At 31.7% G+C, this 57,671-nt stretch carries 50 protein-coding genes (1 of these 50 running past the window's edge); 27 read left to right on the top strand and 23 right to left on the bottom strand.

The genetic code is table 11. The features are described 5' to 3' along the window. The 3 genes in view from BUA99_RS08380 to hutH are tightly spaced (at most 48 nt apart) and all read right to left on the bottom strand, a layout consistent with a single transcriptional unit that may run on beyond the window. Nucleotides 1–134 carry the start of an inorganic phosphate transporter gene (locus BUA99_RS08380; protein WP_072990769.1) on the bottom strand. Its footprint begins 1,213 nt before the window's first position, so the window shows 134 of its 1,347 coding nt (coding positions 1–134); its start codon is at nt 132–134; its stop codon lies beyond the left edge, outside the window. Between the two features lie 30 nt (nt 135–164). Then, nucleotides 165–809 (bottom strand): DUF47 domain-containing protein, encoded by a 645-nt coding sequence (locus tag BUA99_RS08375; RefSeq protein WP_072990766.1) that lies wholly within the window; start codon nt 807–809, stop codon nt 165–167. Nucleotides 810–857: 48 nt separating this feature from the next. After that, the gene (hutH, locus tag BUA99_RS08370; RefSeq protein WP_072990763.1) at nt 858–2,372 is read right to left on the bottom strand and encodes a histidine ammonia-lyase; all 1,515 of its coding nucleotides are present in this window, start codon (nt 2,370–2,372) and stop codon (nt 858–860) included. Between the two features lie 775 nt (nt 2,373–3,147). Between hutH and thrA the strand changes: the two genes are divergently transcribed. From thrA to BUA99_RS08350, 4 genes are all read left to right on the top strand, one after another. Further along, nucleotides 3,148–5,595 carry a bifunctional aspartate kinase/homoserine dehydrogenase I gene (gene thrA, locus BUA99_RS08365; protein ID WP_072990757.1) on the top strand — a complete coding sequence of 816 codons (2,448 nt, stop codon included), beginning with the start codon at nt 3,148–3,150 and terminating at the stop codon, nt 5,593–5,595. A gap of 89 nt (nt 5,596–5,684) precedes the next feature. Continuing rightward, on the top strand, nt 5,685–6,608 hold the full coding sequence (locus BUA99_RS08360; RefSeq protein WP_072990754.1) for a homoserine kinase: 924 nt from the start codon (nt 5,685–5,687) through the stop codon (nt 6,606–6,608). A gap of 186 nt (nt 6,609–6,794) precedes the next feature. After that, nucleotides 6,795–8,087: a threonine synthase gene (gene thrC, locus BUA99_RS08355; protein WP_072990751.1), complete on the top strand. Its 1,293-nt coding sequence runs from the start codon at nt 6,795–6,797 to the stop codon at nt 8,085–8,087. A gap of 690 nt (nt 8,088–8,777) precedes the next feature. Next, nucleotides 8,778–10,202, top strand: a complete 1,425-nt coding sequence (locus BUA99_RS08350; RefSeq protein WP_143151733.1) for a hypothetical protein — start codon at nt 8,778–8,780, stop codon at nt 10,200–10,202. Between the two features lie 188 nt (nt 10,203–10,390). Here the strand turns inward: BUA99_RS08350 and BUA99_RS08345 are convergent, their stop codons facing one another. Beyond that, complete coding sequence (locus BUA99_RS08345) at nt 10,391–11,299, bottom strand: SH3 domain-containing protein (RefSeq protein WP_072990745.1); 909 nt, start codon at nt 11,297–11,299, stop codon at nt 10,391–10,393. 284 nt (nt 11,300–11,583) lie between these two features. Between BUA99_RS08345 and BUA99_RS08340 the strand changes: the two genes are divergently transcribed. Continuing rightward, a complete protein-coding gene (locus BUA99_RS08340) occupies nt 11,584–12,102 on the top strand; it encodes a GNAT family N-acetyltransferase (protein ID WP_072990743.1) in 519 nt (172 codons plus the stop codon). Between the two features lie 4 nt (nt 12,103–12,106). Here BUA99_RS08340 and BUA99_RS08335 read toward each other — a convergent pair whose 3' ends face one another. The 3 genes from BUA99_RS08335 to BUA99_RS08325 form a co-directional block, all read right to left on the bottom strand. Beyond that, nucleotides 12,107–13,840, bottom strand: coding sequence for an FAD/NAD(P)-binding protein (locus tag BUA99_RS08335; protein WP_072990740.1), 1,734 nt, complete (start codon nt 13,838–13,840; stop codon nt 12,107–12,109). A gap of 716 nt (nt 13,841–14,556) precedes the next feature. Then, complete coding sequence (locus BUA99_RS08330; RefSeq protein ID WP_084673506.1) at nt 14,557–18,528, bottom strand: PAS domain S-box protein; 3,972 nt, start codon at nt 18,526–18,528, stop codon at nt 14,557–14,559. Between the two features lie 11 nt (nt 18,529–18,539). After that, on the bottom strand, nt 18,540–18,974 hold the full coding sequence (locus tag BUA99_RS08325) for a response regulator (RefSeq protein WP_072990736.1): 435 nt from the start codon (nt 18,972–18,974) through the stop codon (nt 18,540–18,542). A 965-nt stretch (nt 18,975–19,939) separates the two neighbouring features. Here BUA99_RS08325 and BUA99_RS08320 point away from each other — a divergent pair. Continuing rightward, nucleotides 19,940–21,406, top strand: a complete 1,467-nt coding sequence (locus BUA99_RS08320) for a glycoside hydrolase family 130 protein (RefSeq protein WP_072990732.1) — start codon at nt 19,940–19,942, stop codon at nt 21,404–21,406. Between the two features lie 77 nt (nt 21,407–21,483). Here the strand turns inward: BUA99_RS08320 and BUA99_RS08315 are convergent, their stop codons facing one another. After that, the gene (locus BUA99_RS08315) at nt 21,484–21,960 is read right to left on the bottom strand and encodes a hypothetical protein (RefSeq protein WP_072990729.1); all 477 of its coding nucleotides are present in this window, start codon (nt 21,958–21,960) and stop codon (nt 21,484–21,486) included. Nucleotides 21,961–22,198: 238 nt separating this feature from the next. Here BUA99_RS08315 and BUA99_RS08310 point away from each other — a divergent pair, with 238 nt between their 5' ends. The 16 genes from BUA99_RS08310 to BUA99_RS08235 all read left to right on the top strand — a co-directional run bounded on the left by BUA99_RS08310 (nt 22,199) and on the right by BUA99_RS08235 (nt 37,565). Then, nucleotides 22,199–22,693: a rhodanese-like domain-containing protein gene (locus BUA99_RS08310; protein WP_072991440.1), complete on the top strand. Its 495-nt coding sequence runs from the start codon at nt 22,199–22,201 to the stop codon at nt 22,691–22,693. After that, nucleotides 22,683–23,288, top strand: coding sequence for a TIGR04282 family arsenosugar biosynthesis glycosyltransferase (locus BUA99_RS08305; RefSeq protein ID WP_072990726.1), 606 nt, complete (start codon nt 22,683–22,685; stop codon nt 23,286–23,288). Before BUA99_RS08310 ends, BUA99_RS08305 begins: the two co-directional genes overlap by 11 nt. Nucleotides 23,289–23,324: 36 nt before the next feature. Beyond that, nucleotides 23,325–24,194 (top strand): sterol desaturase family protein, encoded by an 870-nt coding sequence (locus BUA99_RS08300; protein ID WP_072990723.1) that lies wholly within the window; start codon nt 23,325–23,327, stop codon nt 24,192–24,194. Nucleotides 24,195–24,248: 54 nt separating this feature from the next. Further along, nucleotides 24,249–25,004, top strand: a complete 756-nt coding sequence (locus BUA99_RS08295; RefSeq protein ID WP_072990720.1) for a DUF547 domain-containing protein — start codon at nt 24,249–24,251, stop codon at nt 25,002–25,004. Continuing rightward, a complete protein-coding gene (locus tag BUA99_RS08290) occupies nt 24,997–25,719 on the top strand; it encodes a TIGR04283 family arsenosugar biosynthesis glycosyltransferase (RefSeq protein WP_072990718.1) in 723 nt (240 codons plus the stop codon). The genes BUA99_RS08295 and BUA99_RS08290 overlap by 8 nt, the downstream gene beginning before the upstream one ends. 147 nt (nt 25,720–25,866) lie before the next feature. After that, complete coding sequence (locus BUA99_RS08285) at nt 25,867–26,751, top strand: hypothetical protein (RefSeq protein WP_072990715.1); 885 nt, start codon at nt 25,867–25,869, stop codon at nt 26,749–26,751. Between the two features lie 10 nt (nt 26,752–26,761). Continuing rightward, on the top strand, nt 26,762–27,721 hold the full coding sequence (locus BUA99_RS08280; RefSeq protein WP_072990712.1) for a fasciclin domain-containing protein: 960 nt from the start codon (nt 26,762–26,764) through the stop codon (nt 27,719–27,721). Nucleotides 27,722–28,156: 435 nt separating this feature from the next. Beyond that, entirely contained in the window at nt 28,157–29,452 is a 1,296-nt protein-coding gene (locus BUA99_RS08275) for an NAD(P)/FAD-dependent oxidoreductase (protein ID WP_072990710.1), read from the top strand. 1 nt (nt 29,453) lies between these two features. Next, nucleotides 29,454–31,049 (top strand): 4Fe-4S binding protein, encoded by a 1,596-nt coding sequence (locus BUA99_RS08270; protein WP_072990707.1) that lies wholly within the window; start codon nt 29,454–29,456, stop codon nt 31,047–31,049. A gap of 11 nt (nt 31,050–31,060) precedes the next feature. Continuing rightward, a complete protein-coding gene (locus BUA99_RS08265; RefSeq protein ID WP_084673505.1) occupies nt 31,061–31,780 on the top strand; it encodes a DUF547 domain-containing protein in 720 nt (239 codons plus the stop codon). A gap of 42 nt (nt 31,781–31,822) precedes the next feature. Then, nucleotides 31,823–32,212, top strand: coding sequence for a toxin-antitoxin system YwqK family antitoxin (locus BUA99_RS08260; protein WP_072990704.1), 390 nt, complete (start codon nt 31,823–31,825; stop codon nt 32,210–32,212). A 10-nt stretch (nt 32,213–32,222) separates the two neighbouring features. Then, nucleotides 32,223–32,912: a glycosyltransferase family 2 protein gene (locus BUA99_RS08255; RefSeq protein WP_072990701.1), complete on the top strand. Its 690-nt coding sequence runs from the start codon at nt 32,223–32,225 to the stop codon at nt 32,910–32,912. Between the two features lie 28 nt (nt 32,913–32,940). Then, nucleotides 32,941–34,422: a cellulose synthase family protein gene (locus tag BUA99_RS08250; protein ID WP_072990698.1), complete on the top strand. Its 1,482-nt coding sequence runs from the start codon at nt 32,941–32,943 to the stop codon at nt 34,420–34,422. Nucleotides 34,423–34,619: 197 nt separating this feature from the next. Then, on the top strand, nt 34,620–35,762 hold the full coding sequence (locus BUA99_RS08245; RefSeq protein WP_234972944.1) for an MptA/MptB family glycosyltransferase: 1,143 nt from the start codon (nt 34,620–34,622) through the stop codon (nt 35,760–35,762). A 64-nt stretch (nt 35,763–35,826) separates the two neighbouring features. Beyond that, complete coding sequence (locus BUA99_RS08240; RefSeq protein ID WP_234972942.1) at nt 35,827–36,861, top strand: glycoside hydrolase family 113; 1,035 nt, start codon at nt 35,827–35,829, stop codon at nt 36,859–36,861. Between the two features lie 14 nt (nt 36,862–36,875). Continuing rightward, complete coding sequence (locus BUA99_RS08235; RefSeq protein ID WP_072990691.1) at nt 36,876–37,565, top strand: haloacid dehalogenase type II; 690 nt, start codon at nt 36,876–36,878, stop codon at nt 37,563–37,565. A gap of 80 nt (nt 37,566–37,645) precedes the next feature. On the opposite strand, the gene msrB is transcribed toward BUA99_RS08235, so the two are convergent. From msrB to BUA99_RS08195, 8 genes are all read right to left on the bottom strand, one after another. Then, a complete protein-coding gene (gene msrB / locus BUA99_RS08230) occupies nt 37,646–38,188 on the bottom strand; it encodes a peptide-methionine (R)-S-oxide reductase MsrB (RefSeq protein ID WP_072990689.1) in 543 nt (180 codons plus the stop codon). 5 nt (nt 38,189–38,193) lie between these two features. Beyond that, on the bottom strand, nt 38,194–38,826 hold the full coding sequence (msrA, locus tag BUA99_RS08225) for a peptide-methionine (S)-S-oxide reductase MsrA (RefSeq protein WP_200778653.1): 633 nt from the start codon (nt 38,824–38,826) through the stop codon (nt 38,194–38,196). Between the two features lie 137 nt (nt 38,827–38,963). Then, a complete protein-coding gene (locus BUA99_RS08220; protein ID WP_072990687.1) occupies nt 38,964–39,926 on the bottom strand; it encodes a nucleoside hydrolase in 963 nt (320 codons plus the stop codon). A 4-nt stretch (nt 39,927–39,930) separates the two neighbouring features. Beyond that, entirely contained in the window at nt 39,931–40,920 is a 990-nt protein-coding gene (locus BUA99_RS08215) for a phosphotransferase (protein ID WP_072991434.1), read from the bottom strand. A 154-nt stretch (nt 40,921–41,074) separates the two neighbouring features. Beyond that, nucleotides 41,075–44,050, bottom strand: coding sequence for a TonB-dependent receptor (locus BUA99_RS08210; RefSeq protein WP_072990684.1), 2,976 nt, complete (start codon nt 44,048–44,050; stop codon nt 41,075–41,077). Nucleotides 44,051–44,092: 42 nt separating this feature from the next. After that, nucleotides 44,093–44,791, bottom strand: coding sequence for a DUF2064 domain-containing protein (locus BUA99_RS08205; RefSeq protein WP_072990681.1), 699 nt, complete (start codon nt 44,789–44,791; stop codon nt 44,093–44,095). A gap of 168 nt (nt 44,792–44,959) precedes the next feature. After that, nucleotides 44,960–46,351: an exonuclease domain-containing protein gene (locus tag BUA99_RS08200; RefSeq protein WP_072990679.1), complete on the bottom strand. Its 1,392-nt coding sequence runs from the start codon at nt 46,349–46,351 to the stop codon at nt 44,960–44,962. 346 nt (nt 46,352–46,697) lie between these two features. Next, nucleotides 46,698–47,474 carry an XRE family transcriptional regulator gene (locus BUA99_RS08195; protein WP_072990676.1) on the bottom strand — a complete coding sequence of 259 codons (777 nt, stop codon included), beginning with the start codon at nt 47,472–47,474 and terminating at the stop codon, nt 46,698–46,700. A gap of 83 nt (nt 47,475–47,557) precedes the next feature. On the opposite strand from BUA99_RS08195, the gene dinB reads away from it, so the two are divergent. The 4 genes from dinB (at nt 47,558) to BUA99_RS08175 (ending at nt 53,503) form a co-directional block, all read left to right on the top strand. Then, nucleotides 47,558–48,724 carry a DNA polymerase IV gene (gene dinB, locus BUA99_RS08190; protein WP_072990673.1) on the top strand — a complete coding sequence of 389 codons (1,167 nt, stop codon included), beginning with the start codon at nt 47,558–47,560 and terminating at the stop codon, nt 48,722–48,724. Next, a complete protein-coding gene (locus tag BUA99_RS08185) occupies nt 48,714–51,782 on the top strand; it encodes a DNA polymerase III subunit alpha (protein WP_072990670.1) in 3,069 nt (1,022 codons plus the stop codon). Before dinB ends, BUA99_RS08185 begins: the two co-directional genes overlap by 11 nt. A gap of 258 nt (nt 51,783–52,040) precedes the next feature. Continuing rightward, on the top strand, nt 52,041–52,601 hold the full coding sequence (locus BUA99_RS08180; protein ID WP_072991432.1) for a DUF6642 family protein: 561 nt from the start codon (nt 52,041–52,043) through the stop codon (nt 52,599–52,601). Between the two features lie 230 nt (nt 52,602–52,831). Further along, nucleotides 52,832–53,503, top strand: a complete 672-nt coding sequence (locus BUA99_RS08175) for a CBM9 family sugar-binding protein (RefSeq protein WP_234972940.1) — start codon at nt 52,832–52,834, stop codon at nt 53,501–53,503. Between the two features lie 116 nt (nt 53,504–53,619). Here the strand turns inward: BUA99_RS08175 and BUA99_RS08170 are convergent, their stop codons facing one another. Beyond that, nucleotides 53,620–54,309, bottom strand: a complete 690-nt coding sequence (locus tag BUA99_RS08170) for an SIMPL domain-containing protein (protein ID WP_072991426.1) — start codon at nt 54,307–54,309, stop codon at nt 53,620–53,622. 49 nt (nt 54,310–54,358) lie between these two features. Continuing rightward, nucleotides 54,359–54,997 carry a rhomboid family intramembrane serine protease gene (locus BUA99_RS08165; protein ID WP_072990668.1) on the bottom strand — a complete coding sequence of 213 codons (639 nt, stop codon included), beginning with the start codon at nt 54,995–54,997 and terminating at the stop codon, nt 54,359–54,361. Between the two features lie 115 nt (nt 54,998–55,112). Here BUA99_RS08165 and BUA99_RS08160 point away from each other — a divergent pair, with 115 nt between their 5' ends. After that, nucleotides 55,113–55,982: a lysophospholipid acyltransferase family protein gene (locus BUA99_RS08160; protein WP_072990665.1), complete on the top strand. Its 870-nt coding sequence runs from the start codon at nt 55,113–55,115 to the stop codon at nt 55,980–55,982. 277 nt (nt 55,983–56,259) lie between these two features. Here BUA99_RS08160 and BUA99_RS15245 read toward each other — a convergent pair whose 3' ends face one another. From BUA99_RS15245 to BUA99_RS15225, 5 genes are all read right to left on the bottom strand, one after another. Continuing rightward, complete coding sequence (locus BUA99_RS15245; protein WP_200778652.1) at nt 56,260–56,487, bottom strand: integrase core domain-containing protein; 228 nt, start codon at nt 56,485–56,487, stop codon at nt 56,260–56,262. Next, nucleotides 56,462–56,767: a DDE-type integrase/transposase/recombinase gene (locus BUA99_RS15575; protein WP_394333246.1), complete on the bottom strand. Its 306-nt coding sequence runs from the start codon at nt 56,765–56,767 to the stop codon at nt 56,462–56,464. Before BUA99_RS15575 ends, BUA99_RS15245 begins: the two co-directional genes overlap by 26 nt. 119 nt (nt 56,768–56,886) lie before the next feature. Continuing rightward, entirely contained in the window at nt 56,887–57,102 is a 216-nt protein-coding gene (locus tag BUA99_RS15235) for a hypothetical protein (RefSeq protein ID WP_200778651.1), read from the bottom strand. Nucleotides 57,103–57,130: 28 nt separating this feature from the next. Beyond that, the gene (locus BUA99_RS15230) at nt 57,131–57,325 is read right to left on the bottom strand and encodes a hypothetical protein (protein WP_200778650.1); all 195 of its coding nucleotides are present in this window, start codon (nt 57,323–57,325) and stop codon (nt 57,131–57,133) included. Nucleotides 57,326–57,463: 138 nt separating this feature from the next. Continuing rightward, nucleotides 57,464–57,671, bottom strand: a 208-nt coding sequence (locus tag BUA99_RS15225; protein WP_200778649.1) for a hypothetical protein, incomplete at its 5' end; no start/stop codon positions are given.

The raw sequence follows: 57,671 nt of genomic DNA, 5'->3' as shown, positions 1-57,671 counted from the left end.
ACAACAGCTTGAAAAGGACTTAAAACTTTTGTGGCAACAACTGTCGCAATTGCATTAGCAGCATCATGAAATCCGTTGATATAATCAAAGATTAATGCTAGAACAATAATAACTATGAGTAAAGTAAATTCCATAAATGTAATTTCAAAATAAAACCAAAAAGATTAAGAGTGTTTTACAGAAATTGATTCTAAAACATTAGCCACACTTTTACATTTATCAGTAGCCGTTTCTAAAACAGAAAGCACCTCTTTATATTTTATAATGTTTATTGCATCTGTTTCATTTTCGAATAAATCAAGAACGGCTTTATCATATACGTTATCTGATTTATTTTCAAGTTTGTTAATCCTAGCAATCGCATTGGTAATATTTTTCATTTTTTTTAAATCTCTCAATTCTCTCACTGCAACATCAATATTTTGGCATGCTTCAAGATTAATTTCAGTCAGTTTCCTGATGGACTTTGTTATTTTATCCACTTGATATAATTTCATTCTGCTGGCAGCACCATGAAGATTATCAGCTACATTATCAATTGAAATAATCAAAGAATGTATATCCTCTCTATCAAACGGTGTGATGAAATTCCTGCTTAATTCTAAATTTGTTTGACGAGTGATATCTTCACCTTTTTGTTCTAATGCATCTATCTTTTGAAAAATAACTTCACGCTCCTTCAATGGAAGGTTTACTGCTTCATGTAAATTAGTTGCGATTTCAATTAAATTATTAGAAGCTTCTTCAAAAAGTGGAAAGAATTTTTTGTCTTTTGGAACTAAAAACTGGAAAAAATTATTAATGTTCATTTTTATTAATTTAGTGCGACAAAATTAATGCATTATTGTCTTCTAATGTTAAGTTAATATTAACAAATCGCTTTCTATTTGAAAAGTATTTATAAACATGACGGTCTTTTCAATATCATAGTGTAAAATTCTGTCTTCTTTAATTATCGAAACTTCCGCTCTATAAGCACTTAAAAACATTTCAATAAAAGTACTCGATTTTAATGGACGTCTGTATTCAATAGCCTGAGAAGCACTCATGAGTTCAATTGCTAAAATTCGTTCTAAATTTTCGAGAACTTTTAGGGCTTTCGTAGCTGCATTGGCACCCATGCTTACATGATCTTCCTGACCATTACTAGAAACAATACTGTCTACACTTGCAGGAGTTGCTAATTGTTTGTTTTGACTTGCAATACTCGCTGCTGTATATTGTGGAATCATCAAACCAGAGTTTAAACCTGGATTATCTACTAAAAAAGTGGGGAGGTTTCTAGCTCCTGAAATTAATTGGTAGGTTCTTCTTTCTGAAATACTTCCCAATTCTGCCAGTGCAATCGCCATAAAATCTAGGGCTAAAGCCAATGGTTGTCCATGAAAATTCCCGCCAGAAATAATTTGGTCACTATCAATAAAAATATTTGGATTATCTGTAACCGAATTAATTTCTGTCTTAAAAACTTTTTTGACATAATCAATTGCATCCTTCGATGCTCCATGAACTTGGGGCATACACCTAAAAGAGTACGGATCTTGAACGTGATTTTTAATTTGCTCAATAATTTCACTACCAGCTAAAAATTCCTTGACGCGCTTCGCAGTAATAATTTGTCCTTTATGTGGCCTTATAAAATGAATTAATTCATTGAATGGTTCAATTCTCCCATCAAATGCCTCTAGAGATATTGTTCCAATTAAATCAGCTAAATAGGAAATTTTACTCACTTTCATCAATATATAAGCTCCATAGGCACTCATAAATTGAGTTCCGTTCAGTAGTGCTAATCCTTCTTTAGATTGCAAAACAATAGGTGTCCAATTAAAAATTTTCATTACTTCGCTGGTATGAACTTTTTTTCCTTCGACATACACGTCACCTTCTCCTATTAACGGTAAAGACAAATGTGCTAAAGGAGCTAAGTCACCAGAAGCACCAAGTGATCCTTGCGTGTAAATTACTGGTAAAATATCATTATTATAAAAGTCAATTAAGCGTTCAACGGTTTGTAATTGAATTCCAGAATGTCCATAGCTCAGCGATTGAATTTTAAGTAACAACATTAGTTTAACAATTGATCTTGGAACTTCATCTCCAGTACCACAAGAATGTGATTTTACTAGATTTTCTTGTAATTTTGATAAATTCTCTTTAGAAATTTTCACATTACATAAAGACCCAAAGCCAGTGTTGATTCCATAAATAGCTTCATGTTGTGATGCCATTTTTTTGTCTAAATAAGCTCTACATTTTTGAATATTGACTTTTGCTTCTTCAGATAAAGCTAAATTTTTATGATTTGAAACAATTTCTTCTAAAGTTTCCAAGCTAAGCAATTCAGTACTAATGTAATGCGTATTATCCATTTTTGTAATATTTAGATAGTAAAATTGAGCAAATCTTTATAATTATACAACGTTTATTATTAATAATTTAATTATTTGAGTTAAACAATACTTAATGCTAGATAACATCGTCGTTAAATACTTATATGAACACTAACTGCTACAAGAATATGCGTGGACATTAGTCAATATGACGATTTACAAATTGATTTTAACCAATTATCAATTAACTAAATTCTTAAAAAAAATTATCGTTTGATAAAATATGTTTTATCATGCTTAAATTTTGGATAAAATTTTACTCTACTTTAAAGTAATCCATTTATGGAATAAAAAGAGTTTAATTATTAATATTCGTAAGATAATTTAATGAAAAGATTTTGTCGCAAATAGAGAAATAAACGAATTGTATAATTTCGAGTCTAAATATTCAAGTAAAATTTGAATATCCATAATTAGCACTTTAATTTTTAAAATATTCGTAAAAGCTCACAGATGTTACGATAATTACCTAAAATACTGTAAGTTTGTAAATGAAAATGAGAAATAACACAGATATAGATCAATCTTCCAAAACAATCCAAACATTGGTCACAACTGCTGTTATATCTTCTACAAACACTACTACAACCCCATTGGGGTAAAAAATCTATATATAATCCTGTTTATGCTATCTTTTTTTTAAAAAGAAAAATTTAGATGTACACAAACGTCTCACTTTCTAATACAAAACAAACACACTCATCATTTGTAAAAAATTAAACAGTGATGGTAATAATACCCAAAACACACTCTCATGAAAGTATTAAAATTTGGAGGGACTTCGGTTGCCAATGCACAAAACATAAAACTAGTTTTAAATATCGTTAACAATAAAGCGAAAGACGAAAAATTAATTGTTGTGGTTTCTGCTTTTACTAAAGTTACTGATATGCTGCAATTAGCCTCTAGAAAAGCAGCAGCTGGTGACGAAACTTATAAAGATACCCTCGCCGAAATAGAGAAAAATCATCTGAACGCTATTAAAGAGCTGATTCCTGTGATTGAACAAAGTGCTCTTTTAAGCCATATCAAACGAATTGTAAATCACCTTGAAACCTTATTAGACGGATGTTATCTTTTAGGGGAATTGTCATTGCGAACGTCTGATACGATTTTGAGTTTTGGAGAATTACTATCCTCCTATATTATAGCCGAAGCTTTAAAACAAAATTTAAAAAATAGTAATTATAAGGATAGCCGCGAACTGATAAAAACTAATAGTTATTTTGGTAAAGCAGCCGTAAATTTTGAAGTTACAAATCAACTCATATTTGATTATTTTGCCTCAAATGACAGTCAGGTTGTTGTAATGCCTGGATTTATAGCTTCAACTTTAGAAGGAATTAATACAACTTTAGGTCGCGGCGGTTCTGATTATTCTGCGGCAATAATTGCTGGAGCTCTTAATGCAAATCAGTTAGAAATATGGACTGATGTAAACGGAATGTTTACTGCAAATCCAAAAGTAGTTAAACAAGCACAATCTATTGCTTTTATTTCATACCAAGAAGCGATGGAGTTATCTCATTTTGGTGCTAAAGTTTTATATCCACCAACTATTCAACCAGTATTGAGAAAAAATATTCCAATTGTAATCAAAAATACATTTGAGCCAGAATCTGATGGAACTTATATTTCTAATCAGGAAATGATTCATTCAAATCCTGTCAAAGGAATAAGCCATATTGACAATATTACATTAATTACGCTTGAAGGTTCAGGCATGATTGGTATTTCAGGTTCGTCAAAACGACTTTTTGAAGTATTATCGCAGAAAAATATTAATGTGATTTTTATTACCCAAGCATCTTCAGAGCATTCTATCTGTATTGGAATATTAAATTCTGATGCTGATGTTGCAGAAGAAGCCATTAATAAAGCGTTCGAAAATGAGATTTCTCAAAATAAAATAGAACCATGCATCGTAGAAAAAAATCTTTGTATTATTGCTTTGGTGGGTGAAAATATGAAAAATCATCAAGGTTTAAGCGGTCGAATGTTTAGTACATTAGGAAAAAATAATGTAAATATCCGAGCAATTGCACAAGGCGCATCTGAAAGAAATATTTCTGCAGTAATCAATGAAAGAGATGTTAAAAAAGCCCTGAATACATTGCACGAAAACTTTTTTGAAGAAAACGCAAAACAACTAAACCTATTTGTAATGGGAGTGGGTAATGTAGGCGAAAAATTTATGGAGCAGATTCAACAGCAGCAAAAATTCCTAAAAGAAAACCTAAAAATAAATTTGCGCGTTATCGCTATATCAAATTCACGCAAAATGCATTTTGATGAAGAAGGGATAGCTCTTGAAGATTGGCAATTTTTATTAGAAAATAGCGAAGTTGCTGATCAAAATAAATTTATTGATACCGTAAAAGAACTTAATTTACGCAATAGTATATTCGTTGACATTACTGCAAATGAAAGTATTTCAAAAACGTATGAACAGTATTTAAAACGCAATATTGCAGTGGTTACTTGCAACAAAATTGCTTGCGCATCAGAATATGATAATTATAGAAAACTAAAAAAATTGTCACAGCAATTTAATGCTCCGTTCTTATTTGAAACTAATGTTGGTGCTGGTTTACCTATTATAGACACTGTAAAAAATCTGGTTGCATCAGGAGACAAAATCAACAAAATCCAAGCAATTCTATCAGGAAGTTTAAACTTTATATTTAATAATTTTAATGAAAACAATACTTTTCATGATGTCGTTAAAGAAGCTGGCGTACAAGGTTTTACGGAGCCAGATCCTAAAGTTGATTTAAGTGGAATTGATGTTGCCAGAAAAATATTAATTTTAATTAGAGAGAGCGGCTATAAAATGGATATCAACGAGATTAACAATGAATCCTTCATGCCTGCTGAATGTTTAAATACCACTACAAACGAAACCTTTTTTGAATCATTAGCGAACCATTCTGCTCATTTTGAAGATATTTATAAAGAAGCTTTAAGTAAAGATTCAAGACTTAAATATGTTGCGCAATTTGAAAACGGAAAAGCAAATGTTGGTCTACAATTCATACCAAAAGATCATCCTTTTTACAATTTAGAAGGCAAAGACAATATTGTATTATTTTTTACGGATAGATACGTAGATCAGCCATTATTGATAAAAGGTGCTGGTGCTGGTGCTGCTGTTACAGCGTCTGGAATTTTTGCTGACGTCATTAGAATTGGAAATAATTAATTAGTCAAAAGTGAAGACTCTTACTATCCAAAGTGAAAAACAACGCGATAAAAAGATGCAACTTTAGACCATAAGACTCTAAAAATTTTATGAATACTATCAAAATATTTTGCCCAGCTACTATTGCAAACCTCTCTTGTGGATTTGATGTTCTTGGATTATGTTTAGAAACGGCTGGTGATGAAATGATTATTAGAAAATCAAGTGAAAAAGGAATTCGAATTACAAAAATTATTGGCGCCGATTTACCAATGGAAACAGAAAAGAATGTTGCGGGCGTTGCAGCTTTAGCAATGCTTGAAAAGGTTGAGACCGACTTTGGATTTGAAATTGAAATTTACAAAAATATAAAAGCAGGGAGCGGAATTGGGAGCAGTGCTGCGAGTTCAGCTGGAGCTGTTTTTGGAATTAATGAGTTATTAGGTCGTCCTTTTACAAGAAAAGAATTGGTGTTATTTGCCATGCAAGGTGAAAAACTGGCCAGTGGAAACGCTCACGCAGATAATGTTGCTCCTGCCCTTTTAGGCGGATTTACTCTTGTTCGCAGTACAAATCCATTAGATATCATAAAAATCAAAAGTCCATCAGAATTGTATGCAACGGTAGTGCATCCGCAAATTGAGTTAAGAACTTCAGATGCACGTTCAGTTTTAAAACAAACGGTCTCTTTAACAAGTGCAATTACACAATGGGGAAATGTAGGTGGATTAATTGCTGGTTTATACACAGAAGATTATGAATTAATTGGAAGATCACTTCATGATGAAATTATAGAACCGTTGCGAAGCGTTTTAATTCCCGGCTTTGATTTGATCAAACAAACTGCATTAGATAATGGTGCTTTAGGATCTGGAATCTCAGGTTCTGGCCCCTCTATTTTTGCTTTAAGCAAAGGAAAAAAAGCTGCTGAAAAAATTGCAAAAGCAATGAGTCAAATATATAAAAATATGGATTTACCTTATGAAATTCATGTTTCAAAAATTAATGATGAGGGAATAAAAGTTGTTATTTAAAATTTTTGATGAACAATTTTTAATTGTAGATCTAACCACGTTGATAGAAATTACAAATCGTTAATTTCTTTTCTAAAGTAAATGCATAGAATAAAATAATTTAAAAATTTTGATTAACAATTTTTAACTTCAGATTTACGACAGTACAATAAAATCACAAGTTGTTAATCCACACTCAATATCAAAATGAAATATTACAGTTTAAACCATAATGCACCAAAAGTATCTTTTCAAGAAGCAGTAATACAAGGATTAGCGAGCGATAAGGGATTATATTTCCCTGAAAGAATAGTTCCATTAACAGCATCTTTTTTTGATACAATCGAAAATTTGAGTAACGAAGAAATAGCTTTTGAAGCTATCAAGCAATTTGTAGGAGACGAGATCCCAGAAAATATATTGAAAGAAATCATTGCCGAAACTTTGTGTTTTGATTTTCCCATGATTAAGATCGAAAAGGATATTTATTCCCTAGAATTGTTCCATGGACCAACTATGGCTTTCAAAGATGTTGGCGCTCGATTTATGTCACGTTGCATCAGCTATTTTAACATAAAGAAAAAAGAAAGTAAAAATACAGTTCTAGTAGCTACATCAGGTGATACTGGTGGTGCAGTTGCTAATGGGTTTCTTGGTGTAAAAGGTATTGAAGTTATTATTTTATATCCATCAGGAAAAGTGAGTGATATTCAAGAAAGACAGCTGACTACATTAGGTCAAAATATAAAAGCTCTAGAAGTAGATGGCGTTTTTGATGATTGTCAAGATATGGTAAAAAAAGCTTTTTTAGACCCGGATTTAAAGTACAAAAATCTAACATCAGCAAATTCAATTAATATTGCACGCTGGTTGCCACAAATGTTTTACTTTTTCTTTGCATACAAAACATTAAAAAAACAAAACAAACCATTGATTTTTTCTTGTCCAAGTGGGAATTTTGGAAATATTTGTGCTGGAATCATTGCAAAAAAAATGGGATTACCTGTAGCACATTTTGTCGCTTCTACTAACGTGAATGATACGGTTCCACGGTTTTTAGAAAATGGTATTTACGATCCGAAACCGTCAAAAGCTACGATTTCAAACGCAATGGATGTGGGAAATCCAAGTAATTTTATTCGAATTCAGGAAATGTATCAAAATGATTTAGATCAATTTAAAAAAGATTTTTCCTCTTTTACTTTTTCTGACGAAGAAACCATCAAAGCGATGAAAATTATTTATGATATTGATGGTTATATATCTGAACCTCATGGCGCAATTGGTTATCTCGGACTAAAAAAAGAATTAAAAAATCAACAAAACGCAATTGGAATTTTTTTAGAAACAGCACATCCTATCAAATTTTTGGATATTGTTGAACCAGCATTACATGTAAAATTACCTATTCCTACTCAAATTAAAGGTGTTTTAGGAATAGAAAAAATGAGTACAAAAATTAAAACTTATGAAGAATTGAAAGCTTTTTTAGTTAATTAAAAATAGAATATATTATTAAGCTTTTAGAAAAATAACTGCATAAGAATCATTTCACAAAGCCACCCATTCACAGGTGAAATTTTTGCTGCAATGTCTACTAAACAAAAAACATATTCTTACAATTATAAAATCTTAATGTAATAGCTTGCTAATATATTCATCTTGATTTTCATTTTTTTTTAAGAGTTGTTTTAAGATAAACAACATGTTATTTAGCCTTGATAGTAGCGGCATCCTTTATATTTGGGTTTCAAGTATAAAGATATAGCGAATAGCACGACCAATTTTCTTGAGAAACTATTGTTATTTGCTCCTTGAAAAATAGAAAATAGATGATTTACAATAAAAGTTTTTAACTTAGAAAAAATCAAGCTAAACCTTTCAAAATTAAAAATTTACGTGAAAACTAAATTTGAAAACTGGTTAAAAAAATAAATTATTTATCAGCATTGATTTAGAGGTAATTTATAACTACTTTTGCAAAACTAAATAGGTCAATTTTTTCATTCCTCGAATGATTTAAAAAAGCGACTTATCTCACACAAAAAAACAAATCTTTAGGTAAAGCTAGTTTTATAAATTTATGTACAAAATAAGTTTAAAAATAGCAGTTTTACTTTAAGAAAAACTACCTGATAAAGTAGCTTCCCATATCAACTTAATTTATTAAAAAGAAGGAGAAAAAATTGTATGACGAATCATAGCATGAATGATGTTAGTTTTGAAATTGAATTATTAGACAAACACAAACAGTATATCAATCAGTATAAATCGAATGATTTTTACTGGGGAGTTGGTATCGAAAATGAGTGTTATTTGGAATTTGAAAAAACCCGTGTTGTAGACAAACAATTTTTATTGACAAAAGGACTTCACGAAAAGTACAGTGTCAATCATTTTAAGAATTATAAGGAAAATGTATTCGAAAATTCTCTACAGAAAATTTTATTAGATCATGATTATCATATTCCTGTTTTAATGAATTCACATTCATTTACAAAAACAGATGTGCATAATGTGCATGAAACATTAGATGCGATTGATAAAGAACCTAATCCAGCCTATTCAGGAGAGAGTATATTTGATAAATTACAAAAAAACAATAGATATTTTATAGATCAACTTCAAAAGAAATTCATTTTTGATGGTGACACCATAGAATTTGTAACTCAAGATTTTTATAAAAAAGATGTTGATTCTGTCATTGGAGAATTGGCTATAATTAAAAATGAATTTACCTCTAATCTGCAAAAAGCGATGGAAGAAGAGGATATATTTACTGAATTTGGTAAACTAAAAATTTGTTCTACAAATCATCCGTTTGCAATTTTTGTATCTAATAATGACCACTATTCTGTTTTTAATAACATGACGTATCACTTTAATTTAACGATTCCAACAGAGTTAAATACTAAAGGTGAGATTAAAGATAAACTAGATTTTATACAAAAGCACCAGCGTACGATTCGATTGTTTCAATGGTTGAGTCCATTGTTTATGATAAAATTTGGTTCATCTGATTATTTATCGCACCAAGACAGCACAGTAAACTTAACCAAAGCTTCGCAGCGTTGTGCAATGTCACGATATATTGGTATTGGTACTTATGATACTGATGTAATGAAAACAGGAAAGATAGTTCAAATGGATTTTACAGCGCATCCTATGCACGAAAATCCATTATGGTGGGTTAATCGTTATTCAAAAATATCAGATTACGAACAAATTGATAAAATTGGTCTAGATATCAATTTTCACAAACATAAAAATCACGGTATTGAATTTAGAATGTTTGATTATTTTGAAGAATCGCATTTGAAAGAAGTTTTGCAATTTCTTGTTTTCATCATGGATCATGCTTTGATGATCGAAGTTGATAATCCAATTTGTAATTTAGAATGGAACAACTTTACTTTTGAATCCATTGTTCACGGTAAAGAAACAATTGTACCTCAAGATTACATTGAAATTTTAGAAAAGATTTTACATATTGAAATCGAATCTAATGATCCAATTGAAATATACAATCAAATCTATCTCACTTTTCATGATACCTACTATGAAAATGGTTTTTGCAGTTCATTACTAATCAAGAAAGATGTAATTCTAGCGTAATACCAAATAGTAAATAAAAAAAGACTTCCTAGATGACTATTTTTAGGAAGTCTTTTTTTATAATTTTGATTCTATTTTTTAGATATAATGTTAGCTTAAGGAGCGGAAGTTAAGAATTAAAATGTTGTCTACAGTTTTTAATTTAATTAACTAAGAGTGACTTTTTTTCAAAGAAAAATAATTTAAATCTAATCGTGGTAATAAAAAATAGCGGATGAATATCCCTTTTCAGGATCTTGATTTGCCCACCAATCTTTCCGTTCTTCTGCAAAATAATTATAATTGTCATAACCGGCTTGTGATTGTAATGGATAAATTACTTTGCCATTTTTACGAAAGGCTTTATGGTCCTCCGTTTCTGGTACCACCACAACAATATGACCAGATTTATGAATTATAAAACGTTTAGCAGAAATAATTCCTATTCCACCATTCTCATTAACCATTTTTTGCAATGTATCTACATCACTAACTTTTTGCCAACCAAATTCACTAGACGACTCTACAAACCAATCATAAAGATAATTAGTGTAAAATGGCCTCACTGTGTCGTTAAAAATAAGTGAAACTTCATTTCCCTTCTCTAATTCGACAAGTGCTTTATCGGTCCATCTCAATCTTGGAATATACACTCTGTTAAAGAAACAGTAATCAAAGGCATAAACATTGCAATACGTATCAGATTCATCTTTCTCGTATCTATAGCTTTTTGAAACATTTAAAATTTCAATTATTTTCTCTATTGACTTTAGTTTTGACGCAACACTACTTAGATCTCTAAAAGGAATTGAGGAATCACCAATGGGCTTGTAGGTTTCAATTTTAGAATTTAAGCTTGATAATGAAGTTGCTTCAAAATTAGGAATTTCAATATCAGACTGTTTTAACAAATTTGAATCAAAAGGTTCTAAATCATCAGCAGCCACGTATCCCTCTTTATCGGTATTTAAAAGTTTAACTTTCCACAAATTGGATTCTGTTTTCTCAATTAATTTAACGGTATGCCTAAATGGGATTTTAGTTAAAATTGTAGAATTATTCATCGTCGGCGGCAAATCTGTAAGATCTGCGGACAAAGCTGCTACTCTATATTTCATAAGGATCTAATTTAACATCGAAATTATATAAAGCCAAATTACTAAAAAACAAACGAGAACACATTACAAAAAACTAGTATTTTTATAAAAAAATTAGATAAAAAAAATTAATTATTTCATTTACAATAAGTTATTGAAATTTGCTATACAAATTTTTAAAATTAAAAAAGCAAAAATTTTAAGATTTTATTATTAATTCAACAAGAAAATGCAGGCAAGAAAAAGTACATCATTGACATCTTTCTCTACCTTTGCATTGCAAGAAAGTAAAACATTCATTTTTCATGATTTCAAAAGCAATATTGGCAGACGTTCCCGCTCTAAACTCACTTATTAACTCCGCCTATCGGGGAGATACTTCTAAAAAAGGATGGACAACAGAAGCAAATCTACTAGAAGGGTCACGTACTACCGAACAAGAATTAGAACAAATTATTTATACTTCTAAAAACACACTCTTAAAATATACAGAAAAGGATTTCTTAATTGGTTGCGTTTTGTTGATTGAAAAACAGCAACAACTTTATTTAGGAATGTTAACTGTTTCTCCCGAATTACAAAATTCCGGTACTGGAAAGAAATTACTACAACAAGCAGAGCTTTTTGCAGCTGAAAAAGGATTATCAAAAATTATAATGACTGTGATCTCAGTAAGAGAGGAACTTATTTCATGGTACAAGCGCAATGGATATCACGATACTGGTGCACGCGAGCCTTTCCCAGTTGGCGATATTCACATACCAATATCAAATATTCCATTAGAATTTATCGTTTTAGAGAAGGAAATAAAATTTAATCGATAAGAATTCATTCAGTAGCACTATGTTTATCTACTGTAAAATCTCTTTGAAAAATACTTTTTACGATTTTTAACGAAGTAGCTTCACAAAAATCAAGTCCAGAATAATCAGGATTAAAACCGCCAATGTAAGGAATAGCCATAATGTAAATATGCTCGTTATACGCACCATATTTATCAAGAATTTGAAAATTATCATTGATGCTAATTCCCGAAACTTTTAGGAAATAATTTCCTTGATTATCGCTTTCTATTTCTGAGCTTCCATCTATAATTCCTTTCGCACCTGTATCAGGGTTGTGAAATCGTAATTGTGCAGGACTAATGATTTTTTGTTTTTTTAAACTTTCAAAAGGAAAGTCATCGAAAGATAAATGCGGTTGTCCAACACAATCGATAAAAGTTTTATGGTAGTCTGAATGAGAAACTCCATCTTCGTCAGTAAAATGATAAATAATCCCGTCTTTTTGCGGTTCTATATAGCTATCTTGACCAACCGAAATTAACGAAAGTATTCCAGCATCGTGAAGCGCCATTAATTCGACACATGATTTTTGTGGGACAAATGCAATTATAATTGAAATCAATGGCATTAACACTTTTTGAAGTCGTTGCATATCTTCAGCCGAAAAATGTTTTGCGGGATGATTCATTGCAAAACTGAGTACGGCAAGCATTTCTTTCCAGTACACTGATTCGTGTCTTTTTATCGATTTTTCTGCTTCTGCATATTCTGCTTTTAACAATAGAAAAGGATCTAAACGTAATCTTAATTCCATCATTTCATCCACAAATTCTTCAATTGACAAGTGTTTAATTTTTTGATAAAAATCAGGATCTTTTTTTATAAAAATATCTTTAAAATCTTTTTGAAAAAGATAGTCCAAAGATAAAAATCCATCGTTAGTTTTTCGATGTTCTATTATTTGTGCAGCTGTTAATAAAGAACTATTTGATAAATGCGAATCGTCCAAATGGAAACGAACTGCCGGCAGAAATCCACCTCTAGAATGCATAATCAACTTAAAATTTTGGCTTTGCTCATTTAATTTATAAGTAATATTTCCGCAGGAATCTTTGGCAAAAACCCCATTTTTTCTAGCTAAAGTTCGCACTGCATCAATAGCTGTCAATGAAGCACCTTTAATCGCTACAGCATGATCCAGCTCTAATTGTAATTTTTTTGGCGGATAAGGTGAATCAAAACATCCTTTGTATTTACCCTCTAAGCGCGATGGCCAGAAATGTCCGGTACAAATCACCACCTCATCAAATTTAACTTTATTGTTTTTAGTATAAATCCATACCGATTCATTTTCTAAATCATAGTGAATATCTAAAACTTTGCTTTTAAAATGAACTTCAGTATTGATTGCTATATTTTTAGCTTTTTGTAAGAGCATTTCAAATTGAGCGGATAAATAATATCCAAAGAGTAATCTTGGTACGACTTTGTATTCATTAAATTTAGTAAGATCAACATCAAAACGTTGTAGTAATTCAATTGGAACTGTATGCAACCATTTGCTAATAGAAATAACTAAATCAGGCGTTTCATTATCTGAGACATTTGTAATATGCTCATTATTCGCACCCGCACTACTATAAGGCATTCCAGATCCAAGTGTTGTACCGCTTTCAAAAATTTCAATTTCGATATTAGTATCGCCTGCCTCAACTAACCTTTTATATAGGAACAGTCCGCTTGGTCCACCACCTATTATAGCAATTCTTCTTTTCATTTATAATAATGAGATTTATTTAAAGTGCTTTAAAATTTGAATGTTTCAATTTGTGGTTATTTGTAACATCTCTTACACAATGCAAAAAAAATGTTAGATCAAAAGAGTTTGATTTTAAAATCATCATTTACGTTTGCAAATGATCGACCATTTAAAATACAGTACCACTTCCCAAACAAAATAACTGAATAAATTTATCTTAAAATTATAAAATTCATTCTGATTATTATAACATTGAAATACTTTTAAACGCTAAGAATTTGATTTTTTATATTCCAAAAAAATATCTGATCTGCTTTAATAATAATTTCTAATTTCTCAGAAATTAGGATCAACCTCAAAGATTTTTTTTTACGTCGTAATCATCGTTGTAAATGGAAATAAGATTAAAATTAGTAAGACATAGGATGTTTAAAAAAATCTTGATTTAGTAAATTCGCAGCACTGATAAACTTTTAAGTGCAATTCCTAGTTCAGGAATTTCTAAACGTCCAGTAAAGATTTAGGAGTTAGATGTTAAGAAGATACGTGTAAGTATGGGTGCTCACCTAAGAAACGATGGTGATTATGATTGTTTTGAACAAACTTGAAAAGTAAATCGCGCAGAACAAATCTTCAAATAAGCGATTTTTATCAATAGAAGTGCACTTCTAAAAGTGTTTATAAGCATTTTTTGGATGCTATTTCTAAGCAATATATTAATTTTTTAGTGGTCTTTACCTAGTTTTTGAGATAGGTACGTATATATCAAATGTTGCTCCTTCATTTATGATTCCACTAGCAGTGATGAATCCATCATGATTATCTACAATTCTTCTTACAATCGCTAGACCTATTCCTGTTCCATCGAATTTCTCTTTACCATGTAAACGCTGAAAAACTTCAAATATTTTTTCACTGTATTCTGATTCGAATCCTATTCCGTTATCTTTAAATTTAATATGGCAGTATTTTTCATCTGGTTTCAATTTACTATTTTTTAATTCAGAGCCTGTCGCGCTAAAACATTCTATAGTTATGACTGGAATATTATTTTCTCTCGTAAATTTTAGTGAATTACTAATTAAATTAAAAAGCATTTGTCTGAACTGAAAAGGAATAACTTCTACAGCACAATCGTTAATGATTGTTATTGCTATATCCTTGTCAACTAAATCCTGTTCTAAATCCTCCTTTACCTCTTCAACTATTGTTGAAAGTGTTGTTTTTTCAAATATTCGTTCTTGCACGCTTGTTCGAGAATAAGCTAACAAATCTTGTATTAGTGTTTGCATTCGATTAGCGGCATTTTGCATTCGTCGGAATTTATCTTTTCCTTTCTCAGTCAAATTATCAGCTTCAACCTCTTTTATTTGAGTGGCAAATGTTTGTATTTTCCGCAGAGGTTCTTGTAGATCGTGACTAGAAATATAAGCGAAGGACTGTAATTCCTTATTTAATTTTTCAAGGTCTTCGTTTTTCGTAAATAGTTCTTTTGTGCGCTGAGATACTTGTTTTTCTAATTCATTTGCAAACATTTTTTGATCCTGAATATCAGTACTTGTTCCCACCCACATCGTAATTTTTTCTTCCTCATCCCGCTGTGGAATTGCACGGCTCAACTGCCAGCGATAAGTCCCGTCACTTTTGCGAAAGCGGTGCTCAATTAGAAAATCTGTTTCAGTCGAAATCGCTTCTAACCATTTATGAGTGTTTTCTTTGAGTTCATCATCATGCACAATTGCTGACCATCCTCTATGTATGATTTCGTCTCTTGAAAGTCCCGAGTAGTTAGATACTGCTTGATTAAAATAATTTAGTTCTCCTGCTGGATTTGCAGTCCATACAATTTGGGGCATTGAATCAGCTAACAATCTAAATTTTTGTTCTCGTTCTAGTAATTGATTCTGAATAATTTTTTCCTCACTTACATCTCGCAATGTTCCTATTATGCGTACGGGTTTATTTTCTAAATCATAGAATACTTTGCCTTTAGCTTCAATCCAATGAATTACATCATCAACAATTGTTCTAATTTCATATTGCAAAGTACCCACTTTGAGAGCTGTTTTAAAAGCGGCTTTCCTGATATGTAAGTCATCTGGATGCATTTTACTTATTAATTGATCTGGATTTACTTTTTGTTGCTTTGTTAAACCTAAAATTTCAAGTGCCCGATCAGAGACTTTAGTTTCTTTAGTAAGTAAATCTAGCTCCCAAACTCCTAATTCACTGGCTTCAATAACGATATTTAGTCTTTGTTCATTTTCTTTTAAAGCACGTTTTGCAGTAAAGTTTGCCGTAACATCAGTGGCTATTGCCATGATTCCTGTAACTTCATTTCCTTCCTTTAAGGGATGATAAACAAAATTGAAATAGGCGACTTCTTTTTTGCCATAGCGCAACAAGGTTACAGGAAATTCGTAACCATAAAAAGGTTGCTCTGTTTCATAAATGTTTTTAATTATGGAACCTACTGCCTTCTCTGCCTCTACTAACGACTCAAATAAAGGTTTCCCTAAAAACTCAGCCTCAGTCTTGTTCACTAATTCTAAATAAGGTTCATTAACCATTTCAACAATATTGTTCTTACCTCTAAAAATGACCATTGCTACTGGCGCTTGATGCACTGCATCTCTAAAGCGCTTTTCGCTCTCTTCAATTTTTTGTTTTGCTTCGTGAAGTGCCGTAACGTCCGCAGCGGTGTTCATTACACCATATATTTCGCCATCTGAATCTAGTAATGGCGTAAAACTATAATTATAGTAAAAAGGTTTCAAAACTCCGTCTTGAACAATATTTACTCGCTGATTTTTTGCATGAAATGCAACTCCAGTAGTAAAAACATCACTAATTTGTCTATAAATATCTTGGCTTTCTAGTTCAGGCATAAGATCTTTGTACAGCATCCCAATTACTTTTGTGTTTTTACCCCAAGCGTCAATGATTGATTGATTGGCAAGTGTAATTCGCATTTCCTTACCGGTATAAACTCCTATTGGAAACGGTGCACTTTCTAGCAAAGAGCGAATACTTTGTTCACTTTTTTCAATTTCCTTTCGTGCTAAAACTTGTTCTGTCACGTCAAAACCAATACTCATAATACCGGTAGTCTCGCTGTTTTCATCAAATAATGGTTCATAAGAAAAATTCATATAAACAATATCTTCTTTACCAAAACGATTTAAAATTAAGGGAAGTTCAGTGGTTGCATAATGTATTCCTGTAGCACAAACATCATCCAAAAGCTCCTTAATTCCTTGCAATTTTAATTCAGGAAGCACATCAAAAATAGATTTATTCAAAACCTCTTCTTCTGTTTTACCCCAAAAAGCTAACGTGTTCTTATTAGCAATCTCAATTATGTAATCAGCACCTCTCATAATTGATATAGCAATGGGTGCTTGCAAAATCATTAATCGTAAATTATTTTCACTTTGTTCTAGTTTTTTTCGTGCAATGGTTTGCGCTGTAATATCCTCAACAGTCCCATTTAGACGGAAAGCTTCATTATTCTTATCAAAAAATACTTTGCCTTTAGCATGCAAAGTGATTTCTTGCTTTGAAACGGGATTTATGATATTATATACCATATCATAATTTCCACCTGATGAGTAATCTAAGGCCTTTTGTATAGCATTATAAACCTTAATTCTATCATTTTCAATAATTACACTCGTTGCATCACTTAAATCAATCTCTACATTGGATGTGAATCCAAACCAATCATTAAGACGAGCATTTGTAGAAAATTTATTAGTTTGTGGATTATAATCAAAAGTTCCTAATTTTGACGCCTCTATTACAAACTCAAGTTCATTCTTACTTTCTAAAAGAGCCTTTTCAGTTTCTTTTTGTTCTGAAATGTCAGTACTTGTACCAAACCAATTTACAATTTCACCGTTACTATTTTTCACTGGTAGCGCCCGACTTAAAAAATGACGAAATTCACCACTAGCACTTTTTATTGGATAGATCATTTCAAAAGGGATTCCAATTTGTAATGATCTATTCCACGCTTCTAATATTCCCGCAATATCTTCCTCTTTGTATACTGATTGCCAACCTCGACCTTGCATTTCTTCAAATGTAGTTCCAGAATATTCATACCATTTTTTATTACTCCAATATAAATCACCGTTTGCATGAGCCATCCAAGCCAAGTTTGGGATATTATCAGCCATAGCTTTAAATCGCTGTTCACTTTCTCTTAAATCCTCTTCCGCAGCTCTTTTTGTTGTAGTCTCTATTACGGTTATTAAAACACCACCTACTTTTCCATTTTCCATCCGGATTGGACTGTAAGCCAAATCAAAATAGCAATTTTCAATAGAACCGTTTCGATCTAGCGCTAATTTAAAATCGGATAAACCAGTAGCATTTCCACTCATCGCTTCATCTAATAGCGGCTGAATTGTTACCCATATTTCTTGAAAACTTTCATTTACCCTAGCTCCTAATGCATGCGGATGCTTAAGCATTCCTAAAATATTACGATAACTGTCATTGTAAATTTGTGTATATTCTTTTCCCCACGCAATAAACATCCCAAATGGATTATTTAGTACAACAGTTACCATTGTTCTTAAACTAGACGGCCAATGGTCAGGATGCCCCAGTGGGGTTTCAGTCCAATCCTTATTACGCATAAGTTCTCCCATTTCGCCGCCACCGCTCAAAAAGTAATGTGTATTATTTATGGTGCTCAAAAGATTTTTTTTTAAGATTGTATAATAAAATTAATTCGCTCTGGTCGTTGCGCTTTATTTAGTTCTAACCTAATGGTAGCTTCATGAATTACTTTTTTCAAGATATTAAAATCACCTGGCTTTCTAATAAAGTAATGGGCACCATTATTGTATAAATTATTTACTACTTCAGGATCTAAGGACGTAGAAAAAATAACAACTGGAATTACGTTAAAAATTGTATGAAGTTTAAGCTCTGTCAAACATTCAAACCCAGATTTTCGGGGCATGTTCAAATCAAGAAATAATATATCGGGTAAATTGTAAGGCTGATTATTTAAAAGCTCCATTAATTGAACACCGTCATTTACAGTATTAAGATTAGCTAAAATAGTTAATTCGTCAAGGGCTTCCTGAAAAAAGAGGCAGTCATCTATATCATCATCAGCAAGCAAAAGATTGATCATTTTTTTTATTTAGTAAAGAGTTCAAATAATAGTAAAAATGAAACAGAAAATTCATTTTGATTTTCAATAAAACTTTAGTTTGACTCAAAAATAATGAAAATAATTATTTAAACCGCTATTCAGTATTTTTTTCCGATTCTCGTTTACCTGAAATCGCTTAGTAGTATTTCAAAAACCCTCAAATTTTGCTGAACTTTTTGGAAAATTGACTTTACTTTCATTTTTGTACAAATGATTTAGAAAATTCACTAATTAATGCATCCATTCTAAAATCAATGACAATCAATAGTGTTTGATTAATCTATTAAAATACAGTAATACTATTACTTTGAAAATTAAGTACTAATATTGAGATTATTAAACTTCAAATTTATACACGTAAAAAATATTTACATAAGTTTTAAGCGATTGTTTGACCTGATTTTGGAAAAAGAGAATGTTCTTATGGAGTTATAGAATATATGAACTTTTATACTGTTTTCATAAACATCTTATTTTTACGCTATATAGTATTCTATCACTCAATTATATTTTTGAAGGAACGATAATGCCTTAAAACACTATTTTTGAATACGTTAATTAAATTACTATTAGTAGTCAATTAAAAATTATGAATATGATTTGATTTGAAAATAAAGTCATATTCATGACATACGCAAGTAAAATAAAATGAAAAAAAATAGTTACGTTAGGGCAAATTTTAAGCATCAGATAATAAATAAGATTTAAATTGGGCACTACATTTTTATTTTTCTTCTTAAATTTGAATAAAGCAGTTATAGTTTTAGTGCTTTTAATAGTAATAATATAGATTTCAAACAATCCAGTTAGTAATCAAACTATCGTTTTTTATGATAAAGAAGGATGAAAAAAATTGATTAGTAAGTTTATTTATTCAAATATATAAAACGCAATTTGCAAATTGCAACACCTGAAATCTTCTACTCATTGTAAATACAACAGTTATGCGCGTTCCCGTTATTCGAAAAAACATCCTATTTACTCCCGATTCTAAGAGAGTCGTAACTCGTTATTTTATGAATGGTAACGAACGAACAAAAACAATGATTAGTAGAATTATGCTTTTAAGTGATAAACAAGTTATCGAAACCTTAGAGCAAACACTTCGTGAATTTGCAAGACGACATAGAAATATTTCAAAAGTCTTTTTTGCTCATTGTAAAAAAATAAAGGGTTTAATAGAAGAAATGCAAATCAATTTTGATGATTTATCACAAGATAGAAAAATGCTAATAGGCTCTTATTGTACAATGGAATATTCTATTGAATCTGCTGCTTTTTTTAATCCTTCTATTGTAGAAGATTTTGATCAATCAGATTTAGAATCGGGAGAAAAAAGAGTTATCATTTCTTTTCGTGCAACTGGTGAAGGTCACATATCATCAATTGTATTTAGGAGAGGGATTTTAGATAAAAATAATGATTTACGTGTAATGAATGTAGGAAAAAACATTGATAAAGCTGAAATTGTAAATAAAGTTTTTTACAACAAACAGCGCTTTCTAAATAAGTTAGAAGAAATGAATACATCCTATAAATATATTGAGTGTATCATGCGCGATTTGCCTGAAGAATTTGAATACGTAGTTTTAAAAGATTTAGTTAATATCGCACTTGCAGATTCCACTATACGACAAGAAAGAAGAACCGCTTTAGAAGAAGTGATTTGGTTAGCCGATTCATTTTATGATTTGGAATTCAAACACGATTCTGATATTACTGAACGTGTAATATTTCCTATTTCTGAATCGGAAAGTCGCGGTATTGAAGATGCACGCTTTGTACGATTTATAGATGACGACGGCTCTGATCGGGTTATGGCAACCTATACCGCTTACAATGGTCATGCAATTTTGCCAAAATTAATTTCAACGGAAGATTTTTATACTTTTAGAGTGATGCCATTGCACGGAGTTGGTGCACAAAATAAAAATCTAGCCTTATTTCCCCGTAAAATTAAAGGTCAATATGCGATGCTTTCAAGGATTGATGGTGTGAATAATTACATTATGTTTTCTGACAGACCCACACAATGGAATCATCCGATGATTCTTCAAGAACCGCGTTATACATGGGAATTCACACAAATTGGAAATTGTGGATCGCCACTTTGGACATCCGACGGTTGGCTTGTAATTACGCATGGAGTTGGAGCAATGAGACGCTATTGTATAGGTGCTTCATTATTTGATCTTGATGACCCTACAAAGGAGATAGGCCGATTGAAAGAGCCTTTACTTTCTCCCCAAGAGGATGAGCGAGAGGGCTATGTGCCGAATGTTGTATATTCCTGCGGTTCAATAATTCATAATAACAGCTTAATTTTACCCTATGCAGTTTCTGATTATTCGTCAACTTATGGTGTTGTTGATTTAGTAGATTTAATATATGCATTAAAAAGAAGCATTTAAAATATAATCTAAAAGCAATTAATAAAAAATAAAAAACCGGTGATAAAAAAAGGAGAAATTACTTTCTCCTTTTTTTATTATTTTGTTTCACAATCTACAGGATCAAACTTATATTTTACACGATCAAAATCAATAGGTTCTCCTTTTACAAAGTGCGAGGCTCCCATTGTTACTTGTATTTGTCCGTTCCCTAAAATCAATTGATTGTCACGTTTTAAAAATGCCATTGGATTTTTTAAAGTTTTTTCTTTATAATCACCTTGTATAAAAGTATAACTTGCAAACAAGGTATCACCCTTAAATTCACCTACAATTTCACCTGTTTTTATTGGCATATTGTCAATTGCCATTACCATATCACCTTTTACTTCACCATCTTTAAAAATATTAATTTTAAGGTTTAATGTGTCTTTTTCATAAATTGCCTTGTAACAGGTAACACTTACTACCTCCTTAGGTTCTTCAACTTTATTAATTTTTTCACTTTCTTTATTCTTACATCCAATAAATACAATGCTGATTAACAGAAAGGAAAAAAGGGTACCATTTTTCATAATGTTTTGATTCGTTAATATATCTTTTTATAATTATCTGAGCTAATTTACAAAGAAAAAACGTTCATAACCACTGATTCTACTTAAAATTTTAAAAATAGCATGAATCTTTAGATCTAATTTTAACTTTTTTACGTAAATGAATTTAGGTGTTCACTCAAAAAGAATTAAAATAATCCAAGAAAGAAAAAAAACTTTTAAACATCTGATAAAGTATATATCTTTAAAAAAAAATAACATGCGTCTCTACCTCTATTTTATTATTTGTGTTTTTTCAATAACAATTAACGCTCAAAGTAGTATCCCCAAAGTGCTAGAGAAACTAAATAATAGAACTGTCCCCTATATATATGTAAAGGAGCTATCCGAGAAAAAAAATCTAGTTTTCTTAGATGCGAGAGAACCAAAAGAATTTAAAGTAAGTCATATTTATGGCTCTATTCCTGTAGGTTTCGATCATTTTAAATCTAAAAATGTAACCAGCAAAATCAAAAATAAGAAAACAACACTAATTGTTTACTGCTCCATTGGCGTAAGAAGTGAAAAAATAGGTGAACGATTACAAAAATTAGGTTATAAAAATGTTTTCAATTTATATGGCGGGATTTTTGAGTATAAAAATTCAGGCGGTAATGTTGTAAATGTTCAAAACAAGGTTACCGATAGCGTACATACCTATAATAAATTATGGAGTGCTTATTTAATAAAAGGAATAAAAGTTTATGAAAAATAGTGCTTTACTTATTTTTACACGAAATCCTGAAATAGGTAAAGTAAAAACAAGGCTTGCAAAATCAATAGGTGATGAAAATGCTTTGACTGTTTACAATGATTTACTCCTTCATACGAGGAATGCAACTCAAAATATAAATTGCGATAAATTTGTCTTTTATGATCGTACAGTACTTAAAGAGGATTTATGGTCAGACTTAGCTTATCAAAAAAAATTACAAAGCGAGGGCGATTTAGGCCAACGAATGCAAAACGCATTTGACTCTCTTTTTGATCTGGGTTATAAATATTGTATTATTGTGGGTAGTGACTTATTCGAATTAACAGAAATAATTATAGAGAATGCTTTTGAAAAATTAAACTCGAATGATGCCGTAATTGGACCCGCTGAAGATGGAGGTTATTATTTATTAGGCCTAAAGAATAAAAATAATGATGTTTTTAAAAATAAAAAATGGGGGACTGAAACCGTTTTTAAAGCGACGATAAAAGATCTAGAAAACAGCAAAGTAGCTATTTTACAAACTTTAAATGATATCGACACTTTTGACGATTTAATACGAAGTTCATATGACTGCACAAAATTAGAACTATAAACCAATTACTTATCAACTAAGTAAAGATTTAAAAAAATGGAAAAATACATCGATATAATATTAAATTCTTATAGTGGCTACTTTAATTATCTAAAAAATGAAATTTTTTATTGGAATTGGGATAACTATTTCTATGGATTAATTGCTATTTCTCTCGGAGTTTGGCTACTCGAAATTATATTCCCCTGGAGAAAAAATCAAGCTGTTTTTAGAAAAGATTTTTGGTTGGATTTATTTTATTTATTTTTTAATTTTTTCTTCCTAAACCTTATTCTTGTCATTGCATTATCTAACATTACTGAACAAATTATCAATGATTTCTTGCTGTTTTTTGGACTTGAATTGACCTCGATACAGTTATTTTCAATATCAAAATTTCCGCAAGCTATTGCATTATTCTTGTTTTTTATTGTCAGCGACTTTATTCAATGGAACGTGCACCGTCTTTTGCATACTATACCTTTTTTATGGAAAATTCATAAAACGCATCACAGTGTCAAGGAGATGGGTTTTGCTGCTCATTTTAGATACAATTGGATGGAACCTCTAGTTTACAAAGTACTACTTTACATTCCAATAATTTTGATAGGCGGTGTGAATCTTAAAGATGTTTTTATTATACATTTTATATCAATAGCAATTGGACATTTAAATCATGCTAATATTGGTTGGGATTACGGTTTTTTAAAATATATCTTTAATAATCCTAAAATGCATATTTGGCACCACAGCAAAAAAATCCCCAATAAAAACGGCGTCAATTTTGGAATTTCATTAAGCATTTGGGATTATATATTCAGAACTAATTATATTCCAAGTGACGGAAGAGATATTGAGCTTGGTTTTAATGATGATGATAAATTTCCAGAGGACTTTGTGAAGCAAGAACTCTTTCCACTAAAATAAGAACAATAGATTAATACACTTGAATTTACTAAAAACTTAAAATAAAATAGCATCATGAAAAAATACTTAATAATTCTTATTCTCTTACCAATAATTTCTCAAGGAAAAAATAAAGAGAGTATAAAAGTTGATCCTACTCCATGTACAATAGAAAATACGGTTGACGACAACATTACCCATAATAGATGGAACACTCTATTACAAAAAAATGTTTCTAAGGATGGAACAGTTAATTACAAAGCTTTTCAAAAAGATAGTAAAGAATTACAATCCTACCTTGAGGAATTATCACTTAAAGTACCAAATAAATCTTGGTCAAAAAATGCCACACTTGCTTACTGGATTAATGCATATAATGCTTTTACAGTAAAATTAATTTTAGACAACATGCCTTTAAAAAGTATTAAAGACATCAGTAATCCTTGGGGGAAAAAATTTATTTCTCTAGCTAATAAAAAATATAGTTTAGAAGAAATAGAGCATGAAATATTGCGTAAAATGGATGAACCTCGCATTCATTTTGCGATCAACTGTGCTTCGTTTTCTTGTCCTAATTTACTTAATAGTGCTTATACAGAAGCAAAATTAGAGCAGCAATTAACCGCGATTTCTAAAAGTTTTGTTAACGATAAATCAAAAAATAGTATTACTGCAAATAAAATTGAAATTTCCAAAATATTTGATTGGTTTGGAGGTGATTTTAAAAAGGATGGCTCTGTCATTGAATTTCTAAATAGATATTCCTCAACTAAAATAAATGCAAGAGCAAAATTAACGTACAAGGATTACAACTGGAGTTTGAATGACTAAATTATCAGTAATAATTCCTATTCTTAATGAAATAAACAATATCAATTCATTATTAGCTCATCTAGAAAATAATGCATTTGATAAAAGATCTTTTGAAATAATAATTGTGGATGGAGGAAGTATTGACGGCTGTAAAGAAGTCATTACAACTTCACCTACAGTTAAGCTCATAGAATCATCCAGAGGAAGAGCTACACAGATGAATGCCGGCGCAATAATAGCTTCATCTGCTATTCTTTATTTTTTACATTGTGATAGTTTGCCGCCACGAAATTTTGATCAAACAATCATTGATAAAGTTGCAGAAGGAAATCTTGCTGGTTGTTTTAGAATGATCTTTGATGATCCTCATCCAGTTTTACGATTCTCACAATGGTTTACACGATTCAATAATAGTTTCTGTCGTGGCGGTGATCAGTCGCTATTTATCACGAATGAATTATTTATTGAAATAGGAGGCTTTGATGAAAATTTCTTAGTTTACGAAGATAATGAAATCATTACAAGACTTTATACTAAAAAGCGCTTTATAGTACTTAATGACTATATTGTTACATCTGCACGCCGATATAGAGAAAATGGGGTATGGCGCTTACAATATCATTTTTTTATCATACATATGAAACGAAAATTAGGACATTCACCTGAAAGTCTCCTTAAATACTATACAAAACATATCGCATGTGGCCACATTGATTCTCAATCTGTAGGTTAACATAGTCGCTTCAATTATTTTTTATTATCATAAATACCTGTAAATCATATATTTAAATATTTATTATAAATATTTTTCATTTACTTAAAACCATATCTAATCTTTTTTCGTAAATCAATTTATAACAAACAAAAACATTTTAATATCATGATTAAAAAACAATTACTATTCATTCTAGCTGTAACAACATTTGGATATGTTAACACAGCTCATTCTCAAAGTCCAATTAGTGGATTTATGCAAGGAAAAGGTAAAGGAAATGTTTCACTTTCCTTCAGTTCAGAAAAGTACGATGAGGTCTATTTTATTCCAGAAAAAGTACAAGGTGTTCCTGTTTTTAATGAAACAAAAATCACAAGCACTTCGATATACGCAACTTACGGAATAAGCAATCAAGTTGACGTGGTTTTAGTACTGCCATACGTTACTGCAAAAGGTAATGCGACTCCAGAAGTATTAATGAACCTAGATTTACAAAACGAAAGAAAAGGTTTCCAAGATGCATCTGTTTTTATAAAATATAGTCCCTTTTATTTTGATTTTGGTTCTTCCTCATTACGTTTGATTGGAGCCTTAGGGTTAAAAACACCCCTTGGTAATTACAAAGTAGAAGAAGGATTTCAGTCTATTATTGCCATTGGAAATAGGAGTACAACAGTAAGTACAACTGGTATGGCAATGTATAAAACGAATTCAGGAATTTTTGCATCAGCTCAGCTTGCAGGAAATTATGCTTCAAATAACGTTCCTAACTCATATGCAACGGAACTTAAAATTGGCTTCGCTGCTAAATCATTCTACGGAGATGCTTTCATCGCTAATCAAAAATCAACTGGCGGAGTAGATATTTTTGGTCCAGGCTTCACAGGTTTTTTTCCTATCACAAAAGTAAATTACACAAAGATAGGTTTAAATTTATACACGCCTATTTACAAAGAATTAGGAGTTTCTGTGGGAGCAAGCACATTAGTCGCTGGTAGAAATATTGGTAATTCGACAGGTTATTACGGTGGTTTAGTTTACAAATTTTAAAAAAAATAAAATGAAAAATATAACAATAAAAAACGCTTTTTTCGCAGCAGCTTTAATGCTAACTATAGTTTCTTGTGATTCAGAATATAAAGATGAAACGCCAAGTATTGCTGGTATTGCAGTAGCTAACCCAAATTTTAGTACTCTTGAAGGAGCAGCAGTACAAGGTGGAGTTGTTGGAGTTCTTAGTAATAGCAATCCTAATGATCCGTCTGGACATTACACTGTTTTTGCACCTACAAACGATGCATTTGCAAGACTAGGTTTAATTAACACAGGAACTTTAGGCGGTTTACAAAATGGATTTTTGACCAATACGCTTCTTTATCATGTTTCTAATGGCGATTTATTAGCTAGTCAAATTTCGAATGGTGGTACATCAAAGTCTGCTTTAGGACCAAACAGACGTTTTATTAGCAGAGGTAACGATTTATACATAAATGGTTCAAAAATTATCTTGACAAATGTTAACGCCAGCAATGGAACGGTTCACGCTATAGATAAGGTAATGATTGCTACTGGAGTAGACATTGTACAATCAGCAATATTGTTACAAACTGCTAAAGTATTTAAAGCTCCAGAACTTACATTCTTAGTTGCAGCGGTTGTGAAGTCTGGTTTAGCACCAGTTTTAGCGGATCCAAATGCTAATTTTACTATCTATGCACCAACAGATGCTGCATTTAAATTGGCAGGCTTTAAAACTGTACAAGACGTCAGTAATGCTCCAGCAGAAGTTTTAGCACAAGTTTTGTTAAATCATGCAATTGCAGGAGGTAAATTTACGTCAGAACAAACTAGTACAACTGTTGTAACAGCAGGTGGTGGATCATTAACTTACAGCCCATTTTTAAACGGTACTTTTACAATTAAAAGTGGTGGAATTACAAAACCGGCGAATATGGTTATTCCAGATATTCAATGTAGTAATGGAATAGTACACGTTATTGACCAAGTTTTAATTCCATAAAAGGTAAATAAACAAAACAGCTATAAAAATTCAATTATAGCTGTTTTATTTTAAAAAATTACTACTGCTTAAATCTTAAGTTATAGTTACTAAGTATTTATCTATCATTAATAAACTAGATCGTTTAAAACTGATAGATAAATGCTTTACTTTCAGTAAGCATTGCTATAATAATCACAGTTTTAAAATCCGTTTTAAAAGATCTAAAAATTTATACTATTTTCTGTATTGACTTTTTAACTAAAAACTATATTTGCGCTAGGGAAAAGACCGCTAAGTATTAAATAGTAAAAAACAAAATGTAGTTTTTTTTCTAGGTGTATTATATGACGCATGATGAAATAAAAATAATTAATAATTTCATTTTAAAAAATATATTTAAGTCTAAAAATCTAATTGATTTTTAGTGTAAGATTAATAAAAAATAAATTAACTATGGAACATATTGTAATCATTGGAAATGGGATTGCAGGGGTTACGCTCGCACTTCATATCAGAAAAAAATCTGAGTCGAAGATTACAATTGTATCTAATGAAAATGAATTTTTCTTTTCAAGAACGGCACTAATGTATGTGTTTATGGGACACATGAAATTTAAACATACACAACCATATGAAAACGATTTTTGGAAAAAAAACAAAATAGATTTAAAGCAAGGCTTAGTTATTAAAGTTGTTCCATCTTCAAAAGAAATTATTTTATCATCCGATGAAAAAATTACATATGATAAATTAGTACTAGCCACAGGATCAATACCTAATAAATATGGATGGCCAGGCGAAAAACTGAATGGTGTGACTGGATTGTATCATAAAAAAGATTTAGAATCTCTAGAAAAATGGGCCAAAAACGCAAATCGAGCAGTTATTATTGGAGGAGGTTTAATTGGTATTGAATTAGCTGAAATGCTCCGAGCTCGTGATATTCAGGTAACTTTTCTTGTTCGCGAAAAAACTTTTTGGGGTGGTGTATTGCCTTTTGGTGAAAGCCAAATGATAAATCGTCATATACTAGAACACAACATTGATTTGAGATTAGATACTAGTTTAGTTGAAATTCTTTCAGATGAGGAGGGAAATGCAAAAGGAATTTTAACCGATAAAGGAGAAATAATAGATTGTGAAATAGTAGGTTTAACAGCTGGTGTCTCGCCCAATATTGACTTTTTGCACAATTCGGGAATAGAACTAGGAAAAGGTGTAAAAGTTAATCGTTTTTTAGAGACAAATATCAAAAACATCTATGCAATTGGTGATTGTGCTGAACAACGTGATGCTATTGGACACAGAACTGCAGTGGAGGCTGTATGGTATACCGGCAGGATGATGGGTGAATCGCTAGCGCAAACATTAATAGGAATGCCCACAAAATATAACCCAGGAAACTGGTTCAATTCTGCTAAGTTTTTAGACATAGAATATCAAACTTACGGATGGGTTTGGGCTAAGCCAAGATTAAATGAAGAACAGTTTTACTGGGAGCATAATTGCGGTAAAAAAGCAATACGAATTTCGTTCGATAAAAATAATCGCACTTTTTTAGGCATAAATACTTTTGGGATAAGAATGCGTCATGAATTTTTTGACATGATTTTGACAAAGAAGCAAACAGTAGATTATGTAATTGAAAATTTAGTAAAAGCTAATTTTGATCCGGAACTTTTTACTTCACATAACAAAGAAATTAAGAAACAATTTTATAACCAATTCGATAGTTTAAAAACTGTATAATATGAATAAATCAGCTAAAAATATATCGATTGCTTCTCATGAAAACATGCAGATGGATGGTATTCAAAAAATAAGTGTTGCACTAGGAATACTGGGTTTGTTCATTATGGCATTAGCACTTTTTAATGTTGCTTTTCCCAGTAAAGAAATTTGGCTCACTATTTCAATAATTGCGATTTTCACAGGTGTAATAACATATGCTAATAGAACCTATTTGCATCAACCTGCAGGAATAAAAAACAATGGAGTTTGGCACAAGAACTTTACTAACAGAGGTAGTTGGGCTTGGATGACAGGAATTTTACTTACCTCTTTTTACGTTGTTTTATATTGGTATCCACAATATTTAGGACTTAACGAAGCTGGAGGAAATAATACCGGAATTGTAGGATTCTTTGATCCTTTAAGTTTTGTTATGAATGGGAAGGCAGCTACTCAATGGTTTGTTTACGGTACATTATATACTGTAGCCATCCTAGGTTTAGGTTATAAATTTATTTTAAAATATAAAAACAACAAATATCAATTAGTACGTACCATATCAGTGATGTTTTTTCAATTAGGTTTTGCTTTTTTAATTCCAGAAATATTAGAAAAACTAAATCCAGAAAAAGCTTATTTTGCCAAAGATTTAAAAAATATGTGGCCACTTAATTACTATTTTTTCAACGATTGGCATTTAAAAAACATGTTTGAAGGTGGGAATTTAGGAATGTTTATGTTAATCTTTGGCGTTGCAATGATTTTCATAATATCTCCTATCCTAACCTATTTTTATGGAAAGAGATGGTACTGTTCTTGGGTTTGTGGTTGCGGTGGTCTAGCAGAAACTGCTGGTGATAGCTTTAGACATCTTTCAAGTAAATCCACTATATCATGGAAAATTGAGCGATGGATGATTCACAGCGTTTTGGTGTTTTCATTTGTTATGACAATAGCAGTGCTATTTACCTTTTTATCTAATAATCCTGAAATGAGTTTTATCACTAAAGGTCAGTTTATCTGGGGTATCGTTATTTTCCTTACCATATTTACAAGTGTTTTGTATATTTTTAAAAGAAAAGATCTAGATACTGATGCCACTTATACGATGCTTTCATTGGTCGCTATAATTATTATATCTTTGCTGCTAAATTATTTTTCTGGACAACAAAACATTCTGTTCATAGACAGCAATTCATTACGAGAATGGTACGGTTTTGCTATTGGAGCTGCATTTAGTGGCGTAGTGGGAGTTGGATTTTATCCTATTTTAGGTAACCGAGTTTGGTGCCGTTTTGGATGTCCAATGGCTGCAATATTAGGATTACAACAACGTTTATTTTCAAGATTTAGAATTACTACAAATGGCGGACAATGTATTTCCTGCGGAAATTGTTCTACCTATTGTGAAATGGGAATTGATGTTCGAAGCTATGCTCAAAAAGGAGAAAACATTGTACGTTCTTCATGTGTGGGTTGTGGCATTTGTTCAGCGGTTTGCCCGCGTGGAGTGTTAAAATTAGAAAATGACTCGCCATCTGGTCGGATAAATTCTAACGAAATTTTGTTAGGAAATAATATTGATTTACTAGATTTAATCACTAACAATAAATAGAAATTTTTAAAATGAAAAAAATTATTTTGGCACTTTGTTTTTTGGCATTACCCTTATTTTCCCAAGCTCAAACAATTGAGCAATTTTTTGAGCAAACAACTGAGTTTTTAAAGAAAAACGTAACTGAAGAAGGTAAAGTAGATTACGCAACAATCAAAAAAAGTCCAGGTGAACTAATTTATATTTTAAGCAATACAGCAAAACTAGATACTAAGTTTAGCGATAAAAAAGTTGCAAAAGCTTTTTGGATTAATGTTTATAATCTGCAAGTTATAAAGGGTGTGATTGATGTTTACCCTATTGCCTCAGTAGAAAAAATTCCAGGTTTTTTTAAAGGTAGTAGTTTCGTTGTAGGTAATCAAGATTTAACGCTTGATGATATTGAAAATGTCATTTTAAGAGATTTATTCTTTGATCCTGCAGTCCATTTCACATTGTCTAGCGGTGCAAATGGTGGAGCTCCTTTACTAAATACAGCCTACATTCCATCTACAATTGATGATCAAATTAAAAATCAAGCTAAATTAGTGATAAATTCTAAGGACTACTTTATAGTTAAAAAGAGCATTAATCTAATTCATTTGCCTAAAATATTTGAATGGTATAAAAAAGATTTTGCAGTCAATTATTTTAATGAAATTGATTTTATAAACTTATTCTTAGAAAAAAAGATCGATAATACCCTGACCGTAAAAACGTACGATTTTGACTGGTCATTAAATCAAAAATAATATTTAAAAACAATAGACCTCTGCTATACTTAAAAATAAAAAATGATTAAAACTATTTTCATATTAATTTTCTTTTATGTTTTGCCAGTTTCTGGTCAAAAAACCTATTTTAAAAATTTTTATGATAACGGAAATTTAAAATCAGAAGGATGGATGTCTGATAATAAAAAAGTAGACTATTGGTTTTATTATTACGGAAATGGCATAAAAAAAGAAGAAGGTCATTATTTAGACGATAAAAAAGCAAAATGGTGGTTAATCTATAATAATATAGGTAAAATCCAAAAAAAAATTGAATATAGAAATAATCTACCTGAAGGACTTTGCATTTTTTATGCGAATGGAAAAATAGTAAAAGCTGCTAGATATAACGCAGGAATAAAAATGAATGAATGGAATTCGATCTCTAGTTATCAGAGGGACAATCCTTGATAAACAGATAATGAATATAATTAAAGTAATTATTCCCGCTTATAATGAAGAAAAAGCGATAGGGAATGTCATAAGTGAAATCCCAAGTTTTGTCTCTGAAATTATTGTAATTAGTAATAATTCCACTGATAATACAGTAGCAGTAGCGCAAAAAGCTGGGGCTACCGTTCTTACAGAAAACAAAATGGGTTACGGATATGCCTGCTTGAAAGGTCTTGATTACATTTCAAAACAAGTCATTAAACCTGAAATAGTAGTTTTTCTTGATGGTGATTATTCAGATTATCCTGAAGAATTGATTAAACTTACCACTCCCATCATAGAGAATAATATTGATTTTGTTATAGGCGCAAGAGTAAGGAAATTGCGTGAAAAATATTCAATGACCACTCAGCAAATTTTTGGAAATTGGTTGGCTACATCCCTAATGAAACTCTTTTTTAATGCTACTTACACTGATTTAGGTCCATTTAGGGCTATAAAATATTCTAAATTAGTAGCGTTAAAAATGGAAGACAAAACGTACGGTTGGACAGTTGAAATGCAACTTAAAGTTTTGAAGCAAAAAATGACCTATCTAGAAATTCCTGTTCGTTATAAAAATAGAATAGGTATTTCAAAAGTTTCAGGTACTGTCAAAGGAACAATTATGGCAGGAGTAAAAATAATAGGATGGATTTTTAAGTATACAATTAAATAAAGTCCTCCGCAATTGGTAAAATAAAAACATGCTACTACTTTCTTATTTTGTTGTAATATTATACAGCATCGCAATCTTTCTATTATTTTTTTATAGTTTAGCCCAATTCAATTTGCTTTTAAATTATTTAAAGAGTAAAAAGATTGAGGATCAATCTATAAAATTTGATCTATCCATACAAAAAGATATTCCTTATGTAACTATCCAGCTTCCTATTTACAATGAAAAATACGTAATTAAGAGATTATTGAATACAATTTCTAAAATAGATTATCCAAGAACACTTTTAGAAATACAAGTTTTAGACGACAGCACAGACGATAGCATTATAGAAACTGCAGCTCTAATATCAAAAATTGCCGAGACAGGAATTGACATAAAACATATTAAAAGAAGCGATAGAAAAGGATACAAAGCTGGTGCCTTAAAAGAAGGTTTGATAATTGCAAAAGGTGATTTTATTGCTATTTTCGATGCTGATTTTGTCCCACAAAAAGATTGGCTTTATCAAACAATACCATATTTTAAAAATCCTAAAATCGGAGTTGTTCAAACGCGCTGGGGACATTTAAATCGTGATTATTCAATATTAACTAAAATTCAGGCCTTTGCATTAGATGCTCACTTTACTTTAGAACAGGTTGGTAGAAATTCAAAATTACATTTTATAAATTTTAACGGTACGGCGGGCGTTTGGAGGAAAGAATGTATAATCGATGCTGGTAATTGGGAAAGCGATACACTAACTGAGGATCTCGATTTAAGCTATAGAGCACAACTAAAGAAATGGGAGTTTAAGTACTTAGAAAATGTTGTTACACCTGCGGAACTTCCAGCAATAATAAGTGCTGCTCGTTCGCAACAATTTAGATGGAATAAAGGAGGAGCTGAAAATTTTAGTAAGAATGCAAGTAGAGTAATTGAGTCAAAATCTATTGGATTTAAGACTAAAGCACACGGCATTTTACATTTATTAAATAGTACCATGTTTTTAGCGATTTTTACAATGGCTATGCTAAGTGTACCAATGCTTTATATAAAAAATCAGTTTCCTGTATTTGAAAAAGTATTTGACATATTAATATTTTTTATCATTACATCTATTCTATTTTTTATCAGCTATTGGACAACCTACAAAAGTATTCATGGTGGTGGTTTTAAAAATTTTTTAAAATATATTTCCTTATTCATGACATTCTATACTATTGCAATGGGGTTCTCATTCCATAATACCGTAGCCGTCCTAGAAGGTTTATGGGGTAAAAAAAGTGAATTTGTTAGAACTCCAAAACTTAATATTGAAGGACTTAAAGAAAAATGGAAGCAAAATACTTACTTAACAAAGACTATTTCAAAAAATATTTTTGTTGAAGGAACACTAGTTATTTATTTTTTGTTTGCTATTTACAGCGCATTTATCTTAAAAGATTATAGTTTACTTGCATTACATTTAATGTTATTCCTTGGTTTTACTTTTGTATTTGTAAAATCAGTGCAAACAAATAGATGAGTTTTGTGAATTCAAATAGCACCAAGTCTTACGCCTTTCTTTTACTAAGTGTATTGATTTACTTTTACATAGCTTATTTTTTAAAACGAAGTGATTTTATAAATTTAGTAGTTTCTTTTACTCTTTTGTTCGTTTGCTTTTATCAAATTCTTAGTTTCCAAAAGGATAATTTTATTTTTCTAATTAGTGCTTCAGTATTGTTGCGATTACTTTTTTTAGTTGCTTTACCTAACTTATCGCAAGATTATTTCCGTTTTATATGGGATGGCAATCTTATATTACAAAATATAAGTCCTTATTTACATCTCCCTCAAGATCTCATTAAACAAGAGAACTTTACTATCCCAAATGCTCAAAAACTGTATGAAGGAATGGGCAGTTTGAGTGCACAACATTATTCTAATTATCCACCCCTAAACCAGCTATTTTTTACAATAGCCAGCTTTTTAGGTTTAAAATCCATAGCAAGTACAGTTGTTGCAATGCGCCTGATTATTGCCACAGCCGATTTAGGAACAATGTATTTTGGCGGAAAATTGTTAGAAAGTTTGGGCTTGGAAAAACATCGTATTTTTTGGTATGTTTTGAATCCATTAGTAATAATGGAGCTAACAGGAAATTTACATTTTGAGGGAGTTATGCTCTTCTTTTTTATCTGGGCAATGTATTTATTAGAAAAACAACAATGGAAATTAGTAGCTGTAATTTTAGGGTTTTCAATCTCTGTTAAATTATTACCATTATTGCTCTTACCCTTATTTTTAAAGAAATTAGGATGGCTAAAAGCAATTTCTTTTTACACAATAGTTATTGGAGTTAATATTATCCTGTTTTTACCATTTCTTTCTAAGGAGTTACTTTACAATTATAGTGAGACTATAGGTTTGTGGTTTACAAATTTTGAATTTAATGCAAGCATTTATTACATTATTCGAGAAATTGGTTTTTGGATAAAAGGATATAATACAATCCACACAGTAGGAAAAATAATTCCGGTATTCATCATTTTATATATTGTTTTTCAAAGCTTTAAAGAAAACAATAAGTTTAGTATTCCTTTGTTTAATAGTATGTTATTAGTGGTAACCGTTTACTTTTTTACTGCAACTACAGTTCATCCTTGGTATGTTATAAACCTTGTTTTGCTCGCGATCTTTACATCTCATAAATATCCTTTTCTATGGAGCTTCACAATTATTCTTAGTTATAGCGCTTATAGTGGAGTAAAATTTTCAGAAAACTTTTGGTTGATTGGTATCGAGTATATCTCTGTTTTTATTTTACTTTTTTATGAAAAATTTACTAATATCAGTAACAGAGATCGTTTGATGGAGAACTAATAATTTACAAATGCTAAACTAAACTAGGTCTCGTTTGATAACTTTACTTTTAGAATTAAAGATTATGAAATTTAAAAAAATAATATTAAATCTTTGTATTGGAGTACCTCTTTTAGCATTATTGTTTTCTATTTATATAAGCCTAAATAAACCATTTCATGACTCCAAACTAAAACTGGAATACAAAGGAATGAATTTAGTTGCTCCAATAAAGGAAGTGAAAAATGAAACTTTCAAAGCCTTAATAGAAAATAATGTAAATTATATTTCACTAATACCATATGCATTTGTTAATCTGAACGATGTTTCAGTTTCCTACAACCATAATCGGCAGTGGTGGGGAGAAACAACAGCAGGTATTACAGAAATGATTAAAAAATCACATAATTATCAGCTGAAGATTATGTTAAAACCTCATCTTTGGATTAAAAACGGACTCTACACTGGTAATTTAGACTTCTCGACTGAAAAAGAATGGAAAAAATGGGAAGATGATTATGAAAAATACATTCTTGATTTTGCTCAATTAGCCCAGCAAGAAAAAATAGAAGTATTTTGTTTTGGTACCGAACTAGGAAATTCAGTGGCCAAAAGACCCGAATATTGGTCGCAATTAATCCAGAAAATTAAAAAAATCTACACTGGGAAATTAACTTACGCCGCAAACTGGGATGATTTTGATAAAGTACCTTTCTGGAATGAGTTGGATTACATCGGGATCGATGCGTATTTTCCTTTATCTGATGCCACAACACCCGCAGTTGCTGATCTTAATGAAGCTTGGCAGCAACACATCCTAAAAATGGAAAAGCTACAAGCTAAAACCAACAAGAAAATACTCTTTACAGAATTTGGTTATCGTAATTCCGACCAAGCAGCCAAAGAACCTTGGAAAGAAAATCAAAGTGGAATTAATAATTTGGCGCAAGCCAATGCCTACGAATCCTTGTTTCAAACCTTAACGCAAAAGAAGTGGTTTGCGGGCGGATTTGCCTGGAAATGGTATGCTGATGCGTATCATAAAGAGGCAAAAAATAGCATTGATTACACACCACAGGAAAAACCTGCACTTGAAACTATTAAAAAATGGTACCAATAATTTAAAATAATAAAATGAATTCACACAAAAATAAACCGGTCCTCGTCTTCGATGTAAACGAAACTTTACTCGACATGACTCCTTTAAAAAAATCGGTAAATGCGCTCCTTGATAATGAGCAGGGATTTAGAATTTGGTTTGGTATGTTATTGCACTACTCCATTGTTTCAAATAGCATTGATACGTATGATGATTTTGGGACAATTGCTGCAGCAACCTTGTCTATGGCGGCCACGTCCCTGCATATAAAAGTTAGTGAAGATGAAATTAAAGCGACCCTTTCAAAAATCCAAACCTTACAAGCCTACCCTGATGTAGAGAAAGGTCTGAAGCTCTTAAAAGATCATGGTTTTAGATTAATCACCTTGACTAATTCGCCACCGCATGCACTAAAGCAGCAATTAATCAATTCAAATTTGACTGATTACTTTGAACAGGCATTGAGTATTGATAGTCTTAAAAAATACAAACCAGAAGCAGCAACCTATTTATGGGCAGCAAAAGAACTAGCCGTACAACCTAAGGATATGCTGATGATTGCGGCACATGGTTGGGATTTAGCCGGTGCTTCGCATGCAGGTTTAAAGACTTGTTTTATAGCGCGTGAAGGACAATCTGTATATACTTTGTCCAACAAACCTGATTTTGAAGCGAAAGATATTTTAGCAATGGCAGAACAATTAGTTGCTGTTTATAACAAATAGTATACATCCTATAACTCAAAAAGGCGTTTGTTTCAACTGAAACAAACGCCCTTTTTTTGAACTAAATAATTAACCATAATTTATTTTGATTCTTGAAATAACATAGCTCCAGAATTCATGCAATAACGCAATCCCGTAGGATTAGGTCCATCGTCAAAAAGATGTCCTAGATGACCATCACAACGCGCACAAACTATTTCCCCACGAACCATTCCCAAGCTTTTGTCTACTACTTCTTTAACTCTATTATTATTTATTGGAGCATAAAAACTAGGCCACCCCGTTCCTGAATTAAATTTTGTTTTGGACGAAAACAACGGTAATTTACAAGCAGCACAGAAATAATTTCCTTTTTTATGATTGTCATTAAACTCATTCTGGAAAGGTCGTTCTGTTCCTTGCTTACGAAGGATATAATATTGATTGTCTGTAAGTACCTTTTTCCATTGGGCATCCGTTTTAGCCACTTTTTTCAATGACGTATCAGTCAATGATAGTATAGGCTGTTGTTGTTTTGTGGTTGTTGATTCCACAGTTGCTTGATCTTTTTTGTTGGACTGCATACACGCCATAAAGCTAAAAGCTATAGCTGGCAGTATTAAAAGTTGTTGGTATCGCTTCATGATTATTAAGATTTAGGTTTTAATTTTCCTTTGTATGTTTTTTTAAACTTGTTGTATCTCGGTATTGAAACGCCTTTCACATACGGCTGATTGGGATTGTTTTTTACATAATCTTGATGATAGGATTCGGCTTCATAAAAATCCACAACTGGCTTCACCTCTGTTACAATAGGAGCCACAAATACTTTATTTGTCGTAAGCTCTTTAATCTTATCTTCTATAATTTTTTTCTCAGCAGGATTTTTATAAAAAGCAATAGAGCGATAAGAAGAACCCTTGTCTGGTCCTTGTTGATTAGGAGTTGTCGGATCTTGCGATGCAAAAAATACCGCTACTAATTCTTTATAAGAAACCACTTTTGGGTCATAAAAAACAGCCACTGACTCTGCATGTCCAGTTCTGTTTGAACCTACGTATTCATAGGTAGGGTTTTTAACATTCCCGCCTGTGTATCCTGACACTGCTTCATCTACTCCAACAACTGCTTCGAAAACGTGCTCCGTGCACCAGAAACAACCAGATGCAAAAACGGCTACCGCCTTTCCTTTTTTAGGCACTAAAGACAATTTTTCAGTTTGTGCGCTACAACTAATAATTGTAAACAGCACGAGGGCATAACTTAGTAATTTCATTTTCATCTTTTATTGTTTTTATTTTATAGAATCTATTCTATTGATTTTTAATTATTTATTTGCTGTGCGTACTCCGCAATTCAATCTAAATTAATATACGTCTGATTTCTAGATTTGGTTTTAAAACAATTCCTAAAGTTTTGTTAGTTTTTTACACTCAATGTCTCTAAAATCTTTTCCTCGAAACCTTGCAACGCTCTGATGGCGTAATCCACTTTCTTTTTGGTTTTATATTTATAAGACACTTCTAGAAAATTTTTAAACGGTACTTTAGGTTGTACTTCAAGCGCATCGTTTTTTTTATAATTTACTTTAATAGGAATGTCTTTGTAATACGTAAAATATTCAGGATGGGTAATCACACCCAAGGTGGAGCAGTCAAAAGGTATAAATCCTCTAACACCAAAATACTTCTCGTTTTTTTCCATCCAAGGCTGTACAATATTAAACAACCATTTATCAGCTTCTTCGTTTTGATCTAAACTAGCGAGATCAATATTGCCAATATGAGTGTAAGAACTAGGCTCATATCCTGCAAAAACTAATGGAATACTTGAATTCAGAAGGACATCCATAGATGCGTTATCCAATTCATAATTATAATCAAATACATTTAATTTTCCATTTCCAGGATTAAAAGAAAGTCCTGGTGTTCTAGCTGCACATATTGAAATTTTCTCAATTTGTGGAATTATATCAGGATGATTCTGAATTAACGTCGCAATATTAGTCATTGGGCCAAGGGCTAAAATAATTAACTTCTCTTTTTTTAAAGCTAGATAAAGTGCTCTGGTTGCATCGTTCTCGACACCTAAATCATCGGCTTTAGGTGAACCTTTATAAACTGGAATTGCATCTCCTTCATGATGCCATTTTACTAATTTCTGTATGATATCGAAACTATAATCTACGTAAGTGATGGAGCTTATTCCAACAATTTCAATTTGAGGTTGCTTTAATGCCATAATTAAGGTAATGCCGTCATCAACTTCGCGAGCTGTTTTATCAGGCATTCCAATCATCAAATCAGTATCAAACCAAACTTTGGTTTGTGCTTGCATTGCAAATGTGAACAGCAAAGCAAAAAGTATTATTTTAGTTTTCATATTTTTATTTTAAAATTAAAGTCCGCGCAAAACTTAATAAGTTTGCTTTAGTTTTTAAATTCATGTTTAATGGTAACTGCGCTAAACCAATTAATCTTCGCATAATTTCCATACCGATAAAACCATTTAGAATTTCACTGTTTAATTCCGAAAAAGAATTGTAATTATCTTTTACATAAGTGATCTTAGACTCGTCTTGTTGCGATAAGTATAAATGTGATATAAAAACAGCTAAATCGAATTCACGCAATCCATAAAAACAAAACTCTGGATCGATTATTTTTATTCCATAATCCGTTTTTAACCAACTTCCTGGATAGTAATCTCCATGCAGCAAATATTTTCCTTTAGAAAGGTACAAAGAACCCAGACTTTCAATTTTTTGCTTTAAATCTATATCTGTTTTATAAGGCATTGCAATTTCTTGTAACCCTTTTTGAATCAGGTCTAAATCAAAACCATTTTCTACCCTAAAAGGATATTCAAAAATATGTTCATAATTTAGTTTCCGCATCTCTGCATTAACTAACTCACCGTCAATTACTAATTTTTGAAAACTTTGATGCAAACCATTTAAATAAACTAACAATTGAGATAGTTCGTTCTCATGAATTTTTTCTTTAAAATCATACAAAAAAGTAAAATCGTTAGACAAACCTAAATCTTCTAAAAGAATCACATTATTTACCTCATCCATCCCTAATATTTTAGGCATAGCTTTTTGAACATCCATATCACCAGCCACTTTAATATAAAAAGCTCCTTCTGTAAGCACTCTGTTTTCAGGTGCTAAAACTTGCGGATATTTTTCCACATAAGCGCGTGATTGCTTAATAATAAAAGAACGTTTTGCAGTCCGTATTCGCAACACATAATTCATATTTCCCTCCCCAGGTTTCGAGATAGAATCAATTATTTCATGGTCGTCTAACCATTTTCGTTCTCGTAAATAAGTGCCCAATTCAATTGGCTCATTTGAATTTAATACAAACATAATTATTTTCTGTTTTTTGGGCATTGCCTATAGAGGCCCGGGCTATTCGCTAAATCTTTTGTTCGCTATTGCTTCTCAAAAGGATATCGCTTCTATCCCTAATGCAAATTAAAAATATCCTGCAAATTACTAATTCACAGGATAAAATTTCTAACTAGAACAAGTAACGCACTCCAAACTGAAACTGTCTTGGTGGTGAAGCATTTCTTTGCGTAAATAATCCGCTAGCACGAGAACCCCCTTGAATTTGGTTGCTTTGCGTAGCATTATTACTATAGCCACTTAAATTTTCTGCATTAAAGATATTGAAGATGTCAGCTCGCAATTCTAATTTATTATTTTCTGTAATTTTAAATTGGTGTTGTAATCCCAAGTCAAAAGTAGTGCTCCAAGGCAGACGATCATTATTCCTTGCTTCTCCCGGAAAACGATCGCTATTGCCTTGATAAGCATCTGAAAAACTAGCACCGTCACCATTCAAATCAGTTGTCCCAAAACCTAAAGGAATTCTATTAATTGGCTGTCCACTTTGCAGTAACCCTGCTACTGTAACTGATGTACCTTTAAATGGATAGTAACTATAAATTCCATTAATATTATGAGTTCTATCGTTTACAGATGGTCCCCATTCATTAGCATAATTATTAGCATCCGACGGTCTGAAATTAATTCCATCAGTATTGTTTTTACTAGAAGATAAGGTGTAATTTAATCGATAAGAATAATCGTCCGTTCCTTTCGCTTTCTGATAATTTAAACTCATTGCATAGTAACGGGATTTTCCTTCATTTTCACTAACAATAACGTTTCTAGCAATTCCAGTCACCATTTGACCATTTATTGTAGCACTTCCATTGGTGATAGGAATAGGTCTTGTAGCATCTGCTTGCGCTTGTGTTCTAATCACAACATTATTTGGATCCACGACGTATTCCGCAGCAGCATTAAGATTTCTTAAACGACTTAAATTCTCTCCTCTATTGTGAACCACATCAGCATAAAACAATCTATCATCTGTAAGTTGTAATTGATAGCCCAGAACAAATTCATGTGCATAAGAATTCTTATAACCGTCAGGATTTAAGATTCTACGCTCATTAGAAAAGATATTTTCTCGTTGCCCTTGTAAAGTCGTAGCCGAAGGACCTTGTAAATAATTGACGCCTGAAATAGAAGCCGCTAAGTTTCCATTATAAGTTATTCTATCAATATTAGCGCTCGCTGGTAAAATTCCTAATTTTTTTAGCTCTTGTAATTGTAATTTATAACTTTGCGATGTAGTGTTTTGCTGTAAAGCATCACTGTAGATTGCATAATTTACTTTGTCATAGGAAATTCCATAACCTCCACGTAGACTGCTAGAATTATTTAATTTGTAATTAAAATTAAATCGTGGTGCTAAGTTGTTATAATCGCCTCTATCACTACCTCCTTTTGATAAATTATCATAATCGTATCGCAAACCTAATGTAAGATTCAAGCGATCAGTAACAGACCACAAATCTTCAATGTAAGCCGAGTAAATATCTTGATTAGTACCAAAAGATGTAGGTCTTAACTCGACAATATAATTTAATACCTTTGCATCCTGCGGAATATCGTTTAGATTTAAGTCTCCTGCCACCCCACTATTTTTAACAATATCTATTTGATTTTGGTTTAACTTAATCCTGTAATTTCCTACTGGATTTCCACCGCCAAATAACTGATGATCGCCTCTAATAAAATTAAAACCTGCCTTAAAAGTATGATTTTCTAAATAATACTTTAATTTTTGTTGTAATTGAATTGTATTTTCAAAAGAATCAAATACAAAACCAGGATTTCCTATAACACCTAAAGTTTCATCATTTACACCTAAAATAGTAACTTGTGATTGATTAGCATTAAATGCTTTTGCATAATTCCATCGAAAACGGCTGTACTGAACATTTGTTTCTCCAGAAAAATTACCAAATTTATAGTTGTTTTTTAATGCTAATAAAATACTATTACGTTGTTGCGTATTCCCCGCTGAATTAAAAGTAGATCCTCCATCGAGTCCTCCTCCTTGTCGCTCCACATCTACTCTTCCAATATTTGCTCGTAATGAAGAGCTGAAATTAGTATTCCAAATTTGGTCTACTTTACCAGAAAAGTAATCAAATGTATTTTTACCTCTAACAGATTCTGAAACGCCTAATTGCGGCACATTCAATAAATTATCTTTAATGTCTGTAGTATGTTCAAAGTTGAAATAGTAGAACGTTTTATCCTTAACAAAAGCACCCCCAATACCCGCACCAGCTTGATAACGTGCAAAACCATTTTTAACTTGATTACCCGATAAATCGCGTTGTGCAAAACTAGATTTGCCATCAATTGATGGGCCAGGCCTTGTAATAAAGAAAACTTCACCTACTGTTTCATTAGAACCAGAGCGTGGCGTAATATTAATAATACCACTTCCTGTTAAACCATATTCTGCGGAGAAATTATTAGTTAAAACGGTAACATCTTTTACAAATCCTGACGGAATTGCAAATTTTTGTCCTCCTAAAAATCGCTCATTATTGTCTAGTCCATCAATCAAATACGAAGTATATCCAGAACTTGCACCATTAATACTCACATTTGCCGCTTCAGGATAAAAACCTGTAGCTTGTGAAACATTTGGTAAACGATATAATACTCTTGTGATATCGCGACCTTCAACTGGAATTTCTTGAATTTCAGCAGCTTTCAATTCTGATGAAACCTCAGCATCCCTTGAGTTAATTTTTGAAGTTGATGTAGAAGAAACCACAATTTCATCCAACTCTTCAGTGTTACTTTTTCTTAAAAATAGGGTAACATTCGGATTCTGATTAGATCTAATACTAATTAAATCAGAAGTTTCAGCGGAATAATCTTGTGTGGCTAGCGTACCAACTTGATAATTATCAAGAGCTTCAAGATTTCTAAAAGTCACTTTACCTTGTGTATTAGTAATTTGACTTAATTCTAAATTTCTGGTTTTGTTTACTAAATTTACTGATATGTTAATAATGGGCTTTTGCGTTACTGCATCGATTACAGAAACGGTTAAATCTTGTTGCGCAATTGCTATTGTAGTTATAAGTAGCAATGCCCAAATATAAAATTTCTTCATTTGGTTTAGAATATTTAATTTAAAAAAAGTTTTAAACGGAATTTAGAAAGGAAAGGGTGATCCTTTATTAAAATTTATCGCTTGATAATCAGTAGAAGTAAATTTTATTTCTGTTAGATTTTTAACTTTTAATAAAATTAAAAAAGAAAGTAGAAATTTTCTAAAATTATCAGAAAATGATAATTCATAAGCTGCCTTTTTGAAATCGAAAGCATTATTACAATCATTTAAATAGGGAAGATAAGCAGTTGATTCCTCTTTATAAATGGCTTGTAAAGCGGTAAAAAGGTATTTTGTTTGCCAAGGAATATTTTGAAAAGAAGTAGCATTAAATGTTGATTTTGTAACTCCTATTAAATAAGCACCACCAGCATAATCAGCACCTAATACTAAAGAATTTATCCGTAAATCTTGTTCTGCTTGTAATAAATGGTGCATTTTTAATTCAATACAGTCGTTCCCTACAACAATAACTTTTTCAAAACCTTGTTCAAAAATATTTTGAATAGCATTCGTGATTTTTTCTCCAAAACTGGCTCCTACCTGGTTTTTTTCAGTTGATATGAAGTAAGATAATTTAGTTTTTTGAATGATTTTAATAACATTTTCATTCATCTTCTTCCACAAAAATACATTTTGCTTCGCGCAAGCTATTATTGGCTTTGCAATGCCTTCAACGTTTTCGCTTTGGGCAAAAAGAAGAATAGCAGTTCGTGAAGTAGATTTTTTTCCTAAATTCATTATTTATCAGACATAATCATTTATTAAAACGGCGAAAGTAATAAAAGTATTTTAATATTTTCATTTCGATTTAACATACGAGGAAATCAGGAGTCTGGTTTTAAAATGAATTCATTTTAGCAATAAATAAAAAAATAAAATATAAATCTATTATTTAAGGGTACTATTTTAATCATCTAAAGATGTAAAATCGTCTTTTTGAAGATGTACATTTCTTGGGTACTTCTTTGCAAATGCAAAAATTAATTGCATAATATATTGATTCGTTTTATAAGGTGTTAAATGTTCTTTTACTTCTGATGGATTATTGATTACAACATCCATATCGATATATCCCATTCCATAGAAATGTCCTTTTTCAACCCATATACAACTGCGTTCTTCTTTTGTTCGACCTTTATCAATAATAGCAAAACTTTGTCTACTATTTAAATAAGAATCTATCGCTGCTTGAACTTGGTCGTTGTGCTGTTCTATTTCTGGTAAATCAGTGGAATCATTCTGCGCCATAAATGCACCATCTGATAAACTTCCATACTTACAAAAGCGATTATCGATTTCGAACTTTGCAGCTAATTCCTGCAGTAAGTTGATCCCGCTATAAATACTATCAAAAGTTTCAATGCAGTTTTGATTTTTGGATAACTTACCTATTGCTAAGTAGCGATATCCGTTTCTAGCTTCATATACGAAGAAACCATATTTAGGTTCAAACTTTTTTAATGCTTTATTGTGAATGGGCCACAATTGTTTTATTTCGGTGCATTCTAATAATAAAGCCATTAATTCAGTACCACAAACTTCAAAAGAAATGGCGTGTATATCCCGTAAGAAATTTTGTCTTTGTGGTGTGATTTTATGCCCACCAAAATGTGATGCAACACGTTTTTTTAAGTTAACCGCTTTACCTATATAAACTACTTTTTTATATTGATCATAAAAATAATAAACACCTGGTTTTTCTGGTAATTGGTCAAAATCCTTTGGTGGAAGATTTGGTGGGAGTCTTTGATCTTGAGATGTTTTCTTGATCATTTTATCCATTTCGTTTTCACTATCCCATTCTAACAATTTAGTAAATAAAATTGCTGTTGCATCGGCATCTCCTCCAGCGCGGTGGCGATTTTCCAAATCAATATCTAGAGATTTACAAAGTCGGCCTAAACTGTATGAAAGCATTCCTGGTCTAATTTTTCGAGAAGCTCTTACGGTACACAGTTTTTTAGCAGTCCATTTAAGTCCGGCACTTTCTAATTCATGACGTACAAAAGAGTAATCGAAATTGACATTATGGGCAACAAAAACACGGTCAGAAAGCAATTCAAAAACTTTATCTGAAATAGTATCAAAAATGGGTGCTTCACTAACCATTTCATTAGTGATACCAGTCAATGCAAAAATAGCTGGCGGTATATGTTTTTGTGGATTTATAAGTGTCTCCCAGCGGTCAATCACTTTTATTCCGTCGTGTATAATAATAGCGATTTCAGTAATGCGGCTATGACTTGCATTACCTCCTGTAGTTTCAATATCTACGATTGCGTATTCCTGATTTTTCATTTTTTTTATACTGAGTTATACTCTCGTTTGTATTTGAAAGCAAAAGTTCTCCAACTTTAATTTTAAAAATATTACTAATTGTATTTTAAATTTGCTGTTTTGCTTCTTGTCTAATCAAGCCCTTCGTCTGCGCTCAGGACAGGCTTTTAGTCGAGATTATATATGACTTGTAAAAAGGGTTTCGACTGCGCTCAACCGGACAAAAAATCAATAGTCCTTTACAGTGTATTCACAGATGAAGCGGTATAAATAAAATAATTATATGGTTGAAACTTATCATAATCCAATAAAATATTTAAGTTTTGGTGTAAACCTAAAATTTCTGATAATTTTCATTTCGAATAAATTAATGAGTTAAACCAATACTATTTTTCACTTCGTTAATATCTCGTTTTAATTCTACAAACATATTTTTGATGGAGTCACTTTCTAAAGCTTCTGTTTTTCTATCGCTTCGGGCAATGCTACATTGGTATTCCCAAATTTCTAAAATATCAGACGCTTTGACTTCATAAGGCGGATAAAAATAATTATCAGATGCTACAACTAAAGCATTTTTCTTGTTCTTATTCAGTCTTTTATACACCATTCCTTCACTCCTAGTAATCAAAATATAAGTTTTACCGTCTAAAACTTCGCCTAAACGCTCTACATAACTTCCCACAATAATATCGCCATCCTGATGTGGTGGCATAGAATCTCCTTCTACAGGAAAACCACGGTATTTATCCACACCTAAAAATGGTAAAGAAATTTGTTGTAACTGTTCAATATATTCGGGATCAGCATACCCATTTAGATATCCAGCTTTTACGGTTTGGGTCACCACTTCAATTCGGTTTTCTCCCATTTGATCTACTTGAATGGGTAAAATCAATCGGTTGTTTTCGAGTTTTAATAAATCACTAACTTCAATTTTACGCACATCAACAGATAGTAATAAATCAATACTAATCTGGTAATATTGCGCCATTTTCTTCAGGATTTCATAAGGCGCTTCTGAAGTTCCATCTTCATACTTTACATAACGTCCCCTAGTAATCATAAGGCTTTTGGCTACTTTTTCCTGTGAAATTTTATGCTTTACGCGCAGGGCTCTGATATTGTCTGAAAATAATGACATAACGACTTTGTTATAATTTGTAACAGCAAATATAGCTAAAAATGTTATTATCTGTGCTAATTTTGTAAACTAAATAAAAGTAAATGACACGGGCAATTGTACACATGGATCTAGATACTTTTTTTGTATCCTGCGAAAGATTAACCAACTCTAAATTAAATGGTTTACCATTAATTATTGGAGGTGGAGAACGTGGCGTTGTGGCTTCGTGTTCGTATGAAGCTAGGACTTTTGGGGTTCGTTCAGCAATGCCTATCAAAATGGCACTTCGGCTTTGCCCACAAGCAAAAGTCATGAAAGGCGATATGGAATTATACTCTAAATTATCCCACGATGTTACTCAAGTGATCGAAGAAAAAGCACCTATTGTAGAAAAAGCAAGCATCGATGAATTCTATCTAGATATTACAGGAATGGATAAATTTTATGGTTGTTACCAATGGACAAATGAGCTAGCACAATCCATTACAAAAGAAACTGGATTGCCTATTAGCTTTGCTTTATCGGTTAATAAAACAGTTTCTAAAATTGGAACAGGCGAATCAAAACCAGTAGGAAGATTAGAAATTCCTGAATCCATGGTGCAACCTTTTTTAAATCCACTTTCGATTCAAAAAATTCCTATGGTGGGCGATGTGACTTTTCAATTATTATCGCGCATTGGCATTCGAAACATACAAACACTTTCAGAAATGCCCGCTGAAGTATTACAACGAATGATTGGAAAAAATGGTTTAGAACTATGGAAAAAAGCCAATGGAATTGACAATAATCCTGTTGAACCTTACACAGAACGCAAATCAATTTCGACAGAACATACTTTTCTACAAGATACAATTGATATTAAAAATCTAAAGTCCATCTTGATAGGTATGGTCGAAAAATTAGCTTTTCAATTGCGATCTGAGGAATGGCTAACCTCAACGGTAGTCATAAAAATACGCTACGCAAACTTTGATACCGAAACAAAACAAGCTAAAATCGCCTACACATCTGCCGATCACACACTCACAAGAGCCGTGACTGATTTATTTGATAAATTATACCAACGCCGAATGCGATTGCGATTAGTTGGTATTCGCTTCAGCGGTTTAGTTCGCGGTACCTACCAAATTAATTTATTTGAAGATACAGAGGAAATGCTCTCGCTTTATCAAGCGATGGACAAAATGAAAAGACGTTATGGTTTTGATGCAATTAATCGCTGTGCTGGCGCCAACTTAAAAACAAAACAGAAAGATGTACCTTAATTGTCATTCCTATCATAGCCTGCGTTACGGCACTATTCCATTAACTGAGTTAGTGCAACTTGGGGTGCAATCTAATGTAAAAGCGATGGCGCTAACGGATATTAATACCGTTACTGGAATTTATGATTTTATAAAAGAATGCCAAGCGGTAAACATAAAATCAATTGTAGGCATCGAATTTAGATGTAATAACCAACTGCTTTACATTGGCTTAGCTAAAAATGCAAAAGGTCTCGCCGAAATGAATCGGTTTTTGACTAAACATAATTTTGATGGAACTCCCCTACCCAATTGCGCACCAAAGTTTGAAAATGTTACTGTAATTTATCCCATCGAAAATGCTCCTAATAACTTCCAAGATTTTGAATTTTTAGGCATACGTTCAGAACAACTTCCGCTACTTTTTCATGATAAATGGAAAGAAAAAGCAGATAGAATGGTCGTTTTTCAACCGGTAACATTTCGCACTAAAAAAGAATTCAACCTGCATAAAATATTGCGGGCTATTGATACTAATATTATTTTATCAAAACTTAATGAGGCTGATTATTGCACTACTTCAGAGACAATGATTCCACTAGAAGAACTGTTAATAAAATTTAGTGAATATCCCCAAATTATTAGAAATACAGAAAATATCATTGAAGAATGTAATTTTGAATTTGAATTTAAAACACCAAAAAATAAAACCAATTACACAGAAAGTAGCGATAATGATATCCAACTCCTAACCAGTCTTGCTAATCAAGGATTAATAAAAAAATATGGCAACAACAATCCATTGGCAAAAGCCAGAGTAGAAAAGGAATTAAAAGTCATACACGAATTGAAATTTAGTGGTTATTTTTTAATCACTTGGGATATCATTCGATATAGCAATAGTATGGGTTTCATGCACATTGGTCGCGGTAGTGGCGCTAATAGTATTGTGAGTTATTGTTTAGGAATCACTGCTATTTGTCCGCTTGAACTCGATTTATATTTTGAGCGTTTCTTAAACCTCAACCGCAAAAGTCCGCCTGATTTTGATATTGATTGGAGTTGGAAAGAACGGGATATGATCCTCGAATATATTTTTAATCGATATGGTCGAGAACATGTCGCTTTTTGCGGAACCAATGTAGAATTTAAATATCGCTCAATTTTTAGGGAAGTCGGGAAAGTTTTTGGTTTACCCAAAGAAGAATTAGATGCGCTTGCTAAAAACCCAATGCAACTGCACGACACTAATTCGATAGTTTCATTAGTACAAAAATATGGAATGCTGCTCGAAAAATATCCCAATCAACGCAGCATGCATTCTTGTGGAATATTAATTTCTGAAGAACCTATTACAAATTATACGGTTTTAGAAATGCCTCCTAAAGGATTTCCCATCGTACTTTTTGACATGCATGTTGCTGAAGATATCGGTTTTGAAAAATTTGATATTTTAAGTCAGCGCGGTATTGGTCACATTGATGATTCGGTAAAACTGATCAAAAAAAATCGAGGTATTGAAGTTAATATTCGAGACATCAAATTATCAAAAAATGAAGCAAAGTGCAACGACTATTTAAGTATTGGGAACACTATTGGCTGTTTTTACATAGAAAGTCCTGCTATGCGAGGTTTATTGCGAAGACTAAAATGCGACAATTACAAAACACTAGTGGCAGCTTCCTCTATTATTCGGCCTGGTGTTGCTCAAAGTGGAATGATGAAAGAATATATTTTTAGGCACAATCATCCGGAACAATTCGAATATTTTCATGCCGTTTTCAAAGAGCAATTAGGCGAAACCTACGGTATTATGGTGTATCAGGAAGATGTGATCAAAATTGCGCTTCACTTTGCAGGCGTTCCCGCATCTGACGGTGATATTTTGCGTCGTGCCATGAGTGGTAAAGGACGTTCAGCCGCCGCATTACAAAAAGTAAAAGATAACTTTTTTGCTTGTTGCCAACAAAAAGGGCATCCCGAAGCACTCAGTCAAGAAATTTATCGCCAAATTGAATCCTTTGCAGGTTATTCCTTTTGCAAGGCGCATTCCGCTTCTTATGCTGTAGAAAGTTATCAAAGTTTGTTTTTGAAAGTGAATTATCCCGTAGAATTTATGGTGGCAGTTATAAATAATCAAGGTGGTTTTTATCGTACAGAAGTGTATGTACACGAAGCAAAAATGTCAGGTGGAATTATAAATACTCCTTGCGTAAACAACAGTGATTATGAAGCAACTGTTTACGGAATTCAAGTCTTTCTGGGTTTGATGCATCTCGAAGGGCTTGAAGCCAAAGTAGCGCATCATATTGTTCTAGAACGCGAAAAGAACGGAAAATACAAATCGCTAGAAGATTTTATCAATCGCATTCCCATAGGGATTGAGGGAATTCAATTATTGATTTTCATTGGTGCTTTTCATTTTACAGGTCAAACAAAAAATCAATTACTAGTTATAGCACGATTGATATTAGTGAATTTTAAACCTGAGAATCGGAATCTAATGTTACTTCAAGAACCGGTTAAGGAATACGAGCTTCCAGTACTCGAACGCTCTTCATTTGAAGATGCTTTCGACGAAATAGAACTATTAAGCTTTCCTGTTTCTTGTTCGCCTTTTGACTTATTACAAACTAAATATAGAGGAGATGTTTTGTCTAAAGATTTATTGCATTACCACAAGAAAACGGTCAAAATGCTAGCGTATCTTATCTCTCGAAAACACGTTCCTACTAAAATGGGCGCTATGTTTTTTGGCACTTGGGTTGATGCCGAAGGACATTTTTTTGACACAGCACATTTTCCTAATAGTTTAAAGCAATATCCTTTTCAAGGTGGCGGTTGCTATTTACTATTAGGCACTGTCGAAGTGGATTACCACTTCCCTACCATTACTATCGTCAAAATGGCTAAAATGCCTTTTATTCCTGATCCAAGATATTCTAATTCAAGTGATAGGCAGTACAAAGCGCACCAACAAATTAAAGAAGACGTGAGTATGACACATCGAGCACCTTACCCACAAGATATTAATTTGCCACGGCATAAAATGAATCCCATTTCATCAATTAAAAATTAAGTTCGCTGAATTTCAAAATTACTTAAAATTTTAAACTATCGATTTTATGAGTCTTACTTCATAATTTTTTTTGATAAACTAGCCTCTAAAAGCTTGTATTTAAGCAAGACTCATCATGCAATCATTTTTAATTACCGAATTAACAGACATAAACTTGAATTAAAAACAGTGCAAAAAGTGTGTTAATTGTATTGATACAGCTTAGTAATTAATACCATAAAACTTAAATTTGCAATAAACAACACCTACTAAGAAATGATGGATCAAGATACATTTATTTTCTGCCTTGAAGCAGTTCCTGATTTGGAAATAGAAAACAATACCGAAGTAGTGCAGCACTTAGAACAACTAGCGCTCGAGTATGGATTAGCGAGTATTTACAAAACCTGTGACACTATCGAGGGACTTGAAGAAAGTTTAAACGCATTACTTTATGACGATCATAATTTTAAAGATTATGAGATAATTTATTTTGTCATGCAAGGACAAGAAAACACTATTTGTATTCATGATTATTATTACAGTTTAGAAGAAATAGCAGAACTATTTGAAGGGAAATTGAAAGGTAAAATTGTCCATTTTGCCAATGAAAAAGTATTAGATTTAAGTAATGACGAAGCACAATATTTTATCGATGTTACAGGCGCCAGAGCAGTTTCTGGCTACGGAGCGGCATTTAATAATTTTAGCAGTATCCATTTAGACAAAGTTTTTTTTAGCTTGTTCCAAGATCAAGATGATTTAGTTGAAATTGTGGAAGAATTACATCAAAAGTATTATGCTATTTGTAAACTTTTAGATTTTAGGCTGTATTACTAAAAAATACGGGGAATTTATAACAAACTTATCTAATCGATATTGAATCAATTGGACACCAACAAAGTCTTTCAAACTTCAAAAAAAAGTATTTAAGCATTCTTAAAATGTTAAAACTAACGGTGGCTTTTATTTCTCGTTAAGCATTTATATTGTAAATTTGATTGTGAATATTATTCTTCAGCGACTGTAATAATTTCTTTATCTAAAAAATTCGATCTAAAATAAATATAATGCAGAATATGACACAAGAAATGAAACAATATGAAGTGCATCGGATAGAGAAAGATACGCTAGAAATTACCGGTGAAGGCACTAATAATTTATGGAATCAAGCGATGATCTTGACTGATTTTAGTTCGCCTTGGGACACAAACCTGCCATCAAAAATGGAATTTAAAGCATTATGGGATGGTGTGAACTTATTTTTTTGTTTTACGATTTTTGAAACGCTAATTCGTATTGATAAAAAAGATGATAGTATTCAAAGTATTGGAAATTCAGATAGAGTTGAACTTTTTTTTAGACCTGACAACTCGCTCAATCCCTATTATTGCTTGGAAATAGACACTGCTGCGCGCATCATGGATTTTGTAGCATATCCCAATAAGAATTTTGACTTTGAGTGGAATTGGCCACAAGGTCATTTAGAAGTTAAATCGTCCATACAAGATCAAAGCTATAGTATTGAAGGTAGCATTAGTATTTCATCATTAAAAATGCTAAACATTTTACAGGATAACAAAATTGAAACTGGAATTTTTAGAGCAAAATACAATGAAATAGAGAAATCTATTTTTGAACCCAATTATATTTCTTGGGTAGACCCAAATACTGAAAAGCCAAATTTTCACATTTCATCTTCTTTTGGAGTATTTCATTTATTAGATAATCTTTCCGTTTAGAAAGTGATAAAAAAAAGAGAATTTGATAATCGGAAATTAATTTTCGATTATCAAATTCTCTTTAAATTTTTGTCGCAAATATAGAACTACGATATTTTACGCAAGGTTTCTACTAATTATTCTAAAATAAAACTAACTGTAACATTTGCCGTAATATTTATTTCACCCATTGCAAGAGTCTCCCTTGGAGTTGACATATCGGCCATTTCCATTGTTTTCATTGCTGCGTATCTAGGTTGTGGGTAATAATTTTGTGTATTGTCCGATATTGTCATAGCACGACCTACTTTTTGTCCTATCACTGAAACATAATCTTCTGCTTTTAATTTTGCTTCTTTTATGGCTAATTTTCTGGCTTCTGATTGATATTGGGCTAACTTGGATGATTGGAACGTTACATTGTCAATCCTATTAATTCCCGCATCTACTAATCCTTCCATCAATTCATCATATTTCGATAAATCTTTTAGTAGAATTTCTATTGTTTGAGTTGCATTGTAATTATGTTTCTTTTTTTCATAATCGTACTGTGGATTTAATGCAACACGCTGTGTTCTAAAATCAGATGATGCTAAATTCATTTTTTTTATAAATTTTAATACGGCCTCAATCTTTATGTCATTTTGCTTTTTAACGTCTTGCGAATTATTACCTTTCGTTTCAACTGTAACTTCGATAGTCGCTTCATCAGGAACAACTTTTACTTTACCTTCCCCACTCACGTTTATTTGAGGAATTTGTTTGACCTCTTGTCCATAAGAGAATGTTATAAATAAGATCGACAAGATAGTTAGTGCTTTTTTCATTTTTCTAAAATTTAATTGTTTGTAGTCACTCTTTTCAAAAGTTGTGCCACTATAATTTACCAACCTTTTGCATCACAAAAAGGATCACTATCGGAATTGCTAGTAATACAACCATTAAAGTATGATCTACGAGAAGAGATGGCTCTTTAACTAAGGTAATTAAATAACCACCTACAGCTCCACCAAAGTGCGCTGTATGCCCAATATTATCATTCTTAGCTCTCATTCCGTAAATAGAATATAATAAATACAATATTCCAAAAATGTAAGCAGGCATTGGTATTATAAAAAATATCCCTAACATCATATCAGGCTGTAATAAAATAGCCGAATATAAAACTCCTGTCACAGCTCCAGAAGCACCAACTGCTCTGTATCCATAATCATCTTTAAGAAATACCATTGTAAGTAAATTACCAAATATTAAACTTCCAAAATAAATTAATATAAACGAGAAACTACCCATTAAATTAATTACAACTGGCGCAAAAAACCAAAGAGTCAGCATATTGAAAATTAAATGTGTAATATCAACATGCAAAAATGCAGAAGACAACATTCTTACTTGTTCTCCTGAACGAATACTTCCAACATGAAATTCGTATTTTCTAAAAAACAAAAGATCGTTAAAACCTTTATAACTGAATAAAACATTTGCAAGAATTATTACTATCAATACGGTATTCATAAGATATTTTTATTGTGATTTGTAAAGATAGCAATTCTATAATGCCACTACTGCAACTAACCAATATTAATATCAATCTATATTTTTACCTTATCTTTGCAAGAAATATTATAGCATGCAATTTCTCGTTTTTATAATCGCATTTCCCGTTTTGTGGCTTATTTCAATTCTTCCTTTTAGGATTTTTTACTTCTTATCCGACCTAATTTATATACTTGTTTATTACGTAATTGGCTATAGAAAAAAAACAGTAAGAGCTAATTTAGCTTTAGCTTTGCCAAATCTTAACGATCTTGAACGTCTCGAAATTGAAAAAAAATCATACCATCATCTTTGCGATATGTTTTTAGAAATGATCAAAACAATGACTATTTCATCGGAGGAAATGAACAAAAGATTTACAATAACAAATTTAGAAATAATAAAAGAATACGAAGCAAAAGGAAAAAGCATTATGCTAATCGCTGCTCACTATGCAAGCTGGGAATGGCTAATTACACTGAACCAAAAGTTATCAATTAAGGGAGTAGCTGTATATAAAAAATTAGCAAATATATATTTTGATAAATTAGTACGTGATATTCGATCAAAATATAATACAGAATTAGTACCAACGAGTCTTACCATACCATTAATTTCGAACAACCACAAAAGTAATATACAATGCGTGTACGGTTTAGCTAGTGATCAATCACCAAAAGCAGATCGAATATTTCATTGGGAAAGTTTTATGGGTATAGAAGTGCCTGTTCACACTGGACCAGAAATGCTAGCAAAAAAATACGATATGACTGTTGTTTTTGCTAAAGTAAAAAAAATAAAACGAGGATACTATGAACTAACGATAATACCACTTAGCGACGATCCTAATTCAATTCCTAATTTTGAAATTACATCAGCATATATAAAAGAAGTCGAAAAACAAATAATAGAAGCTCCAGAATATTATTTTTGGACTCACAAAAGATGGAAACATAGGCGTTAAATGATAACATTTAGTTTCTTTTTAAATAAGATAGCTAAGGAGGGAAATACCCGAACTACAAAAGTTTCAATTTAACCTATTTGAAAATTTTGTGATAAGCAGATTAATACCTCCTACCGAAGCGTGAGAAATTTAATATTTAATCATATTAATTTTTGTAAGTTCAAGAAATAATTTTGTAAACATAATATGTCTCGTCCTGAATAATCGATACAGATTATTAGACAAAAATAATTAATTAAACACTTGCAAGAACGTTCTTCCAAGTGTTTATTGTTTAGTAGGTTCGCATTATTATTTTATTCTTTTGATGCATTTGGTTTGGTGTTAGCATGTAATTAGAGTAATGAGGCCTTTTTTCATTGTAAATTTCTATTACATTTTTAAGTAAGAATTTCATCACTAGAAGCGCTGCGTTAAACTTATAAATAGCAAATTCTTGCTTTAAAATGCCGTTTATCCTTTCTGCTCCAGCATTTTCATAAGGATCTGAATTTTGTGTCATACTGCATATTATATTGCTTTTTTGAGTATTTTTGATAATCATTAAGATAATATTGTAATCCTCTATCGGAATGATGAATTAGTGAGAGACTCGTATACTTTCTGTTTTTCACTGCGTTTTTCAGCGCTACCATACTACTTTCAGTATTCATATTATCTGCTATATAAAATCCCATTATTTTCTTAGAATAGGCATCGGTTACCAAACTTAAATAGCACAGATTCTCTCTTTTTCCAATATAAGTAATGTCAGATACCCAGACTTGTTCAGGCCGTTGGATTTGTAATTCAAGAATCTGATTTTGATGCTTTCTTCCTATTTAGATTAACTAAATTATTTGCTTAATACCCGAGTTTTGTTCTTGATCCCGTTTTGGGGCAAACAATAAATAAATTGCTCTTAAAAGATCAATGAATTTGTCTCTTCAAATTTTAGCCCTTTTAATTCACTGTTTAAAAGAAAATAAAGCTTCTTTGCTCCAATTCTGGACATAGCTTGTCTTATTTCTAAAACCAGGAAAACTACTTTTGAAGCATTAGAATGTCTTGTTTTTCTTCTTGTTGTTTTTCCATAATAAAGCTGTCTGTCTACCCCGAATAAAGTACAGACAAACATTACTCTTTGTTTTTGTTCTTGTTTAAAATTATTGATTGTTCGGGTAAGGAATTTTTGTGATGTCAATTTGATATTCTTTTTCTACAATATCAATCATCATATCAAAAATGATAGCTTTCTTATCAGCTACAAAAACTTCTCGCTCTAATAGTGCTTTTTGCTTCTCTAATAATTTAATTTGAGTTTCAAGTTCCATTATTTTGTGTTCGGGTGATTTTGGCATCTTTGATGGTGTTTGATTATCCTAATCAAAGTTACCTAATTTTCTGAGCCAATTAACGACAGTTTTTCTACATTGAATTTCATAACGATTTGTAGCTTCACTAACCGTGGATGTACCACGCTCTATCTATTGTACAATTTATAATTTAAAAGAGTAGAATAGTGTTTTTGAGTTCGCTTCATGTAGCGTGGTTCTTGTGAGTTTTCCATTAGGATACTTTTTACGTATCGCTATTTCAGGAGAAGACATTTTATAAACAAAAAACCCTTCATCAATTGACGAAGGGTTTTTAAAGAAAGGCGACGACATACTCTCCCACATAACTGCAGTACCATCTGCGCAGGCG

It is taken from the genome of Flavobacterium segetis (assembly GCF_900129575.1).
Taxonomy (GTDB): domain Bacteria; phylum Bacteroidota; class Bacteroidia; order Flavobacteriales; family Flavobacteriaceae; genus Flavobacterium; species Flavobacterium segetis.
The sequence above is the reverse complement of the archived record's forward strand: the minus strand, read 5'-3'. Positions and strand labels throughout refer to the sequence as shown.

Bases quoted from the DNA above. Each gene is read 5' to 3' on its own strand.
- BUA99_RS08300 (WP_072990723.1), top strand. From the start codon at position 23,325: ATGGAAAAATACATCGATATAATATTAAATTCTTATAGTGGCTACTTT.
- BUA99_RS08295 (WP_072990720.1), top strand. From the start codon at position 24,249: ATGAAAAAATACTTAATAATTCTTATTCTCTTACCAATAATTTCTCAA.
- BUA99_RS08270 (WP_072990707.1), top strand. From the start codon at position 29,454: ATGAATAAATCAGCTAAAAATATATCGATTGCTTCTCATGAAAACATG.
- BUA99_RS08180 (WP_072991432.1), top strand. From the start codon at position 52,041: ATGGATCAAGATACATTTATTTTCTGCCTTGAAGCAGTTCCTGATTTG.
- BUA99_RS08175 (WP_234972940.1), top strand. From the start codon at position 52,832: ATGCAGAATATGACACAAGAAATGAAACAATATGAAGTGCATCGGATA.
- BUA99_RS15230 (WP_200778650.1), bottom strand. From the start codon at position 57,325: ATGCCAAAATCACCCGAACACAAAATAATGGAACTTGAAACTCAAATT.
- BUA99_RS08265 (WP_084673505.1), top strand. From the start codon at position 31,061: ATGAAAAAAATTATTTTGGCACTTTGTTTTTTGGCATTACCCTTATTT.
- dinB (WP_072990673.1), top strand. From the start codon at position 47,558: ATGACACGGGCAATTGTACACATGGATCTAGATACTTTTTTTGTATCC.
- BUA99_RS08285 (WP_072990715.1), top strand. From the start codon at position 25,867: ATGATTAAAAAACAATTACTATTCATTCTAGCTGTAACAACATTTGGA.
- BUA99_RS08255 (WP_072990701.1), top strand. From the start codon at position 32,223: ATGAATATAATTAAAGTAATTATTCCCGCTTATAATGAAGAAAAAGCG.
- thrC (WP_072990751.1), top strand. From the start codon at position 6,795: ATGAAATATTACAGTTTAAACCATAATGCACCAAAAGTATCTTTTCAA.
- BUA99_RS08280 (WP_072990712.1), top strand. From the start codon at position 26,762: ATGAAAAATATAACAATAAAAAACGCTTTTTTCGCAGCAGCTTTAATG.
- BUA99_RS08250 (WP_072990698.1), top strand. From the start codon at position 32,941: ATGCTACTACTTTCTTATTTTGTTGTAATATTATACAGCATCGCAATC.
- BUA99_RS08160 (WP_072990665.1), top strand. From the start codon at position 55,113: ATGCAATTTCTCGTTTTTATAATCGCATTTCCCGTTTTGTGGCTTATT.
- BUA99_RS08240 (WP_234972942.1), top strand. From the start codon at position 35,827: ATGAAATTTAAAAAAATAATATTAAATCTTTGTATTGGAGTACCTCTT.
- BUA99_RS08200 (WP_072990679.1), bottom strand. From the start codon at position 46,351: ATGAAAAATCAGGAATACGCAATCGTAGATATTGAAACTACAGGAGGT.
- BUA99_RS08185 (WP_072990670.1), top strand. From the start codon at position 48,714: ATGTACCTTAATTGTCATTCCTATCATAGCCTGCGTTACGGCACTATT.
- BUA99_RS08320 (WP_072990732.1), top strand. From the start codon at position 19,940: ATGCGCGTTCCCGTTATTCGAAAAAACATCCTATTTACTCCCGATTCT.
- thrA (WP_072990757.1), top strand. From the start codon at position 3,148: ATGAAAGTATTAAAATTTGGAGGGACTTCGGTTGCCAATGCACAAAAC.
- BUA99_RS08220 (WP_072990687.1), bottom strand. From the start codon at position 39,926: ATGAAAACTAAAATAATACTTTTTGCTTTGCTGTTCACATTTGCAATG.
- BUA99_RS08170 (WP_072991426.1), bottom strand. From the start codon at position 54,309: ATGAAAAAAGCACTAACTATCTTGTCGATCTTATTTATAACATTCTCT.
- msrA (WP_200778653.1), bottom strand. From the start codon at position 38,826: ATGAAAATGAAATTACTAAGTTATGCCCTCGTGCTGTTTACAATTATT.
- hutH (WP_072990763.1), bottom strand. From the start codon at position 2,372: ATGGATAATACGCATTACATTAGTACTGAATTGCTTAGCTTGGAAACT.
- BUA99_RS08275 (WP_072990710.1), top strand. From the start codon at position 28,157: ATGGAACATATTGTAATCATTGGAAATGGGATTGCAGGGGTTACGCTC.
- BUA99_RS08165 (WP_072990668.1), bottom strand. From the start codon at position 54,997: ATGAATACCGTATTGATAGTAATAATTCTTGCAAATGTTTTATTCAGT.
- BUA99_RS08360 (WP_072990754.1), top strand. From the start codon at position 5,685: ATGAATACTATCAAAATATTTTGCCCAGCTACTATTGCAAACCTCTCT.
- BUA99_RS08325 (WP_072990736.1), bottom strand. From the start codon at position 18,974: ATGATCAATCTTTTGCTTGCTGATGATGATATAGATGACTGCCTCTTT.
- BUA99_RS08215 (WP_072991434.1), bottom strand. From the start codon at position 40,920: ATGTTTGTATTAAATTCAAATGAGCCAATTGAATTGGGCACTTATTTA.
- BUA99_RS08350 (WP_143151733.1), top strand. From the start codon at position 8,778: ATGACGAATCATAGCATGAATGATGTTAGTTTTGAAATTGAATTATTA.
- BUA99_RS15235 (WP_200778651.1), bottom strand. From the start codon at position 57,102: ATGTTTGTCTGTACTTTATTCGGGGTAGACAGACAGCTTTATTATGGA.
- BUA99_RS08305 (WP_072990726.1), top strand. From the start codon at position 22,683: ATGAAAAATAGTGCTTTACTTATTTTTACACGAAATCCTGAAATAGGT.
- BUA99_RS08210 (WP_072990684.1), bottom strand. From the start codon at position 44,050: ATGAAGAAATTTTATATTTGGGCATTGCTACTTATAACTACAATAGCA.
- BUA99_RS15245 (WP_200778652.1), bottom strand. From the start codon at position 56,487: ATGACACAAAATTCAGATCCTTATGAAAATGCTGGAGCAGAAAGGATA.
- BUA99_RS08375 (WP_072990766.1), bottom strand. From the start codon at position 809: ATGAACATTAATAATTTTTTCCAGTTTTTAGTTCCAAAAGACAAAAAA.
- BUA99_RS08345 (WP_072990745.1), bottom strand. From the start codon at position 11,299: ATGAAATATAGAGTAGCAGCTTTGTCCGCAGATCTTACAGATTTGCCG.
- BUA99_RS08310 (WP_072991440.1), top strand. From the start codon at position 22,199: ATGCGTCTCTACCTCTATTTTATTATTTGTGTTTTTTCAATAACAATT.
- BUA99_RS08335 (WP_072990740.1), bottom strand. From the start codon at position 13,840: ATGAAAAGAAGAATTGCTATAATAGGTGGTGGACCAAGCGGACTGTTC.
- BUA99_RS08340 (WP_072990743.1), top strand. From the start codon at position 11,584: ATGATTTCAAAAGCAATATTGGCAGACGTTCCCGCTCTAAACTCACTT.
- msrB (WP_072990689.1), bottom strand. From the start codon at position 38,188: ATGAAGCGATACCAACAACTTTTAATACTGCCAGCTATAGCTTTTAGC.
- BUA99_RS08290 (WP_072990718.1), top strand. From the start codon at position 24,997: ATGACTAAATTATCAGTAATAATTCCTATTCTTAATGAAATAAACAAT.
- BUA99_RS08205 (WP_072990681.1), bottom strand. From the start codon at position 44,791: ATGAATTTAGGAAAAAAATCTACTTCACGAACTGCTATTCTTCTTTTT.
- BUA99_RS08260 (WP_072990704.1), top strand. From the start codon at position 31,823: ATGATTAAAACTATTTTCATATTAATTTTCTTTTATGTTTTGCCAGTT.
- BUA99_RS08315 (WP_072990729.1), bottom strand. From the start codon at position 21,960: ATGAAAAATGGTACCCTTTTTTCCTTTCTGTTAATCAGCATTGTATTT.
- BUA99_RS08235 (WP_072990691.1), top strand. From the start codon at position 36,876: ATGAATTCACACAAAAATAAACCGGTCCTCGTCTTCGATGTAAACGAA.
- BUA99_RS08195 (WP_072990676.1), bottom strand. From the start codon at position 47,474: ATGTCATTATTTTCAGACAATATCAGAGCCCTGCGCGTAAAGCATAAA.